This window comes from Burkholderia sp. AU45251 (genome assembly GCF_030482905.1).
Classification (GTDB): Bacteria; Pseudomonadota; Gammaproteobacteria; order Burkholderiales; family Burkholderiaceae; genus Burkholderia; species Burkholderia aenigmatica.
The window spans coordinates 1-57002 of record NZ_JAUJQH010000001.1 but is presented as its reverse complement, the minus strand read 5'-3'; the positions used below and the strand labels follow the sequence as shown (position 1 = coordinate 57002).

Sequence of the window (57002 nt, the reverse complement as noted above, 5' to 3'; positions counted from 1 at the left end):
GACACGAACCTGCACCAGGAAATTTCGGCGACCGCCACGCAGCGCGTGTACACGACCGCCAACCAGCAGGTCAACGTCTCGCTGGATCTCGGCACCGACAGCAACACGCGCCAGAACGCGCCCTACTTCAACCCGGGCCGCGACTATGCGGCCGCGGCGACCGTCATGCACCAGCTGACCCTGTGGAAGAAGGGCGACATGGGGCTGCAGCAGCGTGTCTCGGTGTCCGGCGGCGTGTACAACGAGCGCGGCTTCGGCACCAGCCCTCTGTGGAGCGCGCGCCTCGAGCACGCGTGGACGTTCAAGCACGACATCACGCTGAGCTATGGCGTCGAGGTCAGCAGCCACGCGTACGACGGCGAGCGCGAACGCTCCGAGACCGGCTTCATGTCGGTCAACCTGCCGTTCTAGCAAGGAGATCGGGTAATGCAATCCAGACGGACCTTCATGTGCGGATGCCTCGGCACGTTTGCCGCCTGCTCGCTGTTTCCTGGCGTGACCCATGCCAAGATGATCGACCTGCTGCCGCCTTCCGACCCGGCCGACGGCAAGACGTTTCGCGTGATCTGCATGCATGACGTGCGCGACAACCTGATGGCGTCGTTTTCGTCGCCGTCGACGTCGGCGTTGATCGATCCGTTCGCGGTCGATACCGGCACGCTGACCGCGATCTTCTCGTGGCTGCAGACCAACAACTACCACACCATCACGGTCAAGCAGATCGAGGAGTCGCGGCACGGCGGCAAGCCGCTGCCGCCGCGCGCGGTGCTCATCACGTTCGACGACGGCTTTCGCAGCCACTACACGAAGGTGCTGCCGCTGCTCGAGCGATTCAAGTATCCGGCCGTGATGGGCATCGTCACCGCGTGGATCGATACCCCGCCGGATACGCCGATCCGCCTCAGCGACAAGGTCCAGGTGCCGCGCGACTACTTCATGTCGTGGGACGAGGTGAAGCGTCTCGGCCAGTCGCAGTTCGTCGAACTCGGCTGCCACACGCACAACCTCCATCACGGCGCGATCGCGAATCCGCAAGGCAACGAATTGCCGGCGACCACGTCGCACCTCTACCTGCAAGACGAGAAGCGCTATGAAACCGACGCCGAATTCGAAGCGCGCGTGCACAACGACCTGCAGACATGCGTGCGACAGATCCACGAACATACCGGCATCGTCGCACGCTCGATGGTGTGGCCATACGGCGCGGAAAACCAGCCGGTGCGCCAGATATCGACGTCGCTCGGCATGGACATCCAGTTCAGCCTCGATTCCGGCCCGAATACGCCGGACGTGCCGCTGGACCGGCTGCGGCGGATCCTGATGATGTACGACGTCGACATCGGCGGGTTCGAGCGCTCGATGCGCGAGCCGGCGTCGAACCGCGGCGACGTCGACGTGCCCGAGCGCACCGTGCAGGTCGACCTGGACCAGGTCTACGATCCGGATCCCGCGCGGCAGGAAGCGAATCTCGGCAAACTGATCGAACGTATCTACCGGATGCAGCCGAAATCGGTGTACCTGCAGGCGTTTGCAGACCCGAAAGGCACGGGCGTGGCCGAATCCGTGTATTTCCCTAACCGGCACCTGCCGATGCGCGCCGACCTGTTCTCGCGCGCCGCGTGGCAGCTCAACACGCGCTCCAACGTGCAGGTGTACGCCTGGATGCCGGTGCTCGCGTTCCGGCCACCGGCCGACAAGCTGCGCGGGCTCGAGGCCGTGAGTGCCTACGGCGGCGCACCGGCCCGCGAGAACGGCACGCGCACGTTCCGGCTGAGCCCGTTCGATCCGGATGCGCGGCTGATGATCCAGCAGATCTACGAGGATCTCAGCAAGCACGCATCGTTCAGCGGCATCCTGTTCAGCGACGACGCCGTGCTCGACGACTACGAGGATGCGGGCCGGCACGCGCTGCGCACCTATTCGCAGTGGGGGCTGCCGGCCGACGTCGGCAAGATCCGCGAGAACCCCGACCTGCTGAAACGCTGGACCCGGCAGAAGTCGCGCTACCTGATCGACCTGACCCGCCAGCTCGAACAGGTCGTGCTGGCCCACCAGAACGTAGGCGACGTGCTGACCGCGCGCAACATCTTCGCGCTGCCGGTACTCAAGCCCGAATCGGAGGCGTGGTACGCGCAGAACTACGACGATTTTCTCGCCACTTACGACTACGTCGCGCTGATGGCGATGCCGTACATGGAGCAGGCGAAGGATCCCGACGGCTGGCTGGACCAGCTCGTGAAGGCCGTCCGTGCGAAGAAGCTCGGGCTGCGGCGCACCGTGTTCGAACTGCAGTCGTACGACTGGCACGCGCGCAAGGAGGTCCCCGCCAGCACGCTGCTCACGCAGATGCGGCGGCTGCGCAGCGAGGGCGCGGTGAATTTCGGCTACTACCCGGACAACTTCCTGAACGGCCTGCCGGAACTCGATGCGATGCGCGACGTGATGTCGCTGAAGTCGCGCCTCGACCCGACGTCGATCAACGCACTGATGCAGATGCAGAAACCGCAGGGGACGAAGACGCCATGACAACTCACAGCATCATCCAGCGCCTGCAGGATTTCGTCTTCTACTACCCGTTCTTCATGTCATACCTGTGGATGATCGGCGGCGTCGTGCACTACTTCCTGCTCGAGGAAGGCCGCGAGCTGTCCACGCGGACGATCGCGTCGAGCGGGGTCCCGAAGATCTCGATCGTCGTGCCCTGCTTCAACGAAGCCGCGAACGCGCGCAGCGTGATCGGCCACCTGAACGGGATGCAGTATCCGAACTACGACATCATCGCGGTCAACGACGGCAGCCAGGATCGCACCGGCGAGATCCTCAACGAGCTGGCCGTCGAGATCCCGCGGCTGCTCGTGATCCATCACGCGCGCAACGAAGGCAAGGCGGTCGGGCTCACGACCGCGGCAGCCGTGTCGAACGCGGAATACCTGCTGTGCATCGACGGCGACGCGCTGCTCGCGCACGATGCGATCGGCTGGATGCTCGAGCATTTCCTGACCGATCCGGGCGTCGGTGCCGTGACCGGCAATCCGCGCATCCGCACGCGCACGTCGTTGCTCGGCCGCATGCAGGTCGGCGAATTCTCGTCGATCGTCGGGCTGATCAAGCGCACGCAGCAGGTGTACGGCCGCATCTTCACGGTATCCGGCGTGATCACGATGTTCCGCAAGACCGCGCTCGCCGACGTCGGCTACTGGAGCTCGGACATGCTGACCGAGGACATCGACATCAGCTGGAAGCTGCAGTGCCGCGACTGGCGTGTCGTGTACGAGCCGCACGCGCTGAGCTGGATCCTGATGCCCGAAACGCTGAAGGGCCTGTACCGGCAGCGGCTGCGCTGGTCGAAGGGCGGCATCCAGGTGCTGATGAAGTACGCGGGCACGCTCGCGCGGCCGACGCAGATGATGATGTGGCCGCTGTTCGCCGAGTACCTGATCGGCATCGCGTGGGCGTACTCGATGTCGTTCATCCTGCTGCTCGCGCTGATCGATGTCGTGTACCAGCTGCCGCAGAGCTGGCATGTATCGGTCGTGCCGCACTGGCACGGGATGCTGCTGGTCGCCACCTGCATCCTGCAACTGATCATCGGCAGCATGATCGATCGTCGTTACGACGAAAAACTCCTGATGTATTTCCTGGACACCGTCTGGTATCCCGTCGCCTTCTGGTTGATCAGCATGATCACCACCGTCGTCGCCCTGCCTGCCATCGTGCTGCGGGGCCGCGGCAAGCGGGCCGTATGGGTCAGCCCCGACCGAGGCATTCAACATGAAGAACGCGCCGATTATTGACCTCTCCCTGCGCGCACCGCGCGAAATGATCGCCGAGCGCGGCCGCATCGTCGGCTCCGTGCTGGTCGTCTGGTTCCGGCTCTTGCGGCCGGCGCTGGTGGGTGCCGTCTGGGCATCGATCTGCATCTACACGTACCGCTACCTGCTGCCGTTCAACCCGGCCGAGATGCCGATCGAACAGATGGTGTTCTACGCGACCAGCATCGCGCTCATCGCGGGCACCATCGTCATGTGGCTGATCGCCGGACGCGTCGTGCATCCGCTGGCCTACCGGCTGCGCGTGTCGAAGATGCTGCGGCGCTCGGCCAGCGCGAAGGTGCGCTCGGTGCCGCCGACCGTGCTGGCCAGCGCCCGCCGGCGCGGCACGCGGCGCACGACGCGCATTCTCGTCGCGTCGCACGACGCGAACGGCTCGATCTCGGGCATCGAATGGGTCGCCCACGCAGGGCCGCCGCCCCGCGAGTAGATCAGCGGCGCCGCGCCGCCACACACGGCACCCACCCGGTGCCGTGCGGCGCCGTTCCTGACACCGTGCTGCCGCCCATTGCCGGCAGGCCGGCAACCTTTTGTGGATGAGGTGAATCATGTGCGGAATCGTCGAAGCAAGCGGCCTGAACAATCAGGTGCCGCAACTGGTCAATGCGCTGAGCCGGCTCGAGTATCGCGGCTACGACTCGTGCGGCATCGCCGTGCAGGACGACGGCCGCCTGCACAGCGAACGCACGTTGCGGCGCGTGACCGACCTGCAAGCCCGCGTGCTGACGCTGGGCCTCGAAGCGCAGACCTGCATCGCGCATACGCGCTGGGCGACGCACGGCGCGCCGTCGGAAATGAACGCGCATCCGATCATGTCCGGCGACACGATCGCGGTCGTACATAACGGCATCATCGAGAACCACGACGCGCTGCGCGTGGAGTTGCGAGAGCGCGGCTACACGTTTCGCGGCCAGACCGACACCGAGGTGATCGCGCACCTGATCCACAGCCTCTACCGCGACGACCTGTTCGACGCGGTCGTGCGCGCGGTCAAGCGGCTCCACGGCGCATACGCGATCGCGGTGCTGAGCGCGCGCGAGCCGCAGCGTCTCGTCGCCGCGCGCGCCGGTTCGCCGCTCGTGATCGGCATCGGCGCCGAACAGAACTACCTCGCGTCCGACTGCGCGGCGCTCGGCGACCTGACCGACCGCTTCGTCTATCTGGAAGACGGCGACGTCGCGCTGATCACGCCGGACCGCATCGCCGTGGTCGACTCGGGCGGGCACGAGGCCCAGCGCCCGCTGTGCCAGGTGAAGGCGCGCGACGGCGATGCCGCGCTCGGCCCGTACCAGCACTTCATGCAGAAGGAGATCTTCGAGCAGCCGAAAGCGATCGACAGCACGCTCGACGGCATCGACACGATCTCGCCGGCGCTGTTCGACGCGACCGACGGCACGCTCGCGCTGCTGTCGCGCGTCAGGAGCGTGCTGCTGCTCGGCTGCGGCACCAGCTACTACGCGGGCCTGACCGCGAAATACTGGCTGGAGGCCATCGCGGGCGTGCCCGCGCAGGTCGAGATCGCCAGCGAATTCCGCTACCGCGATACGGTGGCCGATCCGCGCACGCTGGTGGTCGGCATTTCGCAATCGGGCGAGACAGCCGACACGATCGGGGCGATCGAGCGGGCGCGCGACATGGGCCAGCAACTGTCGATGGCGATCTGCAACGTGGCGACCAGCACGATTGCACGCAACGCGCCGCTGCGGTTCCTGACGCGGGCCGGCATCGAGCTCGGCGTCGCGTCGACCAAGGCGTTCACGACGCAGCTCGTCGCGCTGTTCGTGCTGACGCTGACGCTCGCGCAGCTGCGCGGCCGGCTCGACGCGGCGCAGGTCGCGCTGCACCTGAAGCAGTTGCGTGCGCTGCCCGAGCGCATCGGCCATGCACTCGCGCTCGAAACGCAGATCATGGGCTGGGCCGCGAAGTTCGCCGGCACCGAGAATGCGCTGTTCCTCGGGCGCGGGATTCATTTCCCGATCGCGATGGAAGGCGCGTTGAAGCTCAAGGAGGTGTCCTACATCCACGCGGAAGGCTATGCGGCCGGCGAACTGAAGCACGGCCCGCTCGCGCTCGTCACGAGCGCGATGCCGGTCGTCACGATCGCGCCGGACGATCGCCTGTTCCAGAAGCTGAAATCCAACATGGCCGAAGTGCGCGCGCGCGGCGGGCGGCTCTACGTGCTGGCCGGCGATCAGCTCGGGATCGACGCCGATCGCGACACGCACCTGATCCGCGTGCGCGAATCGGGCGACCTGCTGTCGCCGATCGTCAACGTGATCCCGCTGCAGCTGCTCGCGTATCACGTCGGCTGCGCGCGCGGCGCCGACGTCGACAAGCCACGCAACCTCGCGAAATCGGTGACCGTCGAATGAAGCGGCGAGCGCGCCCGGCACAGGCGGTCGCGCAGTGCGTCGCGGCCGCGCTGTGCGGCGCATGCTGCATCGTCACGGTGCCGCCGCCGGCTTTCGCCGCCACGCCGGCCGTGCATACGGTCACCGTGCCGGACGCCCCGTCATCCCGCCCGGCCGTCGATCCGCGCAGCTTCATGCACGGCATCGGCGTGGCCGACGCCGGCAACGGCAAGCGCTGGGTGTTCTTCAGCAGCTCGGGCATCGTGCCGCGCGGCGCGCTGCGCAACGGCAACTGGCCGCACGACGTGTACGTCGGCGAATGGCTGCCCGGCAAGCCGCACCTGCTGCACGTCCATACGTTCATCAGCCGCCCCGAGGCGCAGGAGCCCGTGTCGATCGCGCAGAACGCGCGCGGCGACATCTTCGTCACGTTCGAGGACGGCTGGAACGCACCGCAAGAGGTCAGCCAGCGCTACGGCGTGTACCGCCGCGACCTGAAGCCGATCAAGCCCTACCCGAATGACGTCGAATCGGGCGGCCACTCGGGGCATGTCGCGACGGCAGCCGACCGCTTCGTCGTGTTCTATTCGGCCGACTGGATCGACGGCGGCGGCGTCGACAATCTCGGCACCGGCAACGGCGTCTACGTGAAAACCTACGACGCCGCCGGGCGCGTGCTGAATCATGTCGAGGTCGCGCCGCACCGCCGCGAATGGTGGCCCGTGATCGCCGGTTCGCCGCACAAGGCGCTGCTGGTCTGGCAGAAGTTCATCGACGACAGTACCGATGCGAAGCTCGAGTACGCGATGTTCGACCCGGTGACCGCGAAGCTGGAGATGCTGGGCGAACTGAACGACGCCATCCAGTATTACGTCTATTCCGCGGCCTACGTGCCGGCGATCGACCGCTTCATCGTCACCACGACGACCGCGAACGGTCGCGGCGTCGCGATGCTGATCGATCCGGACGGCCAGCGTACCGCGACGCTCGGCTGCCTGCCGGCGACGGTGCGCGAATCCAGTATCGGTGTCGCCGGGGCGCGTGCGTACGTGCCGATCCGCGACGGGCGGCTCCTGACGCTCGCACTGTCGCCGGCCGGCATCGCCGCGAGCGGCGCGCAGCCTTCGCCGATTCCGTGGGGCACGACCGGTATCGCCGGTTTCCCGGCGCGCGGCGACGCGATGCATTTCGTGTCGCTGACGCCCTCCGGCGCGCGCGAAGCCGATTTCGAACCGGCCCGGGACAAGCCGCTCCCCGAGGCAGCGTTGCGCTGTTCGGGTCAGTGAGGACGGTGCGGCCCGCCGGTCGGTCGCTTCCCTCGACCGACTCGATCGCGGTGAACGCTAACGCCCGGCCGTTTCGCTGCCAGGCTCGTCCTGTCCGAAACGCGCCACGCAGTGCCACACCCATTTGGCGGTCTGGTAGTCGAGCAGCCCGTCGCGGGCACGGTCGAGCGTGGCGGGCGTCACGACGCGATCGACGCCGATGCGTGCGATCGCGTCGGCTGCCGCGTCGCCGCGAAACTGCCGGCACGCCTCCAGCCGTGCCAGCGACAGCCGAAAGCCGTCGTGCCACTCGACCCGGCAGCCCGAGCGGCGAGCGATGGCCTCGACCGGCGTATCGCGATAGCTGGGATCGAGCACGATCGCCTCGACGTCGTCGGCCAGACTGACCACGCCGTGCACGTGCGCTTCGATGTAGTTGTCGAGCTGCGGATCGAAACCGTCGCGATTCTCGGTCGCCAGCGCGACCAGCGGCGTGCCGTCGTGGATCGCGAAATGCCGCGGCTCGTAGTAGCTGTCGGGATAGCAGAACGTCGTCCGTTCGAGCACATGGCTGCGCAGGCGCAAGTGACACGAACCGAAACGGCGCGATCCGCCGGCAGGATCGCGGCAATGATTCAGCGCGCCGTATTTCGGCCGCCAGACGGGATCGGCGGCATCGTAGGCCTGCCCGAACATCCGGCTTTCCCACAACCAGCGCGCGCCGCCGGGATGCGCAGTCAGGCCGCCGTTGCTCGTCGCCGTTTCGAACTGGGATCGGTAGAGGCCGTCGCGGACGATCCGCTCGAGGGTGCCGACGCCGTCGACCTGCGTGTCCGGATGGAAGTTGAGCGTCACCGGCCAAGCGCCGGACGGACGGCCGTGCGGCCAGGCCTGCCGGATATGCGCGAGCGCGCGGGCGACGGAAGGGTCCATGTCGTGTTGTCCGGCCGCACCACGCGGCACATCGGAGCACGATACACCATCGCCTGACGTCCGTTTCCCGTGCCGGCCGCGCCCGTACCGGATAGACTGTCGCCCGACTCATGCCATCGGCACGGCGCGCGGTATCCTCCCGCCGTTGCCGAACCTGCCCTCCCTGGAGAACGAATGCTGAAGCGCCGGTTGTTTCCGCTGTTGCTGCTGACGGTTTGCCTGCTCGGGCAGCGCGCATTCGCCGAGTCCGCGCTCGAGCTCGCGACCGGCGACACGCCCCGCTCCTTCACGCCGCAGGCGCTGCTCGCGCGCCCCGACGCCGCGACGATCCGCGTGCCGCGCGACATCGCGTACGGCAAACCGATGACCTTCCGCGCGGTGCCGTTCGCCGACCTGCTCGGCGACACGCTGCCGGCCGACGGCGTGCTCGAAACCCGCGCGGCCGACGGTTTCGCCGCACAACTGCCGCTGGAGCTCGTGCGCCACCGCGCGCCGGCCGGCGCCGTTGCATGGCTCGCGATCGAGGATCCCGCGCACCCATGGCCGACACTGCCGGGCAAGGCGGTCAGCGCGGGGCCGTTCTATCTCGTCTGGCTCGGGCCGAAAGCGTCGTCGGTGCGCGGCGAGCAATGGCCGTATCAGATCGTGCGCGTCACGATCGAATCGTCGCCGCTCGCGCGCTGGCCGTCGCTTGCCGTCGATGCCGCGCTGCCCGCGAACGACCCGGCGCGCGCCGGCCAGCACCTGTTCGTCACGCAATGCCTCGCGTGCCACCGCATCGACGGCGCGGGCAGCAGCCACGCCGGCCCCGACCTGAACACGCCGATGAATCCGGTCGACTACTTCCAGCCCGCCGCGCTGCGCCGCTACATCCGCAACCCGGCGTCGGTGCGCGACTGGCCGGGCCGCAGCATGCCGGCGTTTCCGCCCGATCAGCTGAGCGACCGCGAACTCGACCAGATCGTCGCGTATCTCGCGTATATGGCGCGGCGCAAGGCCGCTCAGTAACGCGCGGCCGGACTACACAAGGAACGTTGATGACGTCACACGACACGCTGTTCACCATCGCATCGATCGAGGCCGCGCAGACACACCCGCTCCGGGCGACGATCCTGCTGAACGGCGATCTGAACGCGTGCGAACTGGCTGGCGACCATGCGCCGACGACCCTGCACGTCGGCGTACGCGACGCATCGGGCATCGTCGCCGTTGCGTCGCTCTGCGAGGCGTGGCGCGACGACGATCGCGCGCGGCCGGCGTGGCGGCTGCGCGGGATGGCCGTCCACCCTGCGGTTCGCGGCCTGGGCTTCGGGCGCGTGCTGGTGCAGGTCTGCGTGCGGCATGCGGAAGCACATGGGGCCGCGCTCGTGTGGTGCACGGCACGCGAAGCCGCGTACCGGTTCTACGAAAAGCTCGGCTTCGCGGCCGATGGCGCGATGGTGACGATGCCGGGGCGCACCGATACGGCGTTCCATGTGATGCGGCGATATATCGATCGACATTCGCCAACGGCCTGACGCGAACCGCGCGTTCGCGTCGTCAGGCGCGAAACGGCGCGGCGCGGCCCGGAGCACACGCTCTCGCCAGACCGCCGCCATCACGCTCAGGCTCAGACTCAGGCTTCCTGCGCGCTCTGCAGCACCGCACGCAACAGCACGTCGGCGCCCGCCGCCGCCCACTCGGGCGTAATCGCTTCGGCCTCGTTGTGGCTCAGCCCGTCGACGCACGGCACGAAGATCATCCCCGTCGGCGCGACGCGCGCGACATAGCAGGCGTCATGACCCGCGCCGGACACGATATCCATGTGCGACAACCCGAGCGCCTGTGCCGCATCGCGCACCGTGTCGATGCAGCGCGACGCGAACGGGATCGGCGCATACGTGAAGATCTGCTCGATCTGCGCGCCGAGGCCCGTTTCGTCGGCCACGCGCGCCAGCTCCGCACGCAGCGCCGCATCCAGCTCGTCGAGCACCGCGTCGTCGGGATGACGGAATTCGACCGTGAAGAAGCAGCCGCCCGGCACCGTGTTGCGCGAGTTCGGCCGCGCCTCGATCATCCCGACCGTCGCGCGCGCGTACGGCGCGTAACGGCGGCCGAGCACTTCGACGAACGAGATCATCCGCGCGGCGCCGACCAGCGCATCGCGGCGGAATTCCATCGGCGTCGTGCCCGCGTGCGCGTCGACACCCGTGAACGTCACCTCGTACCAGCGCTGCCCCTGCCCGGCCGTCACGACGCCGATCGTCTTGCCGGCCCGTTCGAGGATCGCGCCCTGTTCGATATGCAGCTCATACGCCGCATGCACCGGATAGCCGCCGACGGGCTCGGCGCCCGCATAGCCGATCCGCGCCAGTTCCTCGCCGATCGTCCTGCCCGCACTGTCAGTGCGCGACAGCCCGTATTCGAGCGTATAGACGCCCGAGAACACGCCGGCCGACACCATCGCCGGCGCGAAGCGCGAGCCTTCCTCGTTGGTCCAGATCACGACGTCGATCGGGCGCTCGGTCTCGATGCCCGCGTCGTTCAGCGCGCGCACGACCTCGAGTCCGCCAAGCACGCCGTAGATACCGTCGTAGCGACCGCCCGTCGGCTGCGAGTCCGCGTGCGAGCCCGTCATGACCGGCGCGGCGTCGGGGTTGCGACCCGCGCGGCGCGCGAACACGTTGCCCATCTGGTCCACGCGCACCGTGCAGCCGGCGTCTTGCGCCCATTGCACGAACAGGTCGCGCGACTCGCGATCGAGATCGGTCAGCGCGAGGCGGCAGACGCCGCCCTTCGGCGTCGCGCCGATCTGCGCCATCCGGTCGAGCGACGCCCACAGGCGATGGCCGTCGACGCGCGGCGCACTCGCGCTTGCCGCATGGGTATGGGCGGTGTCGTTACGCATCGCCGTTCTCCGGCGCGGCTTGCAGCGCGTAGCGGAAATCGCAGCGCTTGCCGCCCTGCATGATCGTGCTCGTGCGCGTGAGCGCAACGTCCGGCGCATAGCCCTGGATGAAATAGCTGTCGCGCGCGCAGCTCAGCAGGTGGCCGATCTCGCCGAGCCCCATCGCGTGATACATCTCCGCGTAGCTGCAGCGATGCACGTCATAGTCGTAGTGCGCATCGTCCGCGCGCCGCACCTCGACGTCGAGCGCATCGTCCTTCTCCCACAGCACCTGCAGCGCGATGAACGACTTCACGCTCGCGCCGTCCGGCTCCTGCGCGGCGAAGGTGCGGCCGGCGTCGACGGCCGCGCCGCGCACGGCTTCCGCGATCACGGCCTGCGCACGCTCGGCGCCGAACTCACGCTTCATGATCTCGTAGATCGGCTTGATGATTTCCGCTTCGATGCGGCGCCGCGCGAGGATGCCGAGGCGCGTGTCCTCGGGTGCGGCGGCGGGTGTCTGGGTCGCTTCGGTCATGGGGGTCGTCTTGGTTTTTTTACGCTGTTTCGCTTACTTGGTCGCGGTGCGCGAGCCGCCGAGCACGTCGACGACGGTCCACTTGCCGCCGCGCACCTGATAGATCGTGAAGGCCGGGTCCTTCAGGTTGCCTTCATTGTCGAACGCGATCCGCCCCGTCACGCCGGGCCGGTCGATCGCACGCACCGCCGCGACCAGCTTCGCCGGCTGCGTCGTGCCGGCCTTCTGCGCGGCCGCGATCAGCGTGGCGGCCGCGTCGTACGCGAACGGCGCATGCAGTTCGATCGGGGCGTGGAAGCGCGCCTGGTATTGCGTGTCGAACGCCTTGCCGCCCGGCATCCGGTCGAGCGGCAGGCCCGGTTCGAGCGCCGTCACGCCGTCGCCGTCCTTGCCCGCGAGCGACAGGAAGGTCTGGCTCACGAAGCCGCCTGCGCCGAGCAGCGGCGCGTTCACGCCGAGCTGGCGCATCCGGCGCGAGATCGGCGCAGCCTGCGCATCGAGGCCGCCGAAGAACACGAGATCCGCGCGCTTGCCCTTGATCGCGGTCAGCACGCCGCTGAAGTCGGTCGTCTTGTCGTTCACGTACTGGCGATCGACGATCGCGCCGCCGTTCGCCTGCACGCCCTTGATGAACTGGTCGGCGAGCCCCGCGCCGAACGACGTGCGATCGTCGATCACCGCGATCCGCTTCGCCTTCAGCGTCTTCACCGCGTACGCGCCGGTGAAATTGCCGCCCGCATCGTCGTGACCCATGATGCGGAAGGCCGTCGCGTAGCCCTGCTGCGTGTACTGATGGCCGGTGGACGCCGGCGCGATCTGCGGGATGCCCGCATCGCGATAGACGCGCGACGCCGGCACGCTGCAGCCCGTGTTCCAGTGGCCGACGACGCCGATCACGTGCTTGTCGACAAGTTGCTGCGCCACCGCGACGGCCGTGCGCGGGTCGGACTGGTCGTCGGCCGCGACGAGCTTGTAGACGACCGGCTTGCCGCCGATGGTCGGATGCTTCGCGTTCGCGTCGTCGATCGCGAGTTGCGCGCCGTTCTGCAGATCCTTGCCGATCCGCGCGGACGGGCCGGTGAGCGGCGCGGCGAGACCGATCAGGATCGTCTGCGGAGCGGATTGCGCGAACGCGGGAACGGAGGCGACCAGGGCGGCCGCCGAGAAGGCGAGGCTGGCGGGGAGAAAAGCGATTTTCATGTGCGGGGATCGGTGAATCGGATCAAAACATGAAAAATATTAAATATTCAGCACCCAAACCCCAAATACCCAATTGTTGGATGCTTATGCCGTTCTCGGCACATTAACTTAAATAGTTGTAATTACAGGATATTTTCATGTTGGCACTCACCCTGACTTTTCGATAAAATTCGACACATGAAAAATATCGAACAATTGCCGCACGATCCGCCGCTGCGCGCGGTGCGTGCGTTCGAAGCGTTCGCGCGTCTCGGGTCGGTCACCGCGGCGGCGGGCGAGCTCGACATCACGCCGTCGGCTGTGAGCCATCAGCTGCAGCTGCTCGAAGCGTTCATCCAGACGCCGCTGACGGTGCGCGAGGGCCGGCTGCTCGCGCTCACCGACGAAGGTCGCGACTACTACCGCTCGATCAGCGCCGCGTTCTCGGTGCTGCGCAGCGCGACGCGCTTTGTGCGCGACCGGTCGTCGCTGCGGCAGATCACCGTCAGCCTGATTCCGCTGCTCGGCATCGGCTGGTTCATTCCGCGGCTGCACGCGTTCCTGGCGGACAACACCGACGTCGACGTGACGGTGCTGTACGCGCATCACCGCAACTACCGCAGCGATGCGTCGGACCTGTCGATCCGCTTCGGCACCGGCGACTGGCCCGGCTACCGCTGCGAGCGGCTGCTGCCAGGCGCGATGGTGCCGATGTGCAGTCCGGCGTTCCTGAAGCGTCACGGGCCGTTCCGCACGCCGGCCGATCTCGCGCGCGCCCCGCTCGTGCATGACGAGGATCGCAGCACGTGGGTCAACTGGCTGCAGGGCGCGGGCGTGAAGCACGTGTCGCATGCGGTGGGGCCGATGTTCGAGGACGGCCAGTTGACGTTGAGCGCCGCACTCGCGGATCTCGGCGCGGCGTTGCTGCGCGCGCCGCTGGTCGAGCGCGAGCTGGCGAATGGCGAGCTCGTGAAGCTGTTCGATCACGCGCTCGACGACGGGCGCGATTACTACCTGTGCACGCGCGCGGACGCGGACATGCCGGACGGGGCCAGGCGGCTGGCTGAGTGGCTGAGGAAGATGGCGGGGATTTGAGGGGGATGCGTCAGGCCTCACCCTGCCTCAACGCTTGCATACCTGCAATCGCATATATATGATATGCATATCATATATCGGAGGCTATCATGAGCCGGATTCTGGTCGATCTGTCGGACGGCCAACTCGACGAACTGGCCGCCATCGTCGAGACTGAACATCGTCCCCGCGCCGCAATCATCCGCGACGCGATCGATGCCTACATCGCCTTGCACAAGCAACGCCCGCTCGCCGACGACGTCTTCGGCCTCTGGAAAGATCACACGATCGACGGGCTCGCGTACCAGGAGAAATTGCGCTCGGAATGGTAAAAGCTCTTTTCGACACCAACATCCTGATCGATTATCTGGGCGGCGTGGAAGCTGCCCGCGTAGAACTCGGCCGCTACAGCTATCGTGCGATCAGCACGATCTCGTGGATGGAAGTCCTCGTCGGTGCATCGGCCGATAACGAAGCGGCGATCCGCGCATGGCTCTCGTCATTCGACCTCATCGCACTCGACAGTACGATTGCCAATCGTGCTATGACAATTCGCAAAGAACGGCGCGTGCGCCTGCCCGACGCGATCGTCTGGGCATCGGCGCAAGTCAACGGGCTGCTGCTCGTGTCGCGCAACACGAAAGACTTTCCCGCCAGCGAGCCCGGCGTGCGCGTGCCCTATCAGATCTGATCCGATGCCCGCAGCAAGGCCCCCTGTCCACGCCGCCATCTGATCCGCGCGTCCGAAACGAATCTGCCTTCGCCTAGCAACCACCGGATACTCTCCGCCGCGCCAAACCGCCCCCCCTCCACCCGCGTTCAGCGGGCACCCGGCCCATCCCGCGCATCAACAGCCTCTCCCCCGCAAGCCCCACCCAATCAAGGGCCGGAAGCAGATAGAAATTCCCGATGCCCCGGATTGAAACAAGCAATTTCACAAACTCAGGGTGAACCCGGATACTGGCAACACTCCACTCACCACTGAAGCAAAGGAATTCTCCAGATGCCGATCATCAACACCCAAATCAAGCCGTTCAAGGCAACCGCTTACCACAATGGCGATTTCGTGCCCGTCTCGGAAGAGAACTTCAAGGGCAAGTGGTCCGTCGTCGTGTTCTACCCGGCCGACTTCACGTTCGTCTGCCCGACCGAACTGGGCGACCTCGCCGACCGTTACGCGGAATTCCAGAAGCTGGGTGTCGAAATCTACGGCGTGTCGACCGACACGCACTTCACGCACAAGGCCTGGCACGACACGTCGGACACGATCGGCAAGATCAAGTACCCGATGATCGGCGACCCGACGCTCACGCTGTCGCGCAACTTCGACGTGCTGATCGAGGAAGAAGGGATGGCCCTGCGCGGCACGTTCGTGATCAACCCGGAAGGCGAGATCAAGCTGTGCGAAATCCACGACAACGGCATCGGCCGCGACGCAGGCGAACTGCTGCGCAAGGTGCAGGCTGCGCAATACATCGCGGCGCACCCGGGTGAAGTGTGCCCGGCCAAGTGGACGCCGGGTGCGGAAACGCTGACCCCGTCGCTCGACCTGATCGGCAAGATCTGACGATCGCTCCGCGCGCCTCGCTCGAGGCGCGCGAGACACACCAACACGGGCCGCTGCAGCATGCGGCCCGCGCCCTCCTCCGGCACGACGTGCCCGACCAGAATCATTAATACGGAATCCGAAACGCCATGCTCGACGCCAATCTCAAGAACCAACTCAAAGCGTACCTCGAAAAGATCACGCGCCCGATCGAACTCGTCGCCTCGCTCGACGACAGCGCGAAATCGCAGGAACTGCTGGCGCTGCTGAACGAGATTGCGTCGCTGACGGATCGCGTGACCGTGACCGAACGCCGCGACGACGCCGAGCGCAAGCCGTCGTTCTCGATCGGCGAGCCCGGCAAGCCGGCCGGCATCCGCTTCGCCGGCATCCCGATGGGCCACGAATTCACATCGCTCGTGCTCGCGCTGCTGCAGACGGGCGGCCACCCGATCAAGCTCGACGACGACGTGATCGAACAGATCCGCGCACTCGACGGCGACTACGCGTTCGAGACGTATTTCTCGCTGTCGTGCCAGAACTGCCCGGAGGTCGTGCAGGCGCTGAACGTGATGTCGCTGGTCAATCCGCGCATCCGTCACGTCGCGATCGACGGCGCGCTGTTCCAGAGCGAAGTCGAGTCGCGCCAGATCATGGCCGTGCCGACGATGTTCCTGAACGGCGCATCGTTCGGCCAGGGCCGCAGCAGCGTGAAGGAAATCCTCGCGAAACTCGACACGGGTGCGAGCGCACGTGCCGCGAAGTCGCTCGAGAACAAGCCGGTGTTCGATACGCTGATCGTCGGCGGCGGCCCGGCAGGTGCGGCGGCGGCGATCTACTCGGCGCGCAAGGGCATTGCGACGGGCGTCGTGGCCGAGCGCTTCGGCGGCCAGGTGCTCGACACGATGGCAATCGAGAACTTCGTGTCGGTGCAGGAAACCGAAGGGCCGAAGTTCGCGACCGCGCTCGAACAGCACGTGAAGCAGTACGACGTCGACATCATGGACGTGCAGCGCGCCGACGCGCTGATTCCGGGCGACGTGCACCAGATCCGCCTCGCGAATGGCGCGGTTCTGAAGGCGAAGACGATCGTCCTCGCGACCGGCGCACGCTGGCGCGAAATCAACGTGCCGGGCGAGCGCGAATACCGCAACCGCGGTGTCGCGTACTGCCCGCACTGCGACGGCCCGCTGTTCAAGGGCAAGCGTGTCGCGGTGGTCGGCGGCGGCAACTCGGGTGTCGAGGCCGCGATCGACCTCGCCGGCATCGTGAAGGCCGTCACGCTGATCGAATACGGCGCACAACTGCGCGCGGACGAAGTGCTGCAGCGCAAGCTGCGCAGCCTGCCGAACGTGACGATCGTCACGCAGGCGCAAACGATCGAGCTGACCGGCGACGGCAGCAAGCTGAACGGGCTCGTCTACAAGGATCTGCGCTCGGGCGACACGCAGCGCATCGATCTGGAAGGCGTGTTCGTGCAGATCGGCCTCGTGCCGAACACCGAATGGCTGAAGGGTACGGTCGAACTGTCGAAGCACGGCGAAATCGTCGTCGATGCGCGCGGCGCGACGTCGGTGCCGGGCGTGTTCGCGGCCGGCGACGTGACGACGGTGCCGTTCAAGCAGATCGTGATCGCGGTCGGTGAAGGCGCGAAGGCATCGCTCGGCGCGTTCGACCACCTGATCCGGCAGGACGTGGCGCCGGTTGCCGCCGCGCAACCGCAGGCCGAGGAAGCGGTCGCCGCGTAACGCGCGTCAGCCCATCGGCACAACAGTTTGTCTCTCTTGGCCCCGCATGCTTTGGTCGGCGTGCGGGGTCCTTTTTTGTGAATCCGTGACGGGCAGGGAACGACGGTTGAAGCAGCCTCCCCCTCTACACGGCCGACATCAACCTGACGATTTCCCGCCGAAGAAAGTTCGCGGCCGGACCGAGCCGCCGCCCCGCACGCGTGACCACGTAGCGATCGAAAGCGCGCGCAATGGGATGATCGAGCGGCACCGCGACGACCTGCCCTGCGGCGATCCTCTCCTGGGCCGCGGTACGCGTCATGAACGCAACACCGAGATTCTGTGCCGCAATCGCGACTGCCGTCGAAAACCGGTCGCAGCGGAACGCTGGAACGTACGTGCGCCCGATATCGGCCAGGATCGCATCGACGTGCGCCTGCAACCCGAACTCGGCGGGCATGAAGACAATGCGCTCGTTGACGAGCGCTTCCATCTTCACCGATTTGCGCGAAGCCATCGGATGGTTCACCGAGAAGATCGCGCAGATGGGCTCGCTCCGGAACAGGCGCGCGTTCAATGTCGGATCCGTCGTCGCGCCGATCGACACACAGACATCGACCTGGTCCTCCCGCGTCATCGACAGGAGTTGCGGAAGCGAGCCGGTGCGCAACTCCACGGTGATATCCGGATATTTCTCCAGGAACGGCTTGAGGACGATCGAGACCAGGCTCGCTACCGCCCCTTCGCCGACGGCGATCGTGACCTGCCCCCGCTTGAGGCCGCGATATTCGTCGAGTTGCGTGCGAAACCGGCGGGCGTTGCGCTCGCAGTCGCGAAAATAATCGACCGCCATCCGCCCCGCTTCCGTCAACGCCATTTCCCGGCCGCGACGCGTCACCAGCGATAGCCGAAGCTCACGCTCGGCGACGGCAACCTGCCGACTGATCGTCGATACGTTCACATCCAGACCCAGCGCTGCCTGGCGCATCCCACCGTACGTGGCGATCGCGGCCAGGTATTGCAGCGTGCGCTCCGAAAGACTCCATTCGACCGTATCCAACGCCGGCTCCCATGTTGCATTCAATGCAACATTCTCGCCGCGATCCGAGCAACTTTCCAGATCGATCTTCCCTGATACTGCGCCCCGGAGCCGGTCAGGGAATGCCACCAGCCGGCGTCGAACCAGAAAGGCCGAGTGGCCTGGCACTCGAGCACAACAACGGAGGAGCAACATGAACGACACCAGCCGGTCAGTCGACGGCGCGTGGCAACCACGCCCGCCAACCCGCGCGCGCAGCGGCAAGGAGCCGATCAGCCCCTATGTGCTGCTGTTCGTCATGCTGGTGGCCGCCACCATCGCGACCTGGATCGTGCCGTCCGGCGAGTTTGCCCGTACGGTCAGCAACGGCATCGGCTTCGTCGTGCCGAACAGCCTGAAACCGGTTGCCGGGCACGGCGTGATGCCGGGCGAGATGTTTGTCGCGCTGGCAAAGGGGATGATCTCGTCCGCGCCCATCATCTTTCTGATCCTGTTCACCGGCGGCGCACTGGCCGTACTCGAGTCGACCGGCGCCGTCCGCAGTGCACTCGCGCAGGTCAAGCCGGGAGCGCGCGCACATTGGTACGTCGCCATCATTTGCTGCATCTTTTCGCTGCTCGGCACACTCGGCGTGGTGACGAATTCGGTCGTCGCGTTCGTCCCGCTCGGGCTGCTGCTCGCAGAGTCGATGCAACTGCCGAAAGAAACCGGCGCCGGCATGATCTACCTGGGCACCTATGCCGGCTTCAACACGGGCATCCTCAATCCGGTCACAACCGGACTGTCGCAACGCCTGGCCGGGCTGCCAATGTTTTCCGGCATGACGTTCCGGGTAGGCGTGTATGTCGCGTTCGTGGCGGCCACGATCATTTTCCTCGTCGCCCGAATCCACGCCTGTCGAACGAATGACGCAGCGGCTTCCGATCCGGCGATCCCCGGGGCCCGCACCCTGCCGCCCTCGTCCGCGCAACGGTTCAACGCCCGGCAACTCGCTGTCATCGGCATCGTGGTCGTGTGCCTGGCGATCTTCGTTTACGGTTCGTCGACGCGCAACTGGGCCGAGATCGAAATGGTCGCGATGTTTCTCGTCATGGCCATCGCTGCCGGGATCGTGAGCGGCATGCGCCCGGGCGCGATCGCGGACACCTTCCTTCACGGCTGCGGCGGGCTCGTCAAGGGCGCGCTCGTGGTCGGTATGGCACGGGCCATCTCGATCGTGCTCGCCGACGGCAGGATCATGGACCCGATCGTCAACGCGCTTGCCGGCATGCTTGCACCGCTCGACGCCACGATGGCAGCGATCTGCATGTTCCTGAGCGCCGCGTTGATCCATGTCGGAATCTCGTCAGGGTCAGGCGAATCCGCGGTGCTCATCCCGATCTTCGCACCGCTCGGCGACACGCTGCACCTGACCCGACAGGTCACGGTACATGCCGTGCTGCTCGGCGAAGGCATCGTCAATTGCTTCAACCCGACTTCCGGCGTCCTGATGGCCGTACTCGCAACGTCCGGCATCTCCTACGTCAAGTGGGTGCGTTTCGTCACGCCGCTGCTGATTGCCTGGTTCGCCATCTGCGTCGTCGCCATTGCGACTGGCGTCGCCATACATTGGGGCCCCTTCTAGTCGTCCTCACTTTTCCTGGATCGCACATGCTTTTACCTGACCTCAGTTCCATTCCCGATCTGCAGCCGCTTGGCGATGACCTGCGCAAGCTCCGCTATACGCTGCATTGCTGCCCTGAACTGGCATTCGAGGAAGTGCAGACCGCCGAAATCGTGGCAACTCGCCTGAAGGAATATGGCTACACGGTCGCGACGGGCATCGCCGGTACCGGCGTGGTCGGCACGCTGCGGCTGGGTTCCGGCAAACGTCGCATCGGGATCCGCGCCGACATCGACGCGTTGCCGATCGACGAACGCAATACGTTCGATCACAAGAGCCGCCATCCGGGACGCATGCATGCATGCGGTCATGACGGCCATACCGCAATGTTGCTCGGCGCGGCCCGGCACCTTGCCCAACGCAGGCGATTCGACGGCACCGTACATCTGATCTTCCAGCCTGCCGAGGAGCGCGGCTTCGACAGCGGTGCCCGACGCATGGTCGAGCAAGGTCTTTTCACGCGTTTTCCGTGTGACGCGGTGTTCGCCATGCACAATCATCCGGGCGCGCCGGCCGGTACGTTCATGTTTCGCACCGGGCCTTTCATGGCCGCGGGAGACCGTGTCTTCGTGAAGATCATCGGCAAGGGCGGGCACGCCGCCCGCCCGCACCTGGCCAACGACCCGATCGTCGCGGCAGGCAGCATCGTGATGGCGTTGCAGACCATCGTGTCGCGCAACGTCGATCCGACGCAGTCCGCGGTCGTGACGATCGGAAAGATCGCGGGCGGATCGGCCCCGAACGTGATCCCGGGCGAAGTCGAGTTGAGCATCAGCGTCCGGTCGTTCGATGCGGATGTCCGGCGGATGCTGAAAGAAAGAATCACCGCGCTCGTGCACGCGCAGGCCGACAGTTACGGCCTCGGCGCCGTCGTCGATTATGTGGAAGGCTACCCGGTGGTGACGAACAGCGCGGCCGAAACCGAGCTTGCGATCAAAGTCGCGAAAGAACTGGTGGGCGACGCGCAAGTGACGGAACAGATGGCTCCGTTGATGGGCAGCGAGGACTTCGCCTACATGTTGCAGGCGTGCCCCGGCAGCTTCCTGCGGATTGGCAATGGACCGACCGACGGCGGGAATACGCTGCACAGCGCGACCTACGACTTCAACGATGAAAACCTGGTCGTCGGTTCCGCGTTCTGGTCCAGACTGGTCGAACGCTATCTACCTGTCGCATGAGCGATCGATGGCAGCCACGCCGGACTGCTCGCGTGGCGCCCATCGTCGCGCTTCGTTTCAACACGCACAGCCGACATCATTTCGTACCGGCAGCCACACCGCCGGCCGGCGTCTTGAAATTGCTCGACTCCCTGACCAGTTGCTCGGTCATCGCGGCAGCAACCGGATTCGAGCCCGACGACGAACTGCCCTGCCGATACGAACTGCTGCTCGACGACATTGACGACATCGACGGCGGCGGCAACGACGGGTCGAGCTTCGCCGATTCCCTGACGAGTGCGGCCGTCTCCGGCGTTTCGGATTTCGTTGCAGCGGGTGCTGCGGCCGCGTGGCGTTCGAGACCGTCACGCTTGCGCGGCGCGCGTTGCGTGACCTGCGCGGGTGCAGGCGCGGCCTGCTGCACAGCTTTGGCGGCCGGCGGCGGTGCCGGCGGGGTCGAATCCTGCGCATCGACGGTCACGACGTTGACCTTCGGCGGCGGTGCGCTCGGCTTCGTCACCGGCTGCGGTTTGTCGCTGACAACCGGCACGGCGGGAGCAGGTGCAGCACTGACGCGTGCCGTCGTGTCCGGCGCGGGTGCAGGTGTTGGCGGCACAACAGCCGCCTGCTTCGGCGCCGTCGCGGCGGCCGGGGCCGGCGGCGCGATGGTGCCCTGCACTGCGTGATCGTTGCTGGCAGGCGCCGTGGCAACGGGCGCGGCCGAATCGCCGATGCCGGCATCTTCGATCGCACGGTGGTCCGCGCGCAGGAGCATCACGTAGGCAGTGCCGGCTGCGGCTACCAGGAGCCCACCGGCGATCATCAAGGTCTTGCGGGTACTCGTCATGCTTGCTCACCGCTCATATCGACGTGAACAAGCCATCATACGCGGCGATCGGCCATCGATCCCGCATGAATACATTTGGTTGCATTGTGCCGGGAACAGGTCGGCGCGGTGTTCGTCAGACGTATCGCCGCCCCTGCTCCGGCACTGTCGAAACGCCGCCGTTACTCCGGAAACGGCAATTCGGTCTGCCCTTCCGCGCGCATGCCGAACGTGTTCAGCGTCATCGCGACGAGCGCGTAGTAGCCGAGCAATGCCACGAGATTCACGACGGTTTCGTGGCCGAAGCGTGCTTCCGCCCGCGCGAACGTCGCGTCGCTCACGCGCCGCGTGTCGTACAGCTCGCTCGCGAACGCATGGATCAGCGCATCGTCGTCCGACTCGAAGGCGGGTGCGACGCCGCGCCGGATCGCATCGGCCGTCGCAACCGGCACACCGGCGTCGAGTGCGATCGGATGGTGGATGTGCCACTCGGCCTGCGAGCGCCAGCGCGCGGCCGTCACGAGAATCGCGAGTTCCGACAGGCGCAGCGGCAGGCCCGTGCGATAGCGGCAGAACGCGCCGAGCTTCTGCGCGTGCTGAGCAAGCTCGGGGCTCGCGATCCAGCCGAGAAACGGCCCGTTCAGGTTGCCGCGCGGGCCGCTGAGAATGTCGGCCAGCACGGCCTTCTGCTCATCGGTGGCCGATGCGGGATCGAACGGAGGCAATCTGTTGGTCATGGCGAGGTCCGGAGAAGGTTCGACGAATCCGCTCACGCGCCGGCCGACGCGAGCGCCGCACCGATCGCGCCCGACAGCCGCTCGACGATCGTATCGATCTGCTGCGCGGTGCAAATGAAAGGCGGCGCGACCAGAACGTGATCGCCGTGCACGCCGTCGATCGTCCCGCCCATCGGATACACCATCAGGCCGCGCTGCATCGCTTCGCGCTTGACTGCCGCGTGCAGCTTCAGCGCCGGATCGAACGTCGCCTTGCTGTCGCGATCGCGCACGAGCTCGACGCCGACGAACAACCCGCGGCCGCGCACGTCGCCGATATGCGGATGCGCGCCGTAATGCTCGCGCAACGACGCGCGCAGTTGCTCACCGCGTGCCTTCACGTTGTCGAGCAGCTTCTCTTCGGCGATCACGCGCTGTACTTCGAGCGCGGCCGCGCAGGCGGTCGCATGGCCGAGGTACGTGTGGCCGTGCTGAAAAAAGCCCGAGCCGTCGACGATCGTCCGGTAGATGCGGTCGCTGACGAGCGTCGCGCCGATCGGCTGGTAGCCCGCGCCGAGCCCTTTCGCGATCGTCAGCAGATCGGGCGCGACGCCGTCTTCATCGCATGCGTACAAATAGCCCGTGCGCCCCATCCCCGACATGATCTCGTCGAGGATCAGCAGCACGCCGTACTTGTCGCACACCGCGCGAATCTTCTTCAGGTACGTGCGCACCGGCGGCACCGCGCCGGCCGTTGCGCCCACCACCGTCTCCGCGACGAACGCCGCGACGTTATCCGCGCCGAGTTCGACGATCTTCTGCTCGAGCTCGTCCGCGAGACGCTGCGCATACGCTTCGTCGGTTTCGCCGGCCTGCTGGTCACGGTACGCGAAGCACGGGCTCACGTGGTGCGCTTCGATCAGCAGCGGCAGGAACGGCTCACGCCGCCACGCATTGCCGCCGATCGCGAGCGCGCCGAGCGTGTTGCCGTGATAGCTCTGGCGCCGCGCGATGAAATGGCGGCGCTGCGGCTCGCCCTTCTCGACGAAATACTGGCGCGCGAGCTTCAGCGCGGCCTCGACCGCCTCGGAGCCGCCCGACACGAAATACACGTGTTCGAGGCCGGCCGGCGCGGCGTCGACGAGCCGGTCGGCCAGCTCCTCGGCCACGTCGGTCGTGAAGAACGACGTATGCGCATACGCCAGTTGCTGCGCCTGCCGCTTGATCGCATCAATCACGCGCTGGTTGCTGTGGCCAAGACACGAAACGGCCGCACCGCCGCAGGCGTCGATATAGCGTTTGCCGGTCGAGTCGATGATCTCGATGCCGTCGCCTGCGACGGCAACGGGCAAGGTGGCGCGCGGAGCGCGATGGAAAACGGTCGTCATGCGTTGCCTCATGGATCAGGATGCGTCGTGCGCGCGTCCGGACGGCACGATGCGCGTCGCGAAACACTGCGCGCCCTGTTGGTGAATGGTGAAATCGATCGATGCCGCGCCGATCGCGAACACGGCCGTGGCCAGCGTGTTCTCGTCGTCGGGGTCGGACGGATCGTCGCGATAGATCGGCAGCCCTTCCGGTGCGCGATCGCCGAGCACGCGCAGCAGCGCGGCTTCATCGATTGCGTCGATGGCGGGCGTCAGCGCATCGACGCGGCGCTGGCGGTCGGCCGACGATTGCGTGACGATCTGCGCTTCCGCGTCGCAGCCGGGATGCACGAGATGGTTCGCATGCCCCGCGAGCCGCGCGACGTCGATCACCGAACAGCGCGCGACGCTCGCCTCGATGCTCAGCAGCCGTGCATCGCCGGTCGCGCCCAGCGTGTGATGAAAGCCGCTTGCACGCGCATGACCGCGCAGCACGCCGGCCGCCGCGTCGAGCGACGTCGCATCGAGCACGGCGCGCGCGAGGATCATGCGCGGCACGCCCGCTGCCGGCGTGCGGATCCGCAGGTTGTTGATTGCCTGCGCGATGCCCGCGCGGTTCGCGGCAAAGGTATGGCCCGGCAGCGAGCCGGGGTAATAGAAGCTGACGAAGCCCGGCTTGCCCGCCGGTTGCACGTCGACGAGCAGGCAGCGCTCGCGCAGGTACGGATCGCCGTCCTCGTTGTGCGCGATCCAGCGCGTGCCATTCGCGTCGCGCGCGGCAAGCGTCGTGCAACCGTCCGGCGCGTTGTGGATCAGCTCGCCGCGACAGTTCCACAGAAAGATGTCCTCGGCCGGCCAGCCGATACCGGCCGCGATCCCGTCCAGCTCCGCGACGAGATCGGGATACGCGGCCAGCGCGGCCTGCCGCAGCGCAGCGACGAACGGATGGCCGCGCCAGCGGCGCACGGCCTGCCACGCGCTGCTCTGCTGCATGCAGGCATCGAACACGGGACGGGCGAGCTCGCCGAGGCGCACGCCGATGTCGAACGGCGCGCCGGCGATGACGGGGGAAAGGGAAAGCGGCATGTCGGGCGAAAGGGTCGAATTCCGGTGGCATGTAGCGTGCGCCCGGCTGGCGCGGCCCGTCAAATGATGCCGGGCCGCCCGCCACCGGGCTCGCGCAACACGCGATGAAGAATTAGACAATCACACAACATATGTTGTCAATAGCCGTACGCTGACAACACGGGTTGAAGCAGCGTTCGCCGGCCGCTCACGCCGCGACCCCGCTCGCCTGATGCGAAACGAGCCGCGCATACGCGCCCTGCCGTGCCATCAGGTCCGCATGCCGGCCGGCCTCGATCACGCTGCCGTGCGCCATCACGAGGATCAGGTCGGCATTGCGCACGGTCGACAGCCGGTGCGCGATGATGATCGACGTGCGTTGCGTCATCAGGTCTTCCAGCGCCGCGCGGATCTGCTGCTCGCTGATCGTGTCCAGATGGGACGTCGCTTCGTCGAGGATCAGCACGGGCGCATCCTTCAGGAACGCGCGCGCAATCGCGACACGCTGACGCTGGCCGCCCGACAACTGCACGCCACGTTCGCCGACGCGCGTCGCGAGCCCGTCCGGCAGCCGCGCGACGAAGTCGCCGAGCGCCGCATGGTCGATCGCGCGCTGCACGTCCGCGTCGGACGCGTCGTTCGCGGCAAGCCGGATGTTCGCTTCGAGCGTGTCGTTGAACAGGTAGGTATCCTGCGCAACCAGCGCGATGTGCTGCCGCAAGTCATCGAGCCGCAAGTCGCGCAGATCGACGCCGCCGAGCGTCACGCGGCCATGCTGCGGATCCCAGAAGCGCAGCAGCAGACTCGCGACCGTCGACTTGCCGGCGCCCGACGCACCGACCAGCGCGACCGTGCTGCCCGGCGGCACCTCGAAGCTCACGCGGTCGATCGCGGGCACGCTGCGGCCCGGGTACGTAAAGGACGTGGCTTCGAAACGCACCGCCGGATTGGCCGGCATCGCCTCCGCGCCGTCCGTCACCGGCACGGGCTCCTTCCCCAGCGCACGCAGGCGGCGCGTCGACGCGATCGTGTCGGCAAGCTGGCGCGCGACCTGGCCGATTTCGGCCACCGGCATGAAGGCGGCCACCGCAATCAGCACCAGCAGCGGCAACGACTCGCGCGGAAACCAGCCGCGCGCGCACAGCAGCGCGCCGAGCGCGGCGACGGCCAGCCCGCCGAGCCCGCTCGCGACTTCCAGTGCGGCACTCTGCGTCGAAAGGTCGTCGAGCAGCTTTGCGCGCTGCTTCCGGTACGCATCGACTTCGGCCACGAACGCTGCGCGACGGCGCGTGACGGCCTGGAACGCGGTCAGCTCCGCGAGCCCCTGGATCGTTTCGGTCAGGTGCGCGCCGAGCTGGCCGAGCGCTTCGCGCGCGCCGGTGCCGAGCCGGTCGACGTCGCTTCGCGCCAGCACCGGCGCGAGCCCGGCCCACAACAGGAACGGCAGCAGCACGAGCGCGAGCGGCCACGCGACCGACGCGAGCAGCACCAGCACGGCGGCCGGCACGAGCACCGCGACGAACGCGGGCGCCAGCGTATGCGCATAGAAGTACTCGACCGTCTCGACGTCCTGCGTCGCGAGCGACACGAGATCGCCGGAACGGCGGCGCAGCAGCCCGGCCGGCGCGAGGCGTTCGAGTGTCGCGAACAGCGCGATGCGCATTTCCGCGAGCAGCCGGTACGCCATGTCGTGCGCGAGCCACGATTCGAGCCAGTGCAGCACGGCCGCCACCGGCGCGATCACGAGCAGCGCAGTAACGAGCGTCGGGTTCACGTGGCCGCCCGGTACCGCGCCGACCACCAGCGCGCCGATCACGCCAACGCCGATGAACGCGAGCACACGCCCGATCCCGAACAGCACCGTCAGCACGACCTTGCCCGTCCACGGACGCACGAAGCGCAGCAGCGTCTGCAGGGTTTCCGGCCAGCCGATCTCCGCCGCATCGTCGTTCAGTGGCCGCACCTGCGGGCCCGACGACGCGCGCGCGGTCGCGCCGGCCGTCGTTGCCGTGCCGGCCGATTCGATGGCCGCTTCCAGTTGCGGCCCCATCAACCGGCGATACGGGCCATCGCGCGCGATCAGCGCCGCGTGCGTGCCCTCGTCGACTACCTGCCCCTGGTCGAGCACCAGGATGCGGTCGGCGCCGATCACGCTGGACAGCCGGTGCGCGAGCACGAGCGTGGTCCGCCCGCGCGTGAGCCGATCGAGCGCCTGCTGGATCAGCGCTTCGTTTTCCGCGTCGACCGAAGACAGCGCCTCGTCCAGCAGCAGGATCGGCGCATCGCGCAGCAGCGCGCGGGCAATCGCTAGGCGCTGGCGCTGGCCGCCCGACAGCATGAGCCCGCGTTCGCCGATGCGCGTCGCGTAGCCATCGGGCAGCGCCGAGATGAAATCGTGCGCGTTGGCCGCGCGCGCGGCGGCGATCATGTCCGCGTCGCTCGCGTCGGGGCGGCCGAGCCGCAGGTTGTCGGCCACGCTGCCGTCGAACAGCGTCGCATCCTGCGCGACAACCGCGATCATCTCGCGTACCTGGCCGGCATCGAGCGTGCGCACGTCGTGGCCGCCAATGCGGATCGCGCCGCCCTGCGCGTCGTGCTGACGCAGCAGCAGGCGCACGATGGTCGACTTGCCCGCGCCGCTCGGCCCGACGATCGCCACCGTCTCGCCTTCACGAACCGAGAAGCTCAGCGCCGCATGCGCGTCCGCGCGGCGCCCCGGATACGCGAAGCTGACGGCGTCGAACGCGATCTCCGGCCGCAGGCCCGTCACACGCGGCGCGTCGTTGGCCGGTGCATGGCTATCCGCTTCGAGCAGCGCGTGAATCGCATTCGCCGCCGACTGACCGATCATCCCCTGGTGCAACACGGAACGCAGGTCGCGCAGCGGCCGGAAGATTTCGCTGCCGGCCATCAGCACGATCAGCAGCGCCTCGAGGCTCATGTCGCCGTGCCGCACGCGCCACGCGCCGACCGCGATCGCGGCGGCCGCGCCGAGGCCGGTGCCGAGATCGGTGAAGAGCCGCGTCAGCAGGCCGAGCGCGAGCACCCAGAACGTGCTGTCGGACAGCGCACGCGCCTTCGCGGCCAGCTTCGCGCCGAACGCCGTGCCTTGCCCGAACGCCTTCAGCGTCGGCAGGCCTTGCACCGCGTCGAGAAATTCCTCGCCGAATGCCTTGAAGGCGGCCGAGCGTGCGAGCGCCGCGCGCTTGTCGGCGCGATGCACGAGTTGCGGCAGCGCGAGCGTGACGAGCGCCGCGACCAGCAGGATCGCGGCCGTCGGCACGTCCCACCAGGCGAGCACCGCGAAGATCATCACCGGCGCGCAGGCGGCGATCACGAGTTGCGGCAAATAGGTGCCGAAAAAGGTCTGCAACTGCTCGACGCCGTCGACGACGGCCAGCATCACGCCGCCCGTGCGTTCGCCGCTGAACCAGGCGGGGCCGAGCGCGGCGATCCGGTCGAACAGCCGCGCGCGCAGCGTGGCCTGCACGCGCCCGGCCGTGTGCTGTGCGAGCATCGTGCGGCGATGGTCGAGCCATGCGCGCAGCAGCACGCAGGCCGCCGTTGCAACGACGGCTTCGCCGATGCTGCGCGCCGGCGCGCCGGAAAAGACCAGCGCCAGCACGCGGCCGAGAAACACGAAGCGCAGGATCCCGACACCCATCGCGAGCAGCCCGAGCGCGACGGCCGCGGCGACCCGCCAGCGCAGTCCCGCCATCATTGCCCATAGTCGTCGGTCGAAATACATGAAGCCCTCCGGTAGTGTCCGATGATGTTTTTTCTTGACCGGATCGAGGCTACCCGCGCCACCCGTGCGCGGCAAAAGATGATTTTTCAACGGGTGTTGAGTCAACTACAATACCCCGCATGTCGCACCTCCCTCCCCTCAGCGCATTGCGGGCTTTCGAGGCGGCCGTCCGCCTCGGCGGGTTTGCGCGCGCGGCCGTCGAGCTGAACGTGTCGACGAGCGCGGTCAGCCACCAGATCCGCGCGCTCGAGGAATCGCTCGGCGCACGGCTGCTCGAACGCAGTACGGGGCTCGGCGGCATCAGTCTCACGCCGGCCGGCGCGCGCCTGTTGCCAGCCGTCAGCGATGCGCTGTCGCGCCTGACCGACGCCTGCGCCGAGATTCGCGGCACCGCGCAACGGCTGACGGTATCCGCCAACGCGTCGTTTTCGTCGATGTGGCTTGCGCGCCGCCTCGCGGAATTCTCGTCGAGCCATCCGGAAACGCCGCTGCACGCCGTCGCGCTCGACGACGAACCCGATTTCTCGCGCCACGGCGTCGATCTGGCGATCGTGAACGTGCCGGCGCATCGCCTGAAAACCGACGACGACGTGCTGCTGCAGGAAACCGTATTCCCGGTCTGCAGCCCGGAGCTGCATCCGTTCGCGTCGGGGAACGTGTGCCGCTGCCGGCTGCTGCAGGAGATGAACGAATACACGCCCGAGATCGACTGGCGCAACTGGTCGGCGGAATTCGGCCTGCCGGGCGACTTCGAAACGAAGATCGTCCGCTACAGCAGTTTCAGCCAGGTGATCGGCGCGGCCGTCGGCGGGGCGGGCATCGCGCTCGGCCGCACGCCGCTGATCGAACCGGAGCTGCGGAGCGGGCGTCTCGTGCCGCTGCGGCCGGGCCTCGAACGCGCCGCGTCGTGGCGCTTCGTGCTGCGCCGCAATCCATCGACACGGCACCGGCTGCTCGATCCGCTGATCGCCTTCCTGCACCGCGAAGCAGCAGAAGAAGCAGACGCCGCGCCGTTCGCCGGCACGATCGTTGCGCCCGCATCGAACGACCGTCTCGTGCGCGGCACGGGTGGCGCGACCGGCAAGTAACGCGCCGGCCGCGCCGGCACACGCGGCTTACGGCGCAGCGAAGAACAACGCGACCACGCACGCCATCCCGCCAAACCACACGAGCGAACGCAGCGACGCCCAGTTCAGCAGGTACATCAGCGTATAGACGATCCGGATCGCGACGAACGCCATCGCAAGCTGGTCGACGCGATGCACGTTCGCGCCGTTGTGCCACGCCACCACCAGCGCGGCCGTGAACAGCGCGAGCGCTTCCCATGCGTTCTGGTGCGCGGCCTGCGCGCGGGCGCGCCAGCCTTCGAGTTTCGCCAGATAGTCGCGCGGCACGCGGTTGTCGTAGCCCTTGCGGGCCTTCGCGAGAAACGTCATCGGGAACGGCAACAGCGCCACGATGAACAGGCACAGCTGGGACGTCGTCATCAACAGTCTCCTCCTTTATAATTACATTGATCAATGACAAGATCGCCGAGAGCTTAGCATCGCGCCACGCTGTTCGCGTACCGGTTTTCTAGACGGGAGACTCGGCTGCAAGGCCCGCCGACCGCCGCAGCCAGCGCGGTCAGACACCAAAATTTCCACCAAATCGTCGAAAAAAAAGTTAATTAAAACTGGTCGAACACCAATAATATAGCGCTCAACACTGGCTCGGCGCGTTGTCGCGCCAGCCTGCCGAACCCGCGCCGCCACGCGCGCCGAACGACATCCGACCCGAGACATCGCCATGCCCCGTCCCATCGTCGCCCATATCCGCCCTGACGCCATCCGCCACAACCTCGACTTCATCCGCCGCACCGCCGCGCAATCGCGCGTGTGGGGCGTGGTCAAGGCCGATGCCTACGGCCACGGCATCGAACGGATCTACGCGGGCCTCGCCGCCGCCGACGGCATCGCGCTGCTCGATCTCGACGAAGCCGTGCGCGTGCGCGAGCTCGGCTGGGACAAGCCCGTGCTGCTGCTCGAAGGGATTTTCGAGCCGGCCGACGTCGAGCTGGCCGATCGTCACCGGCTGACGGTGGCCGTGCACTGCGACGAGCAGCTCGACCTGCTGATCGCCGCCAAGCCGCAACAGCCGATCGACATCCAGCTCAAGATGAACTCCGGGATGAACCGGCTCGGCTACCGCCCGGCCGCTTTCCGTGCGGCGTGGGAGCGCGCGGCGAGCGCGCCGTCGATCGGCAAGATCACGCTGATGATGCATTTCGCGAACGCCGACGAAGGCGAAGTCGACTGGCAGCTCGACCAGTTCGATGCGACCACCGCGGGGATTCCGGGCGAGCGCTCGACGTCGAACTCGGCAGCCGTGCTGTGGCATCCGCGCGCGCACCGCGACTGGGTGCGGCCCGGCACGATCCTGTACGGTGCATCGCCGACGGGTGCGGCACGGGATATCGCCGATACGCCGCTGATGGCCGCGATGACGCTGACGAGCAAGATCATCGGCGTGCAGACGCTGTCGCCGGAAGAAACCGTCGGCTACGGCCGCCGCTTCACGGCCGACCGGCCGATGCGGATCGGCGTCGTCGCGTGCGGCTATGCGGACGGCTATCCGCGCCACGCACCGACCGGCACGCCGATCGCGGTGGACGGCGTGCTGACGCGCGTCATCGGCCGCGTGTCGATGGACATGCTGACCGTCGACCTGACGCCGTGCCCGAACGCGGGCATCGGGTCGAGCGTCGAACTGTGGGGCGACCAGGTGAAGGTGGATGACGTGGCGGAAGCCAGCGGCACGATCGGCTACGAGCTGATGTGCGCGCTCGCGCGCCGCGTGCCGGTCGTGATCGTGCCGCCGGGTGCGTCGAGCGAACAGCCGACGCTGCGCACCGGAAGCTACGGGCGCTAACCGGCGTCGAGGCGGCGGCGCACTATCGCGTCGCCTTGTGTTCCGCTGGATTGGCGGGCCGCCGCGGGCGGCCCGTTTGCGTTGCGGCGGGCGGAAACGGCGTGGATGACGGCCCTGCCGTTCCGTTCAACGCCCCCTGCGACAACGCACTACGAACGCCACGTGGGCTTCCGTTTCTCGAGAAACGCGTCGATCCCTTCGCCCGCATCCTCTTCCATCATGTTGCGCGCCATCACGTCGCCCGCATACGCATAGGCTTCGTCGAGCGACAACTCGCGCTGGCGATAGAACATCTGCTTGCCAACCCTCACCGCGGCCGGACTCTTCGCGACGATCTCGGCGACCTTGCGTGCGACGGCCGCGTCGAGCGCGTCCTCGGGCACGGCCTCGTTGACGAGCCCCCACGCGGCAGCCGTCGCCGCATCGACGAAGCGCCCAGTCACGAGCATGTCGAACGCGCGTTTCGCCGTGACGTTGCGGCTCAATGCAACGGCCGGCGTCGAACAGAACAGCCCGACGTTGATGCCCGATACCGCGAAGCGCGCGGTATCGGCCGCGATCGCCAGGTCGCACGCGGCGACGAGCTGGCAGCCGGCCGCCGTCGCAATGCCGTGCACGCGCGCGATCACCGGCACCGGCAACGCGCGCATCGCGAGCATCACGCGGCTGCACTGCGCGAACAGCGCGCGGTAGTAGTCGAGTTCGGGCTTGCTGCGCATCTGCCGCAGGTCGTGGCCCGCGCAGAACGCCTTGCCTTCGGCGGCCAGCACGACGCAGCGCAGGTGCGGATCGGCCGCCAGCGTGTCGAACGCATCGTGCAGGCTGGCGAGCATCGCCTCGGACAATGCGTTGAACTGCTGCGGACGGTTCAACCGCAGCGTGACGACGCCGTCGTGCGCGTCGCGCAGCAGGATCGGCTCGGCAGTCTCTTGATCGGATTCCATGATGTTCCGCTCGTTGGGGTTCGGCACGATTCGATGCGGCGCAAACGCGCGGCGTTGATGCACGCACGTTCACGGCACCGTGGTGATGAAATGGTCCTCCACATTCCGTGTGGCGTCCAGTCACGTGCCACTCGCCTTGCCGGCCGTCCGCGCGGCAAAGGCGGCGATCGCATAGGCGACACAACCGACCGCGGCGATCGCCCACAGCGCCTCGGTCAGATCCGGCAACAGTATCGTCGCGGCGCCTGCGATGGCCACGCCGAGCAGGCTGCCAGCCTGTCTCGCCGCATTGAGAAATCCTGACGCGACGCCCGCCGCGTCCGCGGGCACCTGTTCGAGCACGGTCGCGATCATCGGCGCCACCGACAGCGCGGTTCCCGTGCCGAATGCGGCCATGACCGCCCAGACCACCGGCCACGGCGCGCGCAGCGTGAGCGCGATCGCAATCGCAGGGATCGCCAGCGCCGCCACCCCAAGGCCGTTCGCCATCAACCGGACCGGGCGGACGCGGCCATGCAGCTTTCCCGACAACAGGTTGCCCAGCGACAAACTCAGCGCGAACGGCAACAGCGTCAGCCCCGTCTGCCGAGCACTCATGCCGAAGCGTCCGTGCAGATACAGGCTCAGTACGAACAGCAAGCCGAAGTAGCCGACATAGACGAGACTGCCCATCAGGTTCATCGCGACGAAGATGGGATTGCGAAACCACGCCAGCGGCACCATCGGATTGCGCGCACGCCGCTCGACGATGATCAGCACGACCGATGCGAGCCCGGCGACCAGCAACGCGCCCCAGACGTCCGCAGCGCCAGCGCCGCGCGTCGGCAATTCGATCACGGCAAAACACAGTGCGCCGAGCGCCGTCGCACCGACACCCTGGCCGGCCCAATCGAAGTGGCGCACATGCTGCGCGACCGATGCCCGAACGAGTGCCGCCGCCCCGGCAAAAGCGACCGCACCGGTCGGTACGTTGATCAGGAATGCACTGCGCCAGCCGAAATCGTCGACGAGGATGCCGCCCAGCACCGGCCCCACGGCGACGGCGACCGACGCGATGCCCGCCCAAACCGCAATCGCCCGCGCCCGCTCGGCGGGCACGTCGAAGGTGCTGCGCACGACCGCGAGCGACGCGGGCAGGAAGAGCGCGGCGCCGATGCCCTGCACGAAGCGCGCAGCCACGAGGATGGCCACGGACGCCGCGACGCCGCACGCCGCCGATGCGCCGACGAACAGCGCCAGCCCCGCGAGATACACGCGCTTCGCGCCGAACCGGTCGGACAGCGCACCGCCCGCGAGAATCAGCGCGGCGAAGCTGAGCGTATACGCGTCGACGATCCACGCGAGTTCGGCGACCGTCGCGCCGAGGCTCGTCCGCATCGCGGGCAGCGCCACGTTGACGATCGTCGAATCGAGGACCGCCATGAACATGCCGATCGCGACAAGCGCCAGCGTGAAGCGCTGCTCGCGCGCCGTGGGGCGATACGCGGCCGTCATCGGCACGGGGACGGATACAGGATTGCAATCGGACATGAAACCTCCAGACGGATGCCGGAAGTCTAGAAACGGAACGCGATGCAGAAAAGTGGTAATTTCGCATTTACCTGATGCAGATTTGCATCACCCTCCCCGCACACCGCCCCGCCCGATGACACAGTCGACCCGCATGAACTGGGACAACGCCCGCTTCTTTCTGGCCCTGGCGCGCACCGGCACGCTGCGCAGCGCCGCGGCGCAACTGAACGTCGACCAGGCGACGGTGGGACGCCGGATCGCCGCGCTGGAAGATGAACTCTCCGCCCGCCTGTTTCTTCGAACGCCGACCCTCTATGTGCTGACGACCGCGGGCGAAGCCCTGCTCGAACCGGCCGAAACGATGGAACGGGCGTCACTCACGATCGAACGCCGCGTGATGGGGCTCGACGAGCAGTTGGCCGGGTCCGTGCGCATCGCCACGACCGACTCGCTCGGCAAGCGCTTCGTGGTGCCCGCGATCGCCCGCCTGCGGCGCAGGCATGCAGGCATCGACGTCGTGTGCGTGACATCGGCCGAGATCGCCAACCTCACACGCCGGGATGCGGACCTCGCGATTCGCACGTTGCGGCCGGATTCGCCGGATCTGATCGTCAGGCGGCTCGGGCATCTCGAAACGGGCATCTATGCTTCGCGCCGCTATCTGGCCGAGCGAGGCGAACCGGTCGCGGGCAGCGCGTTCGATGGGCACGATCTGGTGATGTACCAGCAGCCGGTGGTGCCGACGATGTGGGACGCGCTGTGCGGCGAACCGACCTCGCGCGGCCGCGTCATGTTCCAGACCTCGTCGACGATGATGCTGGTCGAGGCTGCGATAGCGGGGCTCGGCATTGCAGAGCTGCCGTGCTTCCGCGCCGACGCGGAGCCCGAACTGGTGCGTCTCATGGCGCGGCGATGCAATCATTTCGACGTGTGGCTCGTCGCCCATGCCGATCTCTACAAGACCGCGCGCGTGCAGGCCGTGATCGAAGCCGTCGTCGAGGAATTTGCGACGGCCGGGCCCTCTGCCCGGTAGCGCGCCCGTGTGTCAACGCGCGGCCGGCGTGCGCCCGCTGCGCCACGCGCGCACGCTCGACCGCAGTTGGCCGACGCCGAGCAGGAAAAAGACGACGCCCATCCCGCCGATCATCAGGGCGTCGCCCCACAGCGCGCCGAACGTATTCATCCGTGCGCTCATGCGCGGTTCGGCAGGCAGGTAGCGCACCTCGACCGCCTCGCCGAGATGGACGTCGACCTCGCCGCCTTGCGGGTATTCGACGCGTTCGCCCGCGCGCGTCGTGAATACGATGTCCGGATGATGCGGCCCGTAGGTCAGCCGGACCACACGCCCCGGCACGACGATCGATTCCCGCATGAAATCGCGGGTCGACTGGAAATCGAAGACCGCAAAGACCAGCAGCACCGTGCCGGTCAGCACGGCGAAGCCGCCCTTGAATACCTGCATGCCGGATGTCTGCGTCATGTTCGAAGCGCGTGGCCGTCGACGATCGCGCTGCTTCAGCGCGGCTGATACTCGCCGTCGGCCGGCGACCAGCGAAACGTCTGGCGCCATTTGCCGCCGCGCTGGCGCAGCTGCAGGTCGTGGAAGCCCTCCGTCGACGCCGGCAGCACGTTCAGCGTATTGCTGGCCTCCGTGATGTCGTGATCGCGCGTGCCGTCGCGATGCCAGTCGCCGGCGACATCCTGGTAGTACATCATCGGCTGCGCGAACACGACGCGCAGCGTCTTGCCGTCGATCCGGAACAGGTACAACGCCTCGAACGATGCGCCGCCGCCCGAATACCCGGCCGACCAGCCTGCCCGCACGCCGAATGCCGCATCGCCCGCCCGCAGCGCGTAGGGGGCGAGATCGAACCGCAACCACCGCTCGGGCCGTATTGCGACGTCCTCCGTCCTGGCGGGGTCGGGACTCTCGATATTCGTCTGGCTCCAGTCGATCGCCTGGTCGAGCGGCTGTTCGGTACGTGCGACGAGGCACGGCGCACCATCCGCACCGCGCTCGAACACGCCCAGCCAGACCAGCTCCTTCGTGTCATCGACACCGGGGTGGTGCTCATAGCCCTCACAATCGGTGGGCACACCCAATTTCAGCACGTCGCGCGCGAGGCCGTCGGTCGGTGCCGCGCAGACGATCGCGACAAACGCACCGGGGCGCTGCGGCCACGGCTTCGCGCCGACCAGCACGACGCGCCCAAGCGGCTGGCCCGGCGCAAGCTGCGCGACCAGCGCCTGTTTCGTGAAGCCGGGCGGCAGGTGCACGCCGAAACCGTCCTGTTCGGGCGCGCCGCTCATGTCGCGCGCGTACGCGGCGCGTGCTTCGGGCGAACTGAACTTCCCCGGCACCTCGTCAAGCGAATGCGCGGTGCCCGCCGCGTGTGCGGCCAGGCCCGCACATGCGGTGCCGATCGCGATCAGCCACGGTATCAAGCGGATGGTCATGTCGGGATGCTCTTTGAAGTGACGAGGCAGCCTGCAGCGATGTCGCGCACGCGAGCGTTCACGCGGCAACGCAACCGGCCCAGCAGTCTCGTGCAGGTGTTTCATCATGTTCTGCTCGACGGAGTTCGGCAGGATTCAGTGCGGCGCCAGCGGTCACGCGCGCTTGCGCCCGCTGCGCCACGCACGCACGCCCGACCGCAGTTGACCGACGCCGCCCAGGAAAAAGACGACGCCCATCCCGCCTAACATCAGTACGTCGCCCCAGATCGCGCCGAACGTATTCAACCGTGCGCTCATTCCGGGCTCGTCGGGCGTGTAGCGCACCTCGACGGTCGCGCCGTCCTGCTCGCTCACCGAGCCGCCCTGCGGGTATTCGACCTGCTCGCCCGCAAGCGTCGTGAACGCGATCTCAGGATGATGCGGGCCCGCGTTCAGCTTGATGACACGCCCCGGCACGACGACCGACGTCCGCAGGAATTCGCGCGTCGACTGCGCGTACAGCGCGGTGCCGACCAGCATGCACGTGCCCGCGATGGTAAAGACGATGCCCTTCGCGATCAGCGTCTCCGTCTGCTGCGCGGCGGTGCGGCCGGATCCGGACACCATCCCGCCCACCCTACTTGCGTGACTGATAGAACGACACCTCGATCTTCGACTGCGTCTTGCAGCGATACATCACGCCGCGCCCCGTTTCGTCGGTCACGCCTTCGTACAGGCCGTTGCAGCCCGTGACCTTGTATTGCGCGAACGGAATGCGCTTGCCGTCCTGCGGCCGGACCAGCACCGGGATGCGCCCCATCGGGCCGTCGCCGACCGTGCGGACGAGCACCATGCGCGCCGCATCGATCGGCGCGGCGGAACGCACGTAGACCGTACGCCCCTGCGCGTCGGTCGTGCCTTCGACCTCGAGTTCCTGGTTGTCCTGGGCTGCGCTCGTGTAAAGCGCGAATGCATAGTGCGTGTTCGGCAGCACCTGTTTCGTCGCGGGATCGTGCAGCACGAAATAGCACCCGTTGGCGCCCCTCCCGGCCGTCGCCTGTCCGTCGGACTGCGTGGGGTTGCACGTGTACGACGAACCGCCGCCAACGGCGGCCTGTTTTGCCTGCTGCTGCCCGGTGCCGGCGCACCCGCCTGCCAGCGCAGCCATCAGCATCACGCATGCGCCGCGCGCGAGCGCTGCCCGCTCGATCTTGATTTTCATGGGAAGGTGTCCCGTTCCTGATTGTTGTGGATGCCGGGCGTGCTGCGCCTGTCGCGCCGCCACGCCGCCCTCGGCATTCCGCAGGATACGGATATCGCGGCGCGCTGTAAATTGCGCGCCCTGCCGGCCGCGCCGCGCGGCTACCCGCCGCTCGCGACGCGCGCGATCGTCTGCCGCAGCCAGATATGCGCGGCGTCGCCGTGCCGGCGCTCGTGCCAGTACTGGGAAAACTCGAACGAATCGATCGGAAACGGCGGCTCGAACACGCACAGGCGCGCGTCGTCGCGCACGCGATCGAGATTGCGGCGCGCGACGGTCAGCACGAGGTCGGTGCCGGCGATCAGGTCGTTCGCGACGCTCCAGAACGGCAGGATCACCGCGATGCGCCGCTCGTGCCTCAACCGCGCGAGCGCGCGATCGACTTCGTTGTCCATCCCGTCGCGCATCGCGACCAGCGCGTGCGGCCGCGCGAGCCAAGCGTCGAGCGCGAGTTCGCCGCCAGGCGGCAGGCGGCTCGCATCGGCCATGCACGCGAACGATTCGACGAACAGCGGTTGCGCGTGCAGGTCGCGCTGCAACGCGGGCAGCACGCCGAGCGCGAGATCGACCTCGCCGTCCATCAGCTGCATCCGCATCGCCTCGCGCGTGGCCTGCGACACGATCAGCTCGATGCCCGGCGCATCGGCGCGCAGCGTCCTCACGAGCGCCGGCAGCACGATCCGCGCGCCGTAGTCGGACATCGCGATGCGAAAGACGCGCGTGGCCGCGGACGGATCGAACGCCTGCGGCTCGATCAGCGCGCCGAGCCGGCCGAGAACGTCGTTCAGCGGTTCGACCAGTTCGTTCGCCCGCGCGGTGAGTTCGAGTCGCCCCGCGCGCCGCACGAGCAGTGGATCGCCGAAGATTTCGCGCAGGCGCGCGAGTGCATGGCTCACGGCCGGCTGGCTGCGGTGCAGCCGGACGGCCGTGCGCGAGATGTGTTTTTCGCTCAGCAGCGCGTGCAGCGTCACGAGCAGGTTCAGGTCGATGCGGGCCAGATTATTCATGAAAGGAATATGAAGCATCCGAAGAACGAATTTCCATTCGCGATCTTAATGGATAACAATCATTTCAACATCCTTTCATCACCGACCAAGATGACGACTTCCCTTTCCTTCGCCACCCTTCCGCTCGCCGCCGCGGCTTTCGTCGCCGGCGCGCTCGTGCCGCTGCAAGGCGGCAGCAATGCCGCGCTCGGGCGCGCGCTCGGCCACCCGCTGTGGGCGAGCGTCGCGTCGTTGACGGTCAGCCTGCTCGCGGTGTTGCCCATGCTGCTGGCCACCCGCGCGAACGCGCCGCTCGTCGGCGACGCGCTGCAGCGCCCGCTGTGGATGTGGCTCGGCGGCCTCGCGGGCGTGATCTACATCACGCTCGCGCTGATCCTGACACCGCGGCTCGGCGCGACGACCTTCATCGTCTGCGTCGTCGCCGGGCAAACGCTCGCGTCGCTGCTGATCGACCACTACGGGCTGATGGGGCTCGCGCAGCGCCTCGCGACACCCGGCCGCATCGCGGGCGTCGCGCTGATCTTCGCGGGGATGATCGTCGTGCAATGGCAGACGCCCGCGCCACGCGCGCCGGCCGCAACCGGCGACGCGGCGGTCGCGCAGCCGGAACCGCAGCGCTGAATGCGCGGGCGGCAGCGGGCGCGCTAAAGCCCGGTATGCGTCAGCCCGCGAGCTTCTTCAGCGCGTCAAGCACCGCGTCGCCCTTGAACGGCTTCACGATCCAGCCCTTCACGCCGGCGGCCTTGCCGCGCTCCTTCATCGCCGGGCTGCTTTCGGTCGTCAGCATCACGACGTTGACCGTCGAGTTCGCCAGCTCGCCGCGGATCTTCTCGACCATCGTCAGGCCGTCCATGTTCGGCATGTTCACGTCGCTGATCACGAGGCGCACGCCGGGCGTCGCCTTGAGCTTCGCGAGGCCGTCCTTGCCGTCGACGGCCGTCGCGACGTCAAGCCCGTGATTGCGCAGGAAGCCCGCGACCTCGTCGCGCACCGTACCCGAATCGTCGACCACCAGAATCTTTGCCATGTCGTATTCCCCTTCCTTTCCTTGTTGCTGACTTCACTCTTCAAAACAGTTCGAGTTCGCCCGATTCGACCATCGGCCCCACGTCCTGCACCGATTCGCGGAAATCCTCCGGCGACCAGCTGAGGCTGAACACGAAACGCTGATCGAGGCAGACGGAGCGCCCCGATGCCGGGTCGGTCATCCGGTACTTGAAGCAGAGCTGCGGGCAGTCGCCGCCGAACGAGATGAACTTCTGCTTGTGATTGACGACGAGCGGCACCTGCACCGGATGGCGCGCCAGTGCCTCGGCGTCGCCGAGATAGCGGTTCTTGAACGCGCCCCACACGAGGTTGGTGAGCTCGCCGAGCACGCTGTTCACGTCGCGGAAATCCGGCGCGCGGCCGGCGTCGCGAGTGCCGCCGATCATGTCGAGCAGCGGTTGCTCGCTCGTCTGCAGCAGCATGTAGCCGCGGCACCACGCGCTTTCGAGCGCGATCAGGCTGAACACTTCGCCGAAGATGATCTGGTCGCGCACGATGCACGGCGTTTCGTGCTCGATCGTCATGCCCGGGAACAGGCTGTCGATGCGCGCCTCGGTGATCTCCGAGATGCCGCGCACGAGTGCGTTCGGGTAATCGCGGCCGAACAGGTATTCGTCGATCGCGCGCTTGAGCGGCGTCATGTCGTCCGCGACATAGGCCGCGCACGCGACGCGCGCGAGCGCCTCCGGCAGCCCGTCGCGCGACGCGAGCGATTCGCGGCGCAGGATGATCGGCAGCTCGGGGCGCAGCGCATCGATCTGCGTCGCGATGATCGCGCTCTCGGCCGGTGAGCCGCCGTAATCCTCGGCCAGCAGGATCGCGCCGAGGTCGATGTTCGAGCGCAGCACCTTCAGCAGCCGGTTGCGCCGCACGGTCAGGCCGACCAGGTTGTGCTCGTCGCAGAAACGCTTGATCGCGTCAGCATGCGCGCGACTGTCGTCGAGTACGAGCACCTTGCTGACGGGTTTGTCCAGGGTCATCTCAAGGGTTCCTAATGGTCGATCAGGGTCGGTCAGAACAGTTCGAGCTCGCCGCCGGTATCCACCGTGGCCGTTTCCGGCATATGGAAATCGACCGGCGCGTTCGCGCACACGCACAACGTCGCACCGACCCGCACGTCACCATCGAGCGTCAGGTCGTAGGCGGCCACGTGATTCGGCGCCAGCGCGTGCAGGTAGTCGATGCTCGATCCGCTCAGCAGATAAGGCGTCGACATCCCCAGGTCGGGAAACGGCACGGTCAGCGCCTGGTTGATCGCGCCGCAGCACAGGTTCGCGACTTCCATGAACGCCTCAGGCAGCGGCCGCTGGCTGCTCGTGCCCGCCGTCGCGCCGGCGAAATGACGGCGCGTCGCGTCGTCGTCGCTGAAGCGCAGTGCGAGCAGCAGGCGGAAATGCAGCGCCGAGATCGTCAGCACCGCGACATGCTCGGGCACCTTCGGCTTTGCACGCGACTTCGCATGCGCGTGATCGTGCCCGTCGTGCGCGAGGCCGGCGGACGGCCGGATGTCGCACGCGCCACCGGACGCGAGCCGTGTGTGCGCCGCGTCGAAGAAGATCCGTTCGAAGCCGGCTTTCGCCTGCGCGCTGATCACGCCGCGCCTCCTTCGATCCGCGCGTGCAGTTGCCCGGCCAGCGTCTCGACGGTCGCGAGCGCGGCCGTGATCATCTTGCCGCCGGCCTGGATGTCCTGGAACGTCGCGGCCGTCACGAGATCGTTGCGGTTCAGGCTGTCGCGATAGCTGTTCGACAGTTGCTGCGAGCGCGCGGCCAGCCCGCGCACCTCGCTCGCGACGATCGAGAAGCCGCGCCCGGCCGTGCCGGCGCGCGCGGCCTCGATCGACGCGTTCAGCGACACGATCGACACGTGCGCGACGATCGCCGACAGCTCCTGGTTCTTCGTGCGCATGTCCTGGTTCTGCGTGGTCAGCGAGATCATCTGCTCGTGCCAGCGCTCGAAGGTGCCCGCGAGCCCGCGCAAGCGCGCGGCTTCGTCGGCGATCTTCATCGCGTGCTGCGCGAGCGCCGTTCGATCGGCCGACAGCGCCTGCATGGCGTCGCGCTGCGTGCCGGCGGCGGACGTCTCGCGCGCCAGCGCATCCTCGAGCTGCACCTCGCGCTGCGCCCATGCGTCGGCCGCCTCGGCGTGCGCCGACGCCGCGTCGGCGACGCGCGCATCGGCTGCGTCGAGCGCGCCGCGCAACTGTTTCGTATCGCGTTCAAGTGCCGCGACGAGCCGCTTGCGCGTCACGCGAAACACGACCGCCGCCACGATTGCGACGACGGCACCGCCCGCCAGGGCGGCGGCCATCTGGATCATCCACGCCTGCACGATCACGTCGTCACTCCGCCGCGCCGATATCCGCGCTGCGCGCACGCTCGTGCGCGACGCCCTGCGCAGCAGCGTCGGCCGCGAAGCGGGCCGGCAACGACACGATCGTCTCGAACGCGCGATACGGCGCGCCGACGCGATCGTCGGTGAAGCGCAGCGCGATATCGCCGCCGTCGCGCTTCAGGAAGTTGCGCACCGCGTCCATGCCGACGCCGCGCCCCGACACTTCGGTCACGGCACTCGCGGTCGAGAAACCCGGCCGGAAGATCAGCTCGGCTACCTCGTCATCGGACAGCGCCGCATCGTGGTCGGCGTCGATCCAGCCGCGCTCGCGCGCGATGCCACGAATCCGGTCGAGTGCGAGGCCGCGGCCGTCGTCGCTCAGCACGAACCACAGCTCGCCGCCGCCCACGCCAACGGCGATGTCGATCGTGCCGGATGCCGCCTTGCCGGCTGCGCGACGCTCGTCCGACGATTCGATCCCGTGGTCCATCGAGTTGCGCAGCAGATGCATGAATACGTTCTTCAGCGTCGCGGCGATTTCGCTGCGCACGCGGTGGCCGTGGCTGTCGATATGCACGACGGGTGCCGGCTTGCCGAGTTCGGCCGCGAGCGACGGCAGCGACTCGATCACGCCGCCGAGCGCATCGCCGATGCCCTGCGTACCGAGCTGGCCCAGCATGCGGCGCACGGCGTCGCGCGCCGCGTGCCAGTCGGCCGCGTTCGCCGGATCGGCGCCGTCGAGCACACGCAGGCTCTCGCTGATGTGCGCGCGCTCGACCATCAGGAAATCGGCGCCCTGCACCGCGTCGCCGCTGCGGCCAAGCGTGACCGCGTTGATCGTCGCGTAGTGCTCGACGGCCTCGCGCACGCGCGCCAGGTCGTCCATCAGCGCATCGCGGTTCCACTCGGGGCCGCCGTCCGCGCGGCGCAGCGAGTCGTAGGCCTGCTCCGCTTCGTGGACGATGTTCGTCAGGTGCTGGAGGCTGTACGTGCGCGCATTGCCCTTGATCGTGTGCATGTTGCGGAACAGCGCCGCGACGATCGAGTGATCGGCGCGCTCGTGCTGGCGGATCATCCGCTCGTTCTCGCTGAGGAAGCCCTTCGCGCTGTGCACGAAGTCGTGGAACTTGTCCTGGCTGATCGACAGGATCTCGCCGATCATTTCGAGGCGGCGCTGCTGCTCGCCGGCCTGCGCGGTCAGCTCGCGAATCTCGGTCACGTCGCGCACGCACAGCATCAGGCGCACGACCGTGTCGGTCTCGTCGGTGATCGCCGACCAGCTCAGGTCGAGCCACTTCTCGCGGCCGTCCGGCATCCGCTTCGCGACTTCGTTCACCAGCAGGTGCTCGTTGAACGCGAAGTTCATGCTGTCTTCGCCGAGGCACGCGTGCACGGCCGCGTCGACCTGCGAGCGTGCATCGGAGCCGATGTTCGAATCGTCGAACACGAGCGCCATCAGGTCGCGGCCCGCGATGTCGCTCGTCTCGAAGATGGTTTCGAGGTACGCGGAATACTCCGCATGCACGACGCCGCCTTCAACGACCGTCAGGATCCCCTGCTGCATGTTCTGCAGCATCGCCTGGATGTCGGCCGTCTTCTGCTTGAGCTGCGCCGCATTCTCCTGGATCTTCTCGATCATCCCGTTGAACGCGACGATCGAATGGCCGATTTCGTCCATCCGGCCCACCGGCACGCGGCGCGTGAAATCCTGGCTCGTCGCGATCTCGCTCATCGCCGTCTGCATCCCGCTCAGCGGGCGCGTGATCTGGCGATACAGCAGCAGGCCGAGCGCGGTCAGCAGCACGATCACCGTGCCGGCGACGCCCGCGATCGCGGTCGCCGTCGTCGACAGCATCCCGTTCAGCGCATTGATCGCGTCGTCCTTCTGGCGGTTCTTCTCGACGCGCAGCGTGTCGACGATGCTTTCGAGTTCATCGCGATACTGCGCGACGTTCGCGAACAGGTACGCCTGCGCCATCTCGGGCTTGCCGTCGGTCTTCATCTTCACGGTGTCGTCGATCGCCGCGAAGTAGTTCGTGGCGCTGTCCTTCGCCTGCGAGACGAGCCCGACCTGCGCCTGCCCGACCGCCGACTTCGCCTGCACGTCGAGTGCGGCGCGCAGCGCGGCCTGCTTCGCCTTCAGCTCATCGCGCGCCTGCGCGGCGGTATTGGCGTCGGGCGCGTAGATGAGCGTCATCGTCGCGATCTGGATGTTCTTCACATCGGCGACGAGATCCGCCGACGCGAGCGCGCTCGGCACGATTCCCTGGGTGACCTGACGCACCTCGGACGCGCTCTTGCGCGTCTGGTACACGGCATAGATGCCGATCGCGGACAGCGCGAAGAACGTCAGGACGACTAGCAGCGTAATGCGATGACGAATGGTCATGAGTACAGCTCCCCGCAGCGATCCGGCTTCGACCGCCGTTTGGTCTATTGAAAGAATGTGAGCGCCGAATTATCGGGGATGGTGTATGACGCTCCGATGACCGGAAATCAATCGTTCATTGATAAAAATGAAATGAACAATTGTGACGAAAGAGCCCTAAAGTATTACCGGAATCTGCCGTTAACCTCCTGCCACAAGGCTTCGAGCGACACTACGGCGCAGGCGGAAAATCCGGGATTCGGATATTTTCTTTTTATTTATTCAATCCGCGGATTAGCTGCAATCGGGCTTTCGTAAAACGTTTGCGCATTATCGGCGAATCCAGTCGAATTCGCGATTTTTTATTGCCGGCGAGTCATTCGACGGACGGATGAAAACGATGCCGCCCGCCCCGGGGCCGACGAGCGACGATAAATCGCATCGTCGGCCCCGGGGCGGGCGTGACCGGCTACCGCTCAGTGGCTGCTGGCGCGCGTCGCCCCCAGCCCCGTTTCCGAACGCACCTGCTGCGCGGCGAACGCGCCCTTCTCCGCGTTCGCGCGCAGGCTCGTGTCGAGTACCGAGAACAGCCACACGCCCACGAAGCCGATCGTCATCGAGAACAACGCAGGCGACGTGTACGGGAACCATGCCGAACCCTTCGGATAACCGAGCGTCGCCTCCCACACCGACGGCGACACGATGGTCAGCCCCACCGACGAGACCAGCCCCAGGAACCCGCCGATGACCGCGCCACGCGTGGTGCAGCCCTTCCACATCATCGACAGGAACAGCACCGGGAAATTGGCCGACGCCGCCACCGCGAACGCCAGCGACACCATGAACGCGACGTTCTGCTTCTCGAACGCGATGCCCAGCAACACGGCGATCACGCCGAGCACCAGCGTCGTGATGCGCGACACCTTCAGCTCGTCCGCACTGTTCGCGTTGCCGTTCTTGAAGACGGTGGCATAGAGGTCGTGCGACACCGCGGACGCGCCCGACAGCGTGAGCCCGGCGACCACCGCCAGAATCGTCGCGAAGGCCACGGCCGAGATGAAGCCGTAGAACACGTCGCCGCCCACCGTCTTGGCCACCAGCACCGCGGCCATGTTGGCCGTGCCCGCGCCGCCCTTGATCACGCCCTTGGCCACGTCGGACAGTTCCGGATTGGTCAGCACCAGCGTGATCGCGCCGAAACCGATGATGAAGATCAGCACGTAGAAGTAGCCGATCCAGGTGGTGGCCCAGAACACGGACTTGCGCGCTTCCTTCGCATCCGGCACCGTGAAGAAGCGCATCAGGATGTGCGGCAGGCCGGCAGTGCCGAACATCAGCGCCATGCCGAACGAAATGGCCGAGATCGGATCCTTGATGAACCCGCCCGGCGACATCACCGACAGCCCGATCCGGGTCGCGTCGTCCGGCGACTTGCCGGCGTTCGCGGCGATCGCGGTCTTGACTTCCACGGCATGGGCGAACAGCGCCTCCGGGCTGAAGCCGTACTGCGCGAGCACCATGATCGCCATGAACGTTACGCCCGCGAGCAGCATGCACGCCTTGATGATCTGCACCCACGTGGTGGCGGTCATGCCGCCGAACAGCACGTAGACCATCATCAGCGCACCGACGATGACGACGGCCACCCAGTAGTCGAGACCGAACAACAGTTTGATGAGCTGCCCCGCGCCCACCATCTGCGCGATCAGGTAGAACGCCACCACCACCAGCGTGCCGACCGCGGCGAAACTGCGGATCGGCCCCTGTTCGAAGCGGTAGCCCGCGACGTCGGCGAAGGTGAACTTGCCGAGGTTGCGCAGCCGCTCGGCCATCAGGAACGTGATGACCGGCCAGCCGACCAGGAAGCCGATCGAGTAGATCAGGCCGTCGTAACCCGACGTCATCACCGCGGCGGAAATGCCGAGGAAGGAGGCCGCCGACATGTAGTCGCCCGAGATCGCCAGGCCGTTCTGAAAACCGGTAATGCCGCCGCCGGCCGTGTAGAAATCCGCGGCGGAACGCGTGCGCGCCGCCGCCCACTTGGTGATCCACAACGTCCCTGCCACGAACAGCGCGAACAGGACGATGGCCGTGGTGTTGGTCGCCTGCTTGGCGGTCTGCCCGACATCGCCGCCGCCCGCGACGGCCACGCCGCACACGCCCGCCGCCAGCAGCGCAACCAGCGTCATCGAAAGTGTCTTCTTCATTGGGCGACGTCCTGCAGGATGTCCTGCGTCAGTTGATCGTATTCGTTGTTCGCGCGGCGCACGTAGATACCGGTGATGACGACGGTGAACACGATCACCGCCATGCCGACCGGTACGCCGACACTCGTCACGCCGGTGCTCACGGGCTTCGCGAGGAACGACTTGTCGAATGCGATCAGGGCGATATAGCCGTAGTACACGATCAGCATCAGCACGGTCAGGCAGATACCGAGCGTGTTGCGTCGTCGCTTGAGCTGCGCATACTTCGGATGCGCTTCGATTTTTTTCACCAACCCATCATGCATCGCCTGTCTCCTGGTTTGCTCTTGAATGAGTCCGGCGATTCTGAACAGCGAAGCTGACTGCGTGCTTACTCGATCTTTCGTGGGCGCACTATGGTTTTCCCTAGCGGCACGGGACGCTGTGGCGCTGTCGCACGCGAGACGCTCGATGCGTGTATGCGGCCGTGCGCGGAGCGCGCCGTAACGTCGACGCCGTTTCAGCGGAGCGATGCGGGTTAGTCAGGACGCAATTTTTCGATCGTCCTCGATAAACGGCTATTCCTGCGCAGCGCCGCTCACTCACGTCGATCGAGCCGATGGAGGGGGATGGGCGTAGCGGAGCCACCGCATCCGCGCGGCAACGATGCGCACGCTCGCCGGCGGCGAAGCGTCGACGGATCTTTTGCAACGACAGCCATCAGCGAAACGCGCCGCTGTCAGTCAGCTTGCTTCCGACGCTCGTCGTGATGCAGCTTGATATGACGGCCCGGCTCCGGATCCTGTCGGCACCCTCCGCAGGCGCTGGCATGGCCGTGGTTCGATCGAAGATGGCAAGCCCGGGCGCTGCGACAGCACCGCCGGCGCCCGCATGACGGGCGCGCGGCATCGAATTCATTCCAGACAGGAAACAATCAATCGCACGCCGGCGATTCACGTCCCCGTCCGCACGCACTAGACTGTCGCATCGCTCCCCTTTCCGGACCCACGCAATGACCGACGTCCTGCCGCTGATCACCGATCCCGAGTCGAGCCTCCAGTACCGGCTGCGCCCGGGCACCGGCCGCCCCGTTGCCCGCCTGTTGCTGCTGCATGGCGTCGGCGGCAACGAGACCAATCTGCTGAACCTGACCGACGTCATCGATCCGCGCATCGAGATCGCGTTCCTGCGCGCCCCGCTCACGTTCGGGCCCAACCAGCACGCGTGGTTTCCGGTGCGCTTCGGCCCGAATGGCCCCGAAATCGACGCGGCCCGCGCCGACGCCAGCCGCGTCAAGCTGATCACGCTGCTACGTGCCTTCCGCGCGCGGGACGGTGCGGGCGCCGAGTTGCCGACCGTGATCGCCGGCTTCAGCCAGGGCGGCATCATGAGCGCGAGCGTCGGGCTCACGTCGCCGGGCGATGTCGCCGCGTTCGCCGTGCTGTGCGGGCGCATCCTGCCCGAAATCGATCCGCTGGTCGCGCCGCGCGATGCGCTTCGCCCGCTCCATGCGCTGATCATGCACGGCCGCTTCGACGACAAGCTGCCCGTCGCGTGGGCCGACACCGCCGACGCGAAACTCGCAGCGCTCGGCGTCGCGCACGACACGCGGCTGTACAACGCCGGCCACGAGCTGACCGACGAGATGGCCGGCGATTTCGGCCGATGGGTCGGCGAACGCACCGGATTGAACTGACTGTCACGGGGCGCCGGGGTGCTGGCTCGCGAACGAGCCGGCGCGCCCGGCGCGTACCCGCTTCAGGCGCCCCGAGCCGGATCGGCGACGGCGCGCGTGGCCGCAGACGCAAGCGCATCCGCCGCCTGCTCCCGCGCGGCACCGCGCTTCGCCAGCTTCCAGCCGACCACCAGCGCGAGCACGACGACCGGAATCGTCGCGATGGTCCACGTGCCGCCCGGATAGTCGAATGCCATCAGCACCAGCACGCCGACGAGGAAGGCCAGCGTGAGCCACGACGTGAACGGCGCGCCGGGCATCCGGAACGACACGGCCTTCAGCTCGCCGCGATCGACCGCGCGACGGAACAGGATCTGGCACATCACGATGAAACCCCATGTCGTGATGATCCCGAGCGACGCCATGTTCAGCACGATCTCGAACGCCTGGGCCGGCACGATGTAGTTCAGCGGCACGCCGATCGCATTGATCGCGACCGTGATCAGGATCCCGCCGTACGGCACGCCGCGCGCGTTCATCCGCGACACGAAGCGCGGCGCCGAGCCGCCCATCGCGAGCGAGCGCAGCACGCGCCCGGTCGAATAGAGGCCGGAGTTCAGGCTCGACAGCGCGGCGGTCAGCACCACGACGTTCATCACGGTGCCGACGTACGGCACGCCGAGCTTGCTGAAGAACGTCACGAACGGGCTTTCGTGCGCGCTGTATGCGGTCCACGGCAGCAGCATCGTCAACAGCACGACCGAGCCGACGTAGAACAACGCAATGCGCCACATCACGCTGTTGATGGCTTTCGGCAAGACCTTGCGCGCATCGGCGGTCTCGCCCGCCGCGACGCCGACGAGCTCGATGCTCGCGTACGCGAACACGACGCCCTGCACGATCAGCACGGCCGGCAGGATGCCGTGCGGAAAGATCCCGCCGTGATCCGCGACCAGGTGAAGCCCCGGCATCTGGCCGGCGACCGGATGGCCGCTCGCGAGGAACACGGCGCCGACCGCGAGGAACACCGCGAGCGTCCCCACCTTGACGATCGAGAACCAGAATTCCATCTCGCCGAACACCTTCACGCCGATCATGTTCATCACCGACACGATCCCGAGCGCGCCGAGCGCGAACACCCACTGCGGCACGTCGGTGAACACGGCCCAGTACTTCATGTAGATCGCGACCGCGGTGATGTCGACGATGCCGGTCGTCGCCCAGTTCAGGTAGTACATCCAGCCCGCGACGAACGACGCGCGCTCGCCCATGAACTCGCGTGCGTACGACACGAAGCTGCCGCTGGTCGGCCGGTGCATCACGAGCTCGCCGAGCGCGCGCATGATCAGGAATGCGAACACGCCGCAGACGAGATACACGAGCGCGAGCGCGGGCCCCGCGTGCTGCAGGCGCCCACCCGCCCCGAGAAAGAGGCCGGTGCCGATCGCACCGCCCATCGCGATCATCTGCACGTGCCGCGGCTTCAACTGCTTCGCATAGCCGGCTTCGTGCGACGCGAACATCGCATCGGGGTCGGCATGACGGGAATCCGCGCCGCCGGCCGGATCGGCCGGGCGCTCGCTGCTGTGTTTCATCGTGAGTCTCCGTTGTTTCTTGATGTGCCGCGCCCCGCGCAGGGGGCGCGTCTGGATCTATCGCGCGCGGGCCGCCGGCAGCCGGTGCCGGTGCCGCGCAGCCGGCGTCAAAGCACGCGCGGCCGGATCAGCGCTTCGGGCTGCAGCGCCTCTTCGACCTGCGCGTCGGTCATCCACGCGCGCTCCAGCACGACCTCGCGGATCGACTTGCCGGTCGCGTGCGCTTCGGCCGCCACGGCGGTCGCGCGCTTGTAGCCGATGTACGGGTTCAGCGCGGTCGCGAGCGCGACCGAGCGCTCCATCGTTTCGCGCAGCCGCTCCGGATTCGCGGTGATACCGCTCACGCACCGCTGCGCGAGCGTCGTGCACGCGGCCGTCAGATGGCTGAAGCTGCGGAACAGCGCGCTGGCGATCACCGGCTCGAACGCGTTGAGCTGAAGCTGCCCGGCTTCGGCCGCGAAGGTCACGGTCAGGTCGTTGCCGATCACCTCGAACGCGACCTGGTTGACGACTTCCGGGATCACCGGATTCACCTTGCCGGGCATGATCGACGAGCCCGCCTGCACGGCTGGCAGGTTGATCTCGCCGAACCCGGCGCGCGGGCCGCTCGACAGCAGCCGCAGGTCGTTGCAGATCTTCGACAGCTTGACCGCGATGCGCTTGAGCACGCCCGACACCTGCACGAACGCGCCGCAATCCTGCGTCGCTTCGATCAGGTTCGGCGCGGTGCTCAGGTCGAGCCCGGTAATGCGCCGCAGCGCCACCAGCGCCTTCTCCGCATACTCCGGATGCGCGGTGATCCCGGTGCCGATCGCGGTCGCGCCGAGGTTGATCTCGCGAATCAGCCAGCCGGCTTCCTGCAGGCGCGCAATGTCTTCCGTCAGCATCACCGCGTAGGTCGAGAATTCCTGGCCGAGCGTCATCGGCACCGCGTCCTGCAACTGCGTGCGGCCGAGCTTCAGCAGACCGGCGAACGCGTCGGCCCGCTCCGCGAACGCGTCGCGCAGGCGCGCCATCGCTTCGATCAGGTGCTCGACCGCGAAGCAGGTCGCGACCCGGATCGCGGTCGGATAGACGTCGTTGGTGCTCTGCGCGAGGTTGACGTGCTCGTTCGGATGCAGGTACTCGTACTGCCCGCGTGCGTGCCCCATGATTTCGAGTGCGCGGTTGCAGATCACCTCGTTCGCGTTCATGTTGGTCGACGTGCCGGCCCCGCCCTGGATGATGTCGACGACGAACTGGTCGTGCAGACGCCCTTCGCGGATCTCGACGCACGCCGCGGCAATCGCATCGCGGTACGGCCGCGGCAGCAGCCCGAGCTCGCAGTTCGCGTCGGCCGCGGCCTCTTTCACGGCGGCGAGCGCCATCACGAGATACGGCAGCGACGCAATGGTGCGGCCCGAAATGTCGAAATTCTCTTTCGCGCGCAGCGTATGGACGCCGTAGTACGCCTCGTCCGGAATACTTCGTTTACCTAAAAGATCCGCTTCGACGCGGAAGCCGTTTTCTGTCATCGTGCCCTCCTGAGTGTCTCGTGCCGCTCGTCGTTCGCCGCTTCCCGACGCGACGGGTTCGCATTCTATGCCTTTGCAAAAACAAGCTCGCTTCTGTATTATCGAAAGCGGTTTTGCGTGGGACGCAACAGCGAGAATCGAATGAAAAGAGGCGCGAGAGAAACCGGCATCGATCACCTGGGCGCGATGCGCGCATTCGTGAAAGTGGTCGAAACGGGGAGTTTTTCGGCGGTCGCGAAGGAGATGCACGTGTCGACGTCGACCGTCGCGCGCAAGGTCACGGCGATCGAGGAGGCACTCGGCGTCGCGCTGCTGCACCGCTCGACGCACAGCGTGACGCTCACCGAAGCGGGCCATATCTACCTGGAGCGCGCCGTCACGCTGATCGCCGATCTCGACGACACCTTGCGCGTCGTCGCCGAACTGAATGCGCAGCCGAGCGGCCCGCTGAAGCTCACCGCGCCGGTGGCATTCGGCCGCCGCCATCTCGCGCCGCTGGTCGCGCCGTTTCTCGCGCGCTACCCGACGATCCAGCTCGACGTGCGGCTCACCGACAACCACAACGATCTCGTGGCCGGCGGCTTCGATCTCGACATTCACGAAGGCGAGAACTACCTGGACAACCTCGTCGTGCACCGCCTGTCGCGCAACGACAGCATCCTGTGCGCGACGCCCGGCTATCTCGACCGCTGCGGGCGCCCGTCCACGCCGGACGACCTCAGGCAGCACAACTGCCTGCGCTACGTGCATCCCGAAGGCGATCCGCGCTGGGATCTCGTGAACGGCGACACGCATCACAGCCTGCTGCCGGCCGGCAACCTCGTCACCGACCATTCGGAGCTGCTGCTCGAAGCGACCTCCGCGGGGCTCGGCATCGCGGAGTTCGAGATCTGGCTGGTGCGCGACCTGCTCGCGAGCGGCCGGCTCGAAGCCGTGCTGCCGCGCTACCGGCTGCAGAACCGGCTGACGGGCGAATACATCTACATCGCGTATCTGGCGAACCGGCGCAGTTCGGCGAAGCTGCGCGTACTGAAGGACTTTCTCGCGGAACACCTCGCGCATATCGGCGAGCTGTCGGAGCTGGAACTGACGAAGATTCGCGGCGCGAGCGCGTAGCGCCCGCGCCTGCATTCACGCTCGCGTCGGCCGGCACGCCGGCACGTGCGCGCCTCGGCGCATGGCCCGGGTCGCAGGCCCGCAGCAGTAGCGCATCCGCGCCGTTCAGGCCGGCTGCAACTCGAACGGGAACGTGGCGTGCCCGATCTCGACGCCCTGAGTGTTGAGCATCCGCGGCCGATGGAAGCCGGCCAGTTGTGCGCGCTGCGCGGCCGTGCCGATCTGCAGCCGCTCGAGCAGTTCGCTGACGACCATGTAGAGCACGTCGAGATTGCCATCCTCGATCTTCACCGAGATGCCGAGCGCGCCGTCGGCGCCCAGCTCCCGCGTGTGCGCCGACGCCCGCACGCCGATTCCGTAGCACGCATCGGCGCCGAGCTTGCCGACCACCTGCCCGTCGAACGCATTCATCAGCACCGTGCAATAGCGCCCGTCGCCGGCAACCAGTTCCGGATAGGCGGTCATCGCACGATGAATGCGCGCCAGCGCGCGCACTCGATCGGTGACAGCGCCACCGCCCGCTTCCACCGTATCCGCCCCGTCGGCCAGCGACGCGTAGAGACGCGCCAGCCGATCCAGCGAAAACGCCGGCGTCGGCAGGTTGCACCCGTCGATGCCCCAGTCGACCTCGTCGTCGCGCAGCCCGCACGCATCGGCCACCACGTGCTTCACGCGCACCTGCATCGGATGCTCGGGCAGATGGTAATCGGCGATCGCGGCGCCGATCGCCTGCGCGCCGGCCAGCATCCCGACGTGCTTGCCCGAACAGTTGCTGCACACGCCGGTCGGCGTGTAGTCGCGCTTGATCCACGACCGGTACACCGCGTCCGACAACGGCGGATGGCCGCCGCAACGCAAGTCCGATTCGTGTGCGGCGACTTTGGCGAGCATCGCGCGCGTGCGTTCGATATGCCGGTCCTCGCTGCTGTGCGACGCGCACATCAGCGCGATGTCCGCATCGTCGAAGCCGAAGCGCTCGGGCGCGCCCGTCTCGATCACCGACAACGCCTGGGCCGGCTTGGCCGCCGAGCGCGCGAGCGTCATCCGGAACGGATCGCCGAACCGGGCCAGCAGCCCGCCGCGGGCATCGACCACCGCCACATGGGCAAGGTGCGTGTTCTCGATCGCATCGCCGCGGTACGTGACGACTGCTGCGCGTTGGGTGTCCATCGTGTGTTGTCTCCTTGCTTGGGGCCTGCTTGCCGGGGCCCGTCCAACCGGTACGGCAGTGTATCGAGTCGCCGCCGCCGCGCGCCGGTCAGGTCATGGAAAGCCGTGTTGCACGCGACGCAAAGGCAATCGCGCCCCCACGAAAACCTGACCGTATTAGTACAAAAACCATTCAATCGTTTACATATTTGGTGCTAATCCGTACAATTGCGACCGTTAACGCGAATCATACGCATTTACATTGACGTTTCCGATGCCCCTCGCCTGCCCGGCCGGCATCGAGAAAACGCACCCGTTCACCGAATCTTCCGTTGCTTCCCGATATGCCCGCCCAGTTCAAGACGAGGCCTCGCGCCCTCGTATCGGCGCTGACCTGCTCCGTGTTCCTGACGCCGCTGCTCGCTTCCGCCGAAACCGCCCCTGCTCCCGCCGCCGCCGACCAACCGGCCCCGTCCGCCGACGTGCCGGCGACGCTGCCGACGATCGCGGTCCAGTCGTCCGCGCTGTCGGACATGCAGGTGAAGCGCTCGCCGTCGTACAAGTTCACCGCGCCGCTGCTCGATACGCCGCGCTCGGTCACGGTGATCCCCGAGCAACTGATCAAGGAAAAGAACGTCACGTCGTTCGCGGACGCGCTGCGCTCGGTACCGGGCATCACGTTCCTCGGCGGCGATGCGGCCGCGAACCCGTCGGCCGATCGCCCGGTGATCCGCGGCTTCGAATCGCGCAACTCGATCTTCGTCGACGGCATGCGCGACTCGGGGCTGCAGAACCGCGAGACCTTCGCGGTCGAGCAGATCAGCGTGATCAAGGGCCCCGATTCGGTCTACGCGGGCCGCGGCTCGGTGGGCGGCAGCATCGACATCGTCACGAAGACGCCGAAGAACGACGACTTCATCAACAGCAGCATCGGCTTCGGCACCGACGGTTACAAACGCGCGACGGTCGACGCGAACCGCAAGATCAACGACACGACGGCCGTGCGCCTGAACGTGATGGGCCACGACGCGAACCAGGCCGGCCGCAACGACGTGTACAACAAGCGCTGGGGCGTCGCGCCGTCGATCGTGTTCGGGCTGAACACGCCGACCACGGTCACGGTCAGCTACTACCACATGAACTCGTACGACATGCCGGACTTCAGCGTGCCGTTCCGTTCGACGGGCGGCACGCCGGTGCCGACCGATCGCGGGCAGTTCTTCGGGCTGAACACGCGCGACTACCGCTACGGGCAGACCGACACCGCGCAAGTGCGGGTCGAGCACAAGATCAACGACGACTGGAAGCTGAAGAACACGACGATGTTCGGCCGCTCGACGCTCGACTACGTCGCGACGAATCCGCAGATCCTCGCGTCGAACCCGAACATGCTGGGCCTGCAGGCGAAGAGCGGCAAGTACGCGCTCAACGGCTTCTCGAACCAGACCGAAGTGACCGGCAGCGCCAGCCTGTTCGGCATGAAGCACACGATGACGGCCGGCGTCGAGTTCAGCCATGAACAGGCGCGCTACGAGGGCTACCTCGTGTCGGATTCGGCCGGCAATAACATCCGCTCGGGCGGCCCCTGCTCGGTGGCCGGCAACTGCACGCCGCTCGCGGGCGGCTGGAACCCGAACATGCCGTGGACCGGCAGCGTCGTGCTGAACGGCGACAAGGGCTTCCCCGGCCCGACGACGAACACGCGCACCGACACGGTGTCCGCGTACATCTTCGATACCGTGAAGCTGTCCGAGCGCTGGCAGTTCAACACGGGGCTACGCTTCGACCGCTACGACACGACCGGCAAGCAGGCCGGCGTGGCCGACCTGTCGAACACGTCGAACCTGTTCAGCTACCAGTTCGGCCTCGTGTTCAAGCCGGTGACCAACGTGAGCCTGTACGCGTCGTACGGCACGTCGTCGAACCCGCCGGGGTCGAACGGCGGCCTCGGCGGCGGCACCGACCAGATCACTGCGACGAACCAGGACCTCGCCCCCGAGCGCTCGCGCAACATCGAGATCGGCGCGAAGTGGGACGTGCTGCAGGACCAGCTGTCGCTGACGTCGGCACTGTTCCAGACCGAGAAGACCAACGCGCGTGTCAGCGACGGCCTCGGTCACACGGTCAACGCGGGCAAGCAGCGCGTGCGCGGCTTCGAATTCGGCTTCGCGGGCAACCTGACGCGGAAGTGGCACGTGTTCGGCGGCTACTCGTACCTGAACGCGATCACGACCGACGCGGGCCCCGGCAGCCCGGGCGCATCGGGCCTGCCGATGGTGATGGTGCCGAAGCACAACTTCACGCTGTGGACGAGCTACGACGTGATGCCGAAGCTCACGCTCGGCGCCGGTGCGACGGTGATGAGCCAGACCTATGCGTCGGTATCCGCGACGACGAAGAAATGGACGCCCGGCTACGCGCGCTTCGACGCGGCCGCAACGTGGCGCGTGAACAAGACGATGGACGTTCAACTGAACGTGCAGAACCTGTTCGACAAGAAGTATTACGCGAGCGCGTATCCGATCTACGCGACGTGGGCGCCGGGCCGTTCGGCCATGGTCACGCTCAACTTCTATCAGTAACGCTATTGGCGGCGGGAGGGCGTGGCACGCCCCTCCCCGCCTCGCTCACCACGGCAGCGAATACGTCTTCACGTTCGTGAAGCTCTTCATCGCTTCCTGCACGCCTTCCTTGTAGCCGAGCCCCGAATCCTTCACGCCGCCGAACGGCGTCACTTCGAGCCGGTAGCCCGGTACTTCGCGCACGTTCACGCTGCCGACTTCCAGCTCGGTGATGAAGCGCGTGATGTTATCGAAGCGGTTCGTGCAGACCGACGACGACAGCGCATAGTCGGTGCTGTTCGACATCCGGATCGCTTCGTCGATGTCGCGGAAACGCATGATCGGTGACACCGGGCCGAAGGTTTCATATTTCACCAGCGGCATGTCGGGCGTCACGCGATCGATCACCGTCGGCGAATACAGCGCGCCGTCGCGGACGTTGCCGACCAGCAGCCGCGCACCGCGCGCGATCGCGTCGTTCACCTGCTGCTCGCAGA

52 protein-coding genes (1 of these 52 running past the window's edge) are annotated in these 57002 nt (G+C 67.1%); 23 read left to right on the top strand and 29 right to left on the bottom strand.

Annotation, left to right across the window (positions count from 1 at the left end):
- From pgaA to QZM67_RS00235, 6 genes are all read left to right on the top strand, one after another.
- On the top strand, positions 1–411 hold the 3' portion of the coding sequence (gene pgaA / locus QZM67_RS00260; protein ID WP_301800173.1) for a poly-beta-1,6 N-acetyl-D-glucosamine export porin PgaA. It extends 2289 nt beyond the left edge of the window; the window shows 411 of its 2700 coding nt (coding positions 2290–2700); its start codon lies beyond the left edge, outside the window; its stop codon occupies positions 409–411.
- A 15-nt stretch (positions 412–426) separates the two neighbouring features.
- Positions 427–2526 (top strand): poly-beta-1,6-N-acetyl-D-glucosamine N-deacetylase PgaB, encoded by a 2100-nt coding sequence (pgaB, locus tag QZM67_RS00255; protein WP_301800171.1) that lies wholly within the window; start codon positions 427–429, stop codon positions 2524–2526.
- Positions 2523–3794: a poly-beta-1,6-N-acetyl-D-glucosamine synthase gene (gene pgaC, locus QZM67_RS00250; protein WP_301800170.1), complete on the top strand. Its 1272-nt coding sequence runs from the start codon at positions 2523–2525 to the stop codon at positions 3792–3794. The genes pgaB and pgaC overlap by 4 nt, the downstream gene beginning before the upstream one ends.
- Positions 3772–4260 (top strand): Biofilm PGA synthesis auxiliary protein PgaD, encoded by a 489-nt coding sequence (locus QZM67_RS00245; RefSeq protein ID WP_301800169.1) that lies wholly within the window; start codon positions 3772–3774, stop codon positions 4258–4260. The genes pgaC and QZM67_RS00245 overlap by 23 nt, the downstream gene beginning before the upstream one ends.
- A 118-nt stretch (positions 4261–4378) precedes the next feature.
- Positions 4379–6202: a glutamine--fructose-6-phosphate transaminase (isomerizing) gene (gene glmS / locus QZM67_RS00240; protein WP_301800167.1), complete on the top strand. Its 1824-nt coding sequence runs from the start codon at positions 4379–4381 to the stop codon at positions 6200–6202.
- A complete protein-coding gene (locus tag QZM67_RS00235; RefSeq protein WP_301800166.1) occupies positions 6199–7467 on the top strand; it encodes a hypothetical protein in 1269 nt (422 codons plus the stop codon). The genes glmS and QZM67_RS00235 overlap by 4 nt, the downstream gene beginning before the upstream one ends.
- A 57-nt stretch (positions 7468–7524) precedes the next feature.
- Here the strand turns inward: QZM67_RS00235 and QZM67_RS00230 are convergent, their stop codons facing one another.
- Complete coding sequence (locus QZM67_RS00230) at positions 7525–8379, bottom strand: DUF3626 domain-containing protein (RefSeq protein ID WP_301800165.1); 855 nt, start codon at positions 8377–8379, stop codon at positions 7525–7527.
- A gap of 174 nt (positions 8380–8553) precedes the next feature.
- On the opposite strand from QZM67_RS00230, the gene QZM67_RS00225 reads away from it, so the two are divergent.
- Together QZM67_RS00225 and QZM67_RS00220 are read left to right on the top strand one after the other, a co-directional pair.
- Positions 8554–9387: a cytochrome c gene (locus QZM67_RS00225; RefSeq protein WP_301800164.1), complete on the top strand. Its 834-nt coding sequence runs from the start codon at positions 8554–8556 to the stop codon at positions 9385–9387.
- 29 nt (positions 9388–9416) lie between these two features.
- Positions 9417–9896, top strand: coding sequence for a GNAT family N-acetyltransferase (locus QZM67_RS00220; protein WP_175023902.1), 480 nt, complete (start codon positions 9417–9419; stop codon positions 9894–9896).
- Between the two features lie 98 nt (positions 9897–9994).
- Here QZM67_RS00220 and QZM67_RS00215 read toward each other — a convergent pair whose 3' ends face one another.
- The 3 genes from QZM67_RS00215 to QZM67_RS00205 are packed head-to-tail and all read right to left on the bottom strand — an operon-like array spanning position 9995 to position 12983.
- On the bottom strand, positions 9995–11266 hold the full coding sequence (locus QZM67_RS00215; RefSeq protein WP_301800163.1) for a Zn-dependent hydrolase: 1272 nt from the start codon (positions 11264–11266) through the stop codon (positions 9995–9997).
- Complete coding sequence (locus QZM67_RS00210) at positions 11259–11783, bottom strand: L-2-amino-thiazoline-4-carboxylic acid hydrolase (protein ID WP_043183259.1); 525 nt, start codon at positions 11781–11783, stop codon at positions 11259–11261. The genes QZM67_RS00215 and QZM67_RS00210 overlap by 8 nt, the downstream gene beginning before the upstream one ends.
- Before the next feature lie 33 nt (positions 11784–11816).
- Entirely contained in the window at positions 11817–12983 is a 1167-nt protein-coding gene (locus QZM67_RS00205) for a branched-chain amino acid ABC transporter substrate-binding protein (protein WP_301800162.1), read from the bottom strand.
- Between the two features lie 177 nt (positions 12984–13160).
- Between QZM67_RS00205 and QZM67_RS00200 the strand changes: the two genes are divergently transcribed.
- The 5 genes from QZM67_RS00200 to ahpF all read left to right on the top strand — a co-directional run bounded on the left by QZM67_RS00200 (position 13161) and on the right by ahpF (position 17330).
- The gene (locus QZM67_RS00200) at positions 13161–14057 is read left to right on the top strand and encodes a LysR substrate-binding domain-containing protein (RefSeq protein ID WP_301800161.1); all 897 of its coding nucleotides are present in this window, start codon (positions 13161–13163) and stop codon (positions 14055–14057) included.
- An 89-nt stretch (positions 14058–14146) separates the two neighbouring features.
- On the top strand, positions 14147–14368 hold the full coding sequence (locus QZM67_RS00195; RefSeq protein ID WP_301800159.1) for a ribbon-helix-helix protein, CopG family: 222 nt from the start codon (positions 14147–14149) through the stop codon (positions 14366–14368).
- On the top strand, positions 14362–14727 hold the full coding sequence (locus QZM67_RS00190; RefSeq protein WP_301800157.1) for a type II toxin-antitoxin system VapC family toxin: 366 nt from the start codon (positions 14362–14364) through the stop codon (positions 14725–14727). Before QZM67_RS00195 ends, QZM67_RS00190 begins: the two co-directional genes overlap by 7 nt.
- Before the next feature lie 312 nt (positions 14728–15039).
- Positions 15040–15603: an alkyl hydroperoxide reductase subunit C gene (ahpC, locus tag QZM67_RS00185; RefSeq protein WP_006488685.1), complete on the top strand. Its 564-nt coding sequence runs from the start codon at positions 15040–15042 to the stop codon at positions 15601–15603.
- Between the two features lie 128 nt (positions 15604–15731).
- Positions 15732–17330, top strand: a complete 1599-nt coding sequence (gene ahpF, locus QZM67_RS00180; RefSeq protein ID WP_301800154.1) for an alkyl hydroperoxide reductase subunit F — start codon at positions 15732–15734, stop codon at positions 17328–17330.
- Between the two features lie 124 nt (positions 17331–17454).
- On the opposite strand, the gene QZM67_RS00175 is transcribed toward ahpF, so the two are convergent.
- Complete coding sequence (locus QZM67_RS00175) at positions 17455–18369, bottom strand: LysR family transcriptional regulator (RefSeq protein ID WP_175023908.1); 915 nt, start codon at positions 18367–18369, stop codon at positions 17455–17457.
- A 172-nt stretch (positions 18370–18541) separates the two neighbouring features.
- On the opposite strand from QZM67_RS00175, the gene QZM67_RS00170 reads away from it, so the two are divergent.
- On the top strand, positions 18542–19972 hold the full coding sequence (locus tag QZM67_RS00170; protein WP_301800152.1) for a YfcC family protein: 1431 nt from the start codon (positions 18542–18544) through the stop codon (positions 19970–19972).
- A 26-nt stretch (positions 19973–19998) separates the two neighbouring features.
- Positions 19999–21189 (top strand): M20 aminoacylase family protein, encoded by a 1191-nt coding sequence (locus tag QZM67_RS00165; RefSeq protein WP_301801380.1) that lies wholly within the window; start codon positions 19999–20001, stop codon positions 21187–21189.
- A 76-nt stretch (positions 21190–21265) separates the two neighbouring features.
- Here QZM67_RS00165 and QZM67_RS00160 read toward each other — a convergent pair whose 3' ends face one another.
- The 5 genes from QZM67_RS00160 to QZM67_RS00140 form a co-directional block, all read right to left on the bottom strand.
- Positions 21266–22015: an extensin gene (locus QZM67_RS00160; RefSeq protein WP_301800151.1), complete on the bottom strand. Its 750-nt coding sequence runs from the start codon at positions 22013–22015 to the stop codon at positions 21266–21268.
- 161 nt (positions 22016–22176) lie between these two features.
- Positions 22177–22731: a carboxymuconolactone decarboxylase family protein gene (locus QZM67_RS00155; RefSeq protein WP_301800149.1), complete on the bottom strand. Its 555-nt coding sequence runs from the start codon at positions 22729–22731 to the stop codon at positions 22177–22179.
- 32 nt (positions 22732–22763) lie between these two features.
- Complete coding sequence (locus QZM67_RS00150) at positions 22764–24098, bottom strand: aspartate aminotransferase family protein (RefSeq protein ID WP_301800148.1); 1335 nt, start codon at positions 24096–24098, stop codon at positions 22764–22766.
- 15 nt (positions 24099–24113) lie between these two features.
- Positions 24114–25163, bottom strand: a complete 1050-nt coding sequence (locus QZM67_RS00145; RefSeq protein ID WP_301800146.1) for a C45 family peptidase — start codon at positions 25161–25163, stop codon at positions 24114–24116.
- A 187-nt stretch (positions 25164–25350) separates the two neighbouring features.
- Entirely contained in the window at positions 25351–28890 is a 3540-nt protein-coding gene (locus QZM67_RS00140; protein WP_301800144.1) for an ABC transporter ATP-binding protein, read from the bottom strand.
- A 119-nt stretch (positions 28891–29009) separates the two neighbouring features.
- Between QZM67_RS00140 and QZM67_RS00135 the strand changes: the two genes are divergently transcribed.
- On the top strand, positions 29010–29978 hold the full coding sequence (locus QZM67_RS00135) for a LysR family transcriptional regulator (RefSeq protein WP_175023914.1): 969 nt from the start codon (positions 29010–29012) through the stop codon (positions 29976–29978).
- 27 nt (positions 29979–30005) lie between these two features.
- Here QZM67_RS00135 and QZM67_RS00130 read toward each other — a convergent pair whose 3' ends face one another.
- Positions 30006–30377, bottom strand: a complete 372-nt coding sequence (locus QZM67_RS00130; protein WP_043179313.1) for an MAPEG family protein — start codon at positions 30375–30377, stop codon at positions 30006–30008.
- Positions 30378–30678: 301 nt separating this feature from the next.
- Between QZM67_RS00130 and alr the strand changes: the two genes are divergently transcribed.
- Positions 30679–31800: an alanine racemase gene (gene alr / locus QZM67_RS00125; protein WP_301800142.1), complete on the top strand. Its 1122-nt coding sequence runs from the start codon at positions 30679–30681 to the stop codon at positions 31798–31800.
- Positions 31801–31949: 149 nt separating this feature from the next.
- Here alr and QZM67_RS00120 read toward each other — a convergent pair whose 3' ends face one another.
- Positions 31950–32744 carry an enoyl-CoA hydratase gene (locus QZM67_RS00120; RefSeq protein WP_301800141.1) on the bottom strand — a complete coding sequence of 265 codons (795 nt, stop codon included), beginning with the start codon at positions 32742–32744 and terminating at the stop codon, positions 31950–31952.
- A 120-nt stretch (positions 32745–32864) separates the two neighbouring features.
- Complete coding sequence (locus QZM67_RS00115; RefSeq protein ID WP_301800140.1) at positions 32865–34274, bottom strand: MFS transporter; 1410 nt, start codon at positions 34272–34274, stop codon at positions 32865–32867.
- Between the two features lie 133 nt (positions 34275–34407).
- Here QZM67_RS00115 and QZM67_RS00110 point away from each other — a divergent pair, with 133 nt between their 5' ends.
- Positions 34408–35289 carry a LysR family transcriptional regulator gene (locus QZM67_RS00110; protein WP_175023956.1) on the top strand — a complete coding sequence of 294 codons (882 nt, stop codon included), beginning with the start codon at positions 34408–34410 and terminating at the stop codon, positions 35287–35289.
- 12 nt (positions 35290–35301) lie between these two features.
- Here QZM67_RS00110 and QZM67_RS00105 read toward each other — a convergent pair whose 3' ends face one another.
- From QZM67_RS00105 to QZM67_RS00085, 5 genes are all read right to left on the bottom strand, one after another.
- Positions 35302–35736, bottom strand: coding sequence for a DUF3592 domain-containing protein (locus QZM67_RS00105; protein ID WP_301800139.1), 435 nt, complete (start codon positions 35734–35736; stop codon positions 35302–35304).
- A 35-nt stretch (positions 35737–35771) separates the two neighbouring features.
- Positions 35772–36713 carry a hypothetical protein gene (locus QZM67_RS00100; protein ID WP_301800138.1) on the bottom strand — a complete coding sequence of 314 codons (942 nt, stop codon included), beginning with the start codon at positions 36711–36713 and terminating at the stop codon, positions 35772–35774.
- 153 nt (positions 36714–36866) lie between these two features.
- Positions 36867–37319 (bottom strand): DUF3592 domain-containing protein, encoded by a 453-nt coding sequence (locus QZM67_RS00095; protein WP_301800137.1) that lies wholly within the window; start codon positions 37317–37319, stop codon positions 36867–36869.
- A gap of 10 nt (positions 37320–37329) precedes the next feature.
- Positions 37330–37914, bottom strand: coding sequence for a hypothetical protein (locus QZM67_RS00090; RefSeq protein WP_301800136.1), 585 nt, complete (start codon positions 37912–37914; stop codon positions 37330–37332).
- 140 nt (positions 37915–38054) lie between these two features.
- Positions 38055–38960, bottom strand: a complete 906-nt coding sequence (locus tag QZM67_RS00085; RefSeq protein ID WP_301800135.1) for a LysR family transcriptional regulator — start codon at positions 38958–38960, stop codon at positions 38055–38057.
- Positions 38961–39050: 90 nt separating this feature from the next.
- Between QZM67_RS00085 and QZM67_RS00080 the strand changes: the two genes are divergently transcribed.
- A complete protein-coding gene (locus QZM67_RS00080) occupies positions 39051–39581 on the top strand; it encodes a DMT family transporter (protein ID WP_089453338.1) in 531 nt (176 codons plus the stop codon).
- 40 nt (positions 39582–39621) lie between these two features.
- Here QZM67_RS00080 and QZM67_RS00075 read toward each other — a convergent pair whose 3' ends face one another.
- The 5 genes from QZM67_RS00075 to QZM67_RS00055 are packed head-to-tail and all read right to left on the bottom strand — an operon-like array spanning position 39622 to position 44730.
- Positions 39622–39987 carry a response regulator gene (locus QZM67_RS00075; RefSeq protein WP_011355572.1) on the bottom strand — a complete coding sequence of 122 codons (366 nt, stop codon included), beginning with the start codon at positions 39985–39987 and terminating at the stop codon, positions 39622–39624.
- A 40-nt stretch (positions 39988–40027) separates the two neighbouring features.
- Positions 40028–40987: a chemotaxis protein CheX gene (locus tag QZM67_RS00070; protein WP_043179324.1), complete on the bottom strand. Its 960-nt coding sequence runs from the start codon at positions 40985–40987 to the stop codon at positions 40028–40030.
- A gap of 32 nt (positions 40988–41019) precedes the next feature.
- A complete protein-coding gene (locus QZM67_RS00065) occupies positions 41020–41601 on the bottom strand; it encodes a hypothetical protein (protein ID WP_175023924.1) in 582 nt (193 codons plus the stop codon).
- Positions 41598–42326 carry a methyl-accepting chemotaxis protein gene (locus tag QZM67_RS00060; RefSeq protein ID WP_175023957.1) on the bottom strand — a complete coding sequence of 243 codons (729 nt, stop codon included), beginning with the start codon at positions 42324–42326 and terminating at the stop codon, positions 41598–41600. Before QZM67_RS00060 ends, QZM67_RS00065 begins: the two co-directional genes overlap by 4 nt.
- A 22-nt stretch (positions 42327–42348) precedes the next feature.
- Positions 42349–44730: an MCP four helix bundle domain-containing protein gene (locus QZM67_RS00055; RefSeq protein ID WP_301800134.1), complete on the bottom strand. Its 2382-nt coding sequence runs from the start codon at positions 44728–44730 to the stop codon at positions 42349–42351.
- A 57-nt stretch (positions 44731–44787) separates the two neighbouring features.
- Here QZM67_RS00055 and QZM67_RS00050 point away from each other — a divergent pair, with 57 nt between their 5' ends.
- Positions 44788–45027, top strand: a complete 240-nt coding sequence (locus tag QZM67_RS00050) for a hypothetical protein (protein WP_301800133.1) — start codon at positions 44788–44790, stop codon at positions 45025–45027.
- A gap of 158 nt (positions 45028–45185) precedes the next feature.
- Here the strand turns inward: QZM67_RS00050 and QZM67_RS00045 are convergent, their stop codons facing one another.
- Together QZM67_RS00045 and QZM67_RS00040 are read right to left on the bottom strand one after the other, a co-directional pair.
- Positions 45186–46916, bottom strand: a complete 1731-nt coding sequence (locus QZM67_RS00045) for a cation acetate symporter (RefSeq protein WP_175023927.1) — start codon at positions 46914–46916, stop codon at positions 45186–45188.
- Positions 46913–47221: a DUF485 domain-containing protein gene (locus QZM67_RS00040; RefSeq protein WP_043179330.1), complete on the bottom strand. Its 309-nt coding sequence runs from the start codon at positions 47219–47221 to the stop codon at positions 46913–46915. The genes QZM67_RS00045 and QZM67_RS00040 overlap by 4 nt, the downstream gene beginning before the upstream one ends.
- Before the next feature lie 686 nt (positions 47222–47907).
- On the opposite strand from QZM67_RS00040, the gene QZM67_RS00035 reads away from it, so the two are divergent.
- A complete protein-coding gene (locus QZM67_RS00035) occupies positions 47908–48591 on the top strand; it encodes an alpha/beta hydrolase (RefSeq protein WP_301800132.1) in 684 nt (227 codons plus the stop codon).
- A gap of 62 nt (positions 48592–48653) precedes the next feature.
- Here the strand turns inward: QZM67_RS00035 and QZM67_RS00030 are convergent, their stop codons facing one another.
- Positions 48654–50165, bottom strand: coding sequence for an amino acid permease (locus QZM67_RS00030; RefSeq protein ID WP_175023929.1), 1512 nt, complete (start codon positions 50163–50165; stop codon positions 48654–48656).
- A 107-nt stretch (positions 50166–50272) separates the two neighbouring features.
- Complete coding sequence (gene aspA, locus QZM67_RS00025; protein ID WP_043179337.1) at positions 50273–51679, bottom strand: aspartate ammonia-lyase; 1407 nt, start codon at positions 51677–51679, stop codon at positions 50273–50275.
- Positions 51680–51820: 141 nt separating this feature from the next.
- Between aspA and QZM67_RS00020 the strand changes: the two genes are divergently transcribed.
- Entirely contained in the window at positions 51821–52795 is a 975-nt protein-coding gene (locus tag QZM67_RS00020; protein ID WP_301800131.1) for a LysR family transcriptional regulator, read from the top strand.
- 105 nt (positions 52796–52900) lie between these two features.
- On the opposite strand, the gene QZM67_RS00015 is transcribed toward QZM67_RS00020, so the two are convergent.
- Entirely contained in the window at positions 52901–53965 is a 1065-nt protein-coding gene (locus tag QZM67_RS00015) for an asparaginase (protein WP_301800130.1), read from the bottom strand.
- A 323-nt stretch (positions 53966–54288) separates the two neighbouring features.
- Here QZM67_RS00015 and QZM67_RS00010 point away from each other — a divergent pair, with 323 nt between their 5' ends.
- The gene (locus tag QZM67_RS00010) at positions 54289–56526 is read left to right on the top strand and encodes a TonB-dependent siderophore receptor (RefSeq protein WP_175023932.1); all 2238 of its coding nucleotides are present in this window, start codon (positions 54289–54291) and stop codon (positions 56524–56526) included.
- A gap of 45 nt (positions 56527–56571) precedes the next feature.
- On the opposite strand, the gene QZM67_RS00005 is transcribed toward QZM67_RS00010, so the two are convergent.
- Positions 56572–57002, bottom strand: a 431-nt coding sequence (locus QZM67_RS00005; RefSeq protein WP_301800129.1) for an aldehyde dehydrogenase family protein, incomplete at its 5' end; no start/stop codon positions are given.

What these genes read in the sequence shown, in the direction of transcription:
- QZM67_RS00010 (WP_175023932.1), top strand. Translation starts at nt 54,289, where the DNA reads ATGCCCGCCCAGTTCAAGACGAGGCCTCGCGCCCTCGTATCGGCGCTG.
- QZM67_RS00140 (WP_301800144.1), bottom strand. Translation starts at nt 28,890, where the DNA reads ATGTATTTCGACCGACGACTATGGGCAATGATGGCGGGACTGCGCTGG.
- QZM67_RS00060 (WP_175023957.1), bottom strand. Translation starts at nt 42,326, where the DNA reads ATGATCCAGATGGCCGCCGCCCTGGCGGGCGGTGCCGTCGTCGCAATC.
- QZM67_RS00155 (WP_301800149.1), bottom strand. Translation starts at nt 22,731, where the DNA reads ATGACCAACAGATTGCCTCCGTTCGATCCCGCATCGGCCACCGATGAG.
- ahpC (WP_006488685.1), top strand. Translation starts at nt 15,040, where the DNA reads ATGCCGATCATCAACACCCAAATCAAGCCGTTCAAGGCAACCGCTTAC.
- QZM67_RS00220 (WP_175023902.1), top strand. Translation starts at nt 9,417, where the DNA reads ATGACGTCACACGACACGCTGTTCACCATCGCATCGATCGAGGCCGCG.
- QZM67_RS00230 (WP_301800165.1), bottom strand. Translation starts at nt 8,379, where the DNA reads ATGGACCCTTCCGTCGCCCGCGCGCTCGCGCATATCCGGCAGGCCTGG.
- QZM67_RS00195 (WP_301800159.1), top strand. Translation starts at nt 14,147, where the DNA reads ATGAGCCGGATTCTGGTCGATCTGTCGGACGGCCAACTCGACGAACTG.
- QZM67_RS00100 (WP_301800138.1), bottom strand. Translation starts at nt 36,713, where the DNA reads ATGACCATCCGCTTGATACCGTGGCTGATCGCGATCGGCACCGCATGT.
- QZM67_RS00090 (WP_301800136.1), bottom strand. Translation starts at nt 37,914, where the DNA reads ATGAAAATCAAGATCGAGCGGGCAGCGCTCGCGCGCGGCGCATGCGTG.
- QZM67_RS00075 (WP_011355572.1), bottom strand. Translation starts at nt 39,987, where the DNA reads ATGGCAAAGATTCTGGTGGTCGACGATTCGGGTACGGTGCGCGACGAG.
- QZM67_RS00170 (WP_301800152.1), top strand. Translation starts at nt 18,542, where the DNA reads ATGAACGACACCAGCCGGTCAGTCGACGGCGCGTGGCAACCACGCCCG.
- QZM67_RS00215 (WP_301800163.1), bottom strand. Translation starts at nt 11,266, where the DNA reads ATGCGTAACGACACCGCCCATACCCATGCGGCAAGCGCGAGTGCGCCG.
- QZM67_RS00035 (WP_301800132.1), top strand. Translation starts at nt 47,908, where the DNA reads ATGACCGACGTCCTGCCGCTGATCACCGATCCCGAGTCGAGCCTCCAG.
- QZM67_RS00190 (WP_301800157.1), top strand. Translation starts at nt 14,362, where the DNA reads ATGGTAAAAGCTCTTTTCGACACCAACATCCTGATCGATTATCTGGGC.
- QZM67_RS00200 (WP_301800161.1), top strand. Translation starts at nt 13,161, where the DNA reads ATGAAAAATATCGAACAATTGCCGCACGATCCGCCGCTGCGCGCGGTG.
- QZM67_RS00160 (WP_301800151.1), bottom strand. Translation starts at nt 22,015, where the DNA reads ATGACGAGTACCCGCAAGACCTTGATGATCGCCGGTGGGCTCCTGGTA.
- QZM67_RS00020 (WP_301800131.1), top strand. Translation starts at nt 51,821, where the DNA reads ATGAAAAGAGGCGCGAGAGAAACCGGCATCGATCACCTGGGCGCGATG.
- QZM67_RS00225 (WP_301800164.1), top strand. Translation starts at nt 8,554, where the DNA reads ATGCTGAAGCGCCGGTTGTTTCCGCTGTTGCTGCTGACGGTTTGCCTG.
- QZM67_RS00165 (WP_301801380.1), top strand. Translation starts at nt 19,999, where the DNA reads ATGCTTTTACCTGACCTCAGTTCCATTCCCGATCTGCAGCCGCTTGGC.
- QZM67_RS00095 (WP_301800137.1), bottom strand. Translation starts at nt 37,319, where the DNA reads ATGGTGTCCGGATCCGGCCGCACCGCCGCGCAGCAGACGGAGACGCTG.
- QZM67_RS00135 (WP_175023914.1), top strand. Translation starts at nt 29,010, where the DNA reads ATGTCGCACCTCCCTCCCCTCAGCGCATTGCGGGCTTTCGAGGCGGCC.
- ahpF (WP_301800154.1), top strand. Translation starts at nt 15,732, where the DNA reads ATGCTCGACGCCAATCTCAAGAACCAACTCAAAGCGTACCTCGAAAAG.
- QZM67_RS00115 (WP_301800140.1), bottom strand. Translation starts at nt 34,274, where the DNA reads ATGTCCGATTGCAATCCTGTATCCGTCCCCGTGCCGATGACGGCCGCG.
- QZM67_RS00110 (WP_175023956.1), top strand. Translation starts at nt 34,408, where the DNA reads ATGAACTGGGACAACGCCCGCTTCTTTCTGGCCCTGGCGCGCACCGGC.
- QZM67_RS00245 (WP_301800169.1), top strand. Translation starts at nt 3,772, where the DNA reads ATGAAGAACGCGCCGATTATTGACCTCTCCCTGCGCGCACCGCGCGAA.
- QZM67_RS00235 (WP_301800166.1), top strand. Translation starts at nt 6,199, where the DNA reads ATGAAGCGGCGAGCGCGCCCGGCACAGGCGGTCGCGCAGTGCGTCGCG.
- pgaC (WP_301800170.1), top strand. Translation starts at nt 2,523, where the DNA reads ATGACAACTCACAGCATCATCCAGCGCCTGCAGGATTTCGTCTTCTAC.
- QZM67_RS00120 (WP_301800141.1), bottom strand. Translation starts at nt 32,744, where the DNA reads ATGGAATCCGATCAAGAGACTGCCGAGCCGATCCTGCTGCGCGACGCG.
- QZM67_RS00045 (WP_175023927.1), bottom strand. Translation starts at nt 46,916, where the DNA reads ATGAAGAAGACACTTTCGATGACGCTGGTTGCGCTGCTGGCGGCGGGC.
- QZM67_RS00070 (WP_043179324.1), bottom strand. Translation starts at nt 40,987, where the DNA reads ATGACCCTGGACAAACCCGTCAGCAAGGTGCTCGTACTCGACGACAGT.
- pgaB (WP_301800171.1), top strand. Translation starts at nt 427, where the DNA reads ATGCAATCCAGACGGACCTTCATGTGCGGATGCCTCGGCACGTTTGCC.
- QZM67_RS00145 (WP_301800146.1), bottom strand. Translation starts at nt 25,163, where the DNA reads ATGCCGCTTTCCCTTTCCCCCGTCATCGCCGGCGCGCCGTTCGACATC.
- QZM67_RS00080 (WP_089453338.1), top strand. Translation starts at nt 39,051, where the DNA reads ATGACGACTTCCCTTTCCTTCGCCACCCTTCCGCTCGCCGCCGCGGCT.
- QZM67_RS00130 (WP_043179313.1), bottom strand. Translation starts at nt 30,377, where the DNA reads ATGACGACGTCCCAGCTGTGCCTGTTCATCGTGGCGCTGTTGCCGTTC.
- QZM67_RS00055 (WP_301800134.1), bottom strand. Translation starts at nt 44,730, where the DNA reads ATGACCATTCGTCATCGCATTACGCTGCTAGTCGTCCTGACGTTCTTC.
- QZM67_RS00150 (WP_301800148.1), bottom strand. Translation starts at nt 24,098, where the DNA reads ATGACGACCGTTTTCCATCGCGCTCCGCGCGCCACCTTGCCCGTTGCC.
- QZM67_RS00205 (WP_301800162.1), bottom strand. Translation starts at nt 12,983, where the DNA reads ATGAAAATCGCTTTTCTCCCCGCCAGCCTCGCCTTCTCGGCGGCCGCC.
- QZM67_RS00085 (WP_301800135.1), bottom strand. Translation starts at nt 38,960, where the DNA reads ATGAATAATCTGGCCCGCATCGACCTGAACCTGCTCGTGACGCTGCAC.
- glmS (WP_301800167.1), top strand. Translation starts at nt 4,379, where the DNA reads ATGTGCGGAATCGTCGAAGCAAGCGGCCTGAACAATCAGGTGCCGCAA.
- QZM67_RS00030 (WP_175023929.1), bottom strand. Translation starts at nt 50,165, where the DNA reads ATGAAACACAGCAGCGAGCGCCCGGCCGATCCGGCCGGCGGCGCGGAT.
- alr (WP_301800142.1), top strand. Translation starts at nt 30,679, where the DNA reads ATGCCCCGTCCCATCGTCGCCCATATCCGCCCTGACGCCATCCGCCAC.
- QZM67_RS00015 (WP_301800130.1), bottom strand. Translation starts at nt 53,965, where the DNA reads ATGGACACCCAACGCGCAGCAGTCGTCACGTACCGCGGCGATGCGATC.
- aspA (WP_043179337.1), bottom strand. Translation starts at nt 51,679, where the DNA reads ATGACAGAAAACGGCTTCCGCGTCGAAGCGGATCTTTTAGGTAAACGA.
- QZM67_RS00040 (WP_043179330.1), bottom strand. Translation starts at nt 47,221, where the DNA reads ATGCATGATGGGTTGGTGAAAAAAATCGAAGCGCATCCGAAGTATGCG.
- QZM67_RS00210 (WP_043183259.1), bottom strand. Translation starts at nt 11,783, where the DNA reads ATGACCGAAGCGACCCAGACACCCGCCGCCGCACCCGAGGACACGCGC.
- QZM67_RS00105 (WP_301800139.1), bottom strand. Translation starts at nt 35,736, where the DNA reads ATGACGCAGACATCCGGCATGCAGGTATTCAAGGGCGGCTTCGCCGTG.